The sequence below is a fragment of the Arthrobacter sp. efr-133-TYG-120 genome (assembly GCF_030209785.1).
GTDB lineage: Bacteria > Actinomycetota > Actinomycetes > Actinomycetales > Micrococcaceae > Arthrobacter.
Map to the genome: position 1 here is coordinate 1 of NZ_JARVRI010000020.1, position 57,671 is coordinate 57,671.

Below are 57,671 nucleotides of genomic sequence, written 5' to 3' on the forward strand. Positions count from 1 at the left end.
CGGTCACCGTCGTGGGCCATGCCCTGAACCCGGCCACGGGTGAAATCAGCGCCCACAGCATGGCCGCCGACCCGGCCATCGTGTTGGAATGGATCCGCCGCTTCGGCCCGGGCGTCAAGGTCGTCTACGAGTCCGGCCCTACCGGGTTCGTCCTGGCCCGATACCTGCAGGCCGCGGGCATCAACTGCGTCGTCGCGGCGTCCTCGAAACTGCTCCGCGCCCCCGGGGACCGGATTAAAACGGACCGGCGGGACGCCCGGGTGCTGGCCGAAATGCTCGCGGTCGGTTCGGTCACCGAGGTGCGCATCCCGGACCCTGACGAGGAAGCCCTGCGGGATCTGTCCCGGCTGCGCTCCGGCGCGGCGAAGGACCTTGCGCATGCCCGCCAGCAGGTGAACGCCGTCCTGCTCCGCCACGGGATCCGTTACCCGAAAGACACCAGATGGACGCAGGAACACCGTCAGTGGCTTATCCGCCAGCGCTTCAGCGAACCGGCGCTGCAGTTCACTTACGAGGCGGATGTCGAGCAGGCCGAGCTGCTCGCCGCCAAGCTGGCGCGCATCGACAAACAGGTTGCCGCGACGGTGGCAGCGTGCCGCTACGCGCCGGTGATTGACGCGCTGATGTGTCTGCGCGGCATCCAGCTCACGACTGCGTTCGGGCTGGCCGTGGAGATCGGGGACTGGACCCGCTTCACGGGCTCGTCCATCGGCTCCTATCTCGGGCTGGTTCCCAGCGAGGAATCCTCCGGTCAGTCCCGGCACCAGGGCCCGATCACGAAGGCCGGGAACACCTACGCCCGCAAACTCCTCATCGAAGCGGCCTGGGTGCACCGGCGCCCCTACACACGCCCTGGAGACCGGCTGCTGCGCCAGCTTGACCTCGTCGCCCCGGCAACCCGCATCCGCGCCCTCGAAGGCAACCACCGGCTGCACCGCAAATGGAAACACTTCGATGAACGCCACAAGATGCCAGTCAAAGCCAACGCCGCGATCGCCCGTGAACTCGCCGGCTGGTGCTGGTCACTGGCCGCACCACTCCAGCAAGGAGAACGCATGAACGCGGCCTGAGATGAACGGCCGGCCGGGACGTGACCGAAGTGCGATGGCAGCACCCGGAGCTAACTCGGGAACGCACTATGAGCAGACAGCCCGTGCCGTCGACGCTCGAACTTAGACACCGATAAAGCTCCAGCCGAACAAATCGTCATGCGGTAACCAACCCGCGAATGTCAGCCTGACACTGCAGTCGGAAGAAACGACTCGCCCGCACCACATCACAACCGGCCGGTACACGATGAGCGGCCCCCGGAACAAAACCCAGGAGCCGCTCATCCATGCACTCTTGACAACCAGAACTACATATCAGTGCTCGGCAGCGCCTGTCGGACTGCATCGATAGTGTCTGGTTGAATTGCTTCATGATCCCCAAGGCCACGAAGGCGACTGACACTCGTGATGACTTCATGGATAAGACGAAGATCGCGCTTGGCAGTCGAGTCGGCTACCTGTGCTCCAACCCGAACTGTCAAGGGGCCACGGTCGGGCCTTCCGAGGATCGTGTAACTGGGATTGCACGCACTGGGGATGCAGCACACATTACTGCCGCGTCTCCAGGTGGTCCTCGTTATGATGCGGAACTGACTTCGTCGCAACGTGCCGATTCGGCAAATGGGATCTGGCTCTGTAAGCCACATGCGTCCCTCGTAGACTCAAACCACTCCCGATATTCGGTTGGTCTACTGCATGCTTGGAAGAATCGAGCGGAGGACCTGGCGCGCATAAAGCAGGGCGGTGTCGGCAACAGCAATACGACCACTCTTTTTGCCCACGAGCAGCGACTGGCCACGGACGATAACGAGAGGGCGGCCAAAGCTCAGATCACCGATTGGCTCTCGGACTTCTTTGACGATGTCGGAGCGAAGCAAGTGTTCACTCACGCGGACAGACTTGTCGCAGAGAACGCTCTTTTTGAGATGATTCTCAACGCACACAGGCACGAGGGAGTTCGACAGTTCCAAATCACCAGTCAGCCAAACACAATCTCGGTCGGCTACACATCGTCGACGCAGTACGGACTCGTCGATCTCATGGCGGAGAGCAGTGGTAGGGGCGGCGTCGACGCCGTTGAGATGCTTGAAGATGAAACACAGGGCCGGGTCATACTGAACTTCCAATCGATTGATCAGATCAGCCGCTGGATTTGCTCCGTAGTGAAGCTGGGCTACTCAGATGATCCTTGCGCTATAAACTTGCACGGAAAAGATGAACTTCAGTTGCAGATATTCAAGACCGCTTGTGAGGGCTGCGCGCAGGTACACGTTCACGGACATTTGAACGATCACTCCAGCGATAATTGGGTTACGGCGCGATACGTCGAGGAGCTAATCGACGAGGGGCACCACGTCGTCGTTCATAGTAAGCCTGGGCCCCTGGCGAAGCATTTGCGACGGACAATTGAAGAAGTCCTCAAAGGGCGTGGGGACTTTGAGCTATCAGAACACGCCTGAGCAGATGGATAAGTCCAGTTCATGATTGCGTGGACAGAGCTGCTAGAGCGAAGCGGACACCGGCATGGTGTTCAAGGCCGGGCCCTGTTACCACCCCGGCAGTGCGTGATGGCATCGCCCATCAACTTCGTCTGAACCTGCTCCTCAAACATCGGGGACTCAACCTTGCCTGGGTGCAGCGAACCGATGGAGCGCAAAGGATCGTGCGGTGTCCATGGGCGACAATGTCGTAGCGGCGGCCCAGCGTGTCCTCAAGCTCGGCCGAGGTTTCCGGGGACGGCCATCGCATTCCTCTGAGTGTCGATACACCGAAAACGGCAATGATGCGCGAAATCTGCATGCCCGCCTCATTCGCAAGGGATATAAGGCTAAGAAGAGAGGTGTTGACAGTGTCAACACTATTTCCGTCGGACTGGGTCGTACCGGTGCCGGATTGGCCCGTACTCGGCATGTTTTCGGGAGTTCCCAGTGTTTCCAAGGCTCGGAATGCGGTTCGAGTCCCACCTCGGGCACAGCATTCCCCCTCGTCAGAGGGGTTTTTGCTTTAACGTGTGTACAAAGCTTGTGGTGGCGTCCCTCTGACGCTCGGTGCGCGGGCTGGTGCCTGGCCGCCGCGGTGGCCTATGAAGGTGTGTGGGTGGCGGGTTCAGGGTCCTGGCTGGTGGGCCCTCCGCCTGCTCTGGGGTGGGGTTATGCGGTTCCTCGTTCCGGTTCTGTCTGGTTGGTCGTGGTTGGCCAACACCAGTTCATGGCTCAGGGTTCCGGGGACGACATGATGAAACCGACCTTGGCGCGGAAGCGTCTTGGAAAGCTGCTTTCGGTCGTAAAAGGGGAGCTGTGCATGGTCGTTTGTCCTGCCAAAGTGGGTGTGGACAGTGTCCACACTTATGTCTGCTTTATGGAAGCGCAGATGGCGGTCCAACCCTAAGTCTTCGACGTACGTGCCTCAATGCACCTCGGGCACGGAGCTACGGAGCGACATTGGTTACCTCTCGGTGGTTGGTACCACGCAAGCAAATACGGAGTCGAAGCCCTAAGTGATGCACTGCGCATCGCGACCGCCCCGTTCGGCATCAACATCGTCGTCGCGGAGCCCGGCTCAATCCGCACCGAATGGAGTGCCATCGCCGCGCGGGACGTGAAAGAAAACGCCACCGGCAGTGCTTACTCCACCCTCGTCAACGGCGTCGCCAAGACCCTTACCGCCAGCTCCCAGCCCGACGCCCGAACAACCTCGGCGACGAAACTGATCGACAAAACCATCGTCAAGATCGTCCGGACCAGGCGCCCGCGCTCCCGGTACCGCGGCGGATTCGGATCCATCCCCATGCTCTTCCTCCACTGGCTGCTCACGGATCGCGTCTTCGACGCCCTCATCTTACGTGCCTTCGCAGTCTGAGCCGCAGAAACCGAGCGGTCACGGCCGCGAAAACTGGCTGCCGCCGCCGTGCGTTGCACTCGAGGTGGGGTATCGCGCCGGAGAGGCGTGCACGAAACGGAGAGTGCCCGACGGCGGCTAGTCACCTGGGCGGGAAAACGCCCAGATTCTGGGCTTCCTTCTTCGTGCGGATTCATGCCTCGAATGGGCCTCTTCGAGGGCGAACGGTGCAAAATCCCGGCACTCCTCCTGTGTACACGGCTGTGCGGCTTGTCCCCGACGGTGTATCAAACTGACACGCTTTGTCCTGTTGCCCAGGCCCGATTCTGGAAGAGACCCAAATACGCCAACTAGTTTTAGTGAGTTGATTGCAATGATGAACCGGAAGCTCGCGCTTGGTCGGCATAGCGAGTGGGAACGGACGATCAAAGATTGCGACCGAACAATTCCGGGGGAGTCATCCGACCGCGAATCGGTGAACCGCAAGCAAAGCTCAGAGTTGAGCGGGCGTTTCAGTCCATGGCAACGCACATCGCCCGTGTCAAAGCCTCCCGTTGGCGACTTACCCAACGACGTTATCTGGCCGGACATCGCGGCAGCAGTCGCCTGAATCAAGATCAAGGTGAAAGAAGTGAAGGCTCGAGAAGCAGTCAAAGAACGCAGGATGCACGCAGCGCTGTCCGATTGGTGCGAGCTGCGAGGCGGAGAGGTGGTGACCATCGTGAGGAACGCAAAAGTCATTGCTCAAGGTCGAGTGGAGGAAGTGTCGGGGAGCGGAGGAGTCTTGTGGATCGTCAATGAAGAATCCGAAACACAGACATTTTTCAAGTCGGACGGGGTCTTTGTTCGGAGGGGCTGATATTGCCTCAAACTGTCGATCTCTCACGTTACGCACCTACCGGAAGGGAATAGGAGTGGAATTCCACCTCCAGCACGAATGGGGGCCACTGGTCGGCCTCGATGTCGAGATACGGCATAGCGGGAAACCGGTGCGCTACGGTCATGTGGACGCGGTCACCAGGGATGACCAAGTACTCTGGCTGCGGCACGACGGAGCTCTCCACCGACAGCTCTTTGAACGCTCCGAGGGCTTCGAAGTGTGGACCAAGTGCAAGTGGGAAGCGGTTCTCAATGGTTTCTAGCCTCAAAGACGCCCGGCCAATCAGGGCCGCCGCCCGCGACACGATTCAACGGCAGTCGTACAACACCCTTGGAAGATCAGTCACAAAAGAAGCGATGAGGCACGTCCAAGCAGAAGCATCTCGCGGGGGAACACGTGGCGTTAGGGTCACGTGGCACAACTCAGGTTCCTACATCATCGAACTCAGCGACGATATCCCTGTTGGAATGATCTATGAATGCCTCGCGGAAAGCCACGCCAATGACGCTTGAAGGGAACCGACCACAGCGAACGCCGACCATTGACTATGGGGATATCGTGTTGTCCAATCAAATGAGGACTGTGTTTCTTTTGCCCTTCCGCTGTGAGATAACAAGGAGGTGCTCGCTATGGCTTCAGCAGGGTCACTATCCAAGGAGTTTAACGAGCGGTTCCGGCGCGCTGACCGAGTCCGTGAGTTGTTTCTGATGCAGCCACAGACTGAGCTCACAGGGATCCGACCGATGATCGCCCGTTCCTGGTATCGAAGCCGGGCTGCCGGTGTCGACGCTGCGGCCGACCGCGGAATATTCGACGACGGTCGCGTAGACGAATACACAATCCAGGCGGCAGGACCACACCTCAAAAAGCTGGACGAAGTTGCAGCCGACATGGGCGGGTACGTGAGCCTAACGGCGCCGAATGGCGTGCTCGTCACTGCGAACTTTCTTCGTGAAGATGACGGATTTCCGGCCGGGTATTCCCTCTTGGAGGAGAGCATCGGCAGCAACGGCGAAGGACTAGCGCTCGAAGAGGGGCGGGGAGTTTGGCTCGCACCTGAGGAACACTTCCGCGAGGACATGAGGGGCAACTGGTGTTTTGCCTCCCTCGTCCGGGACCCGTTCCACAACCGAGTTCGCGCCGTGATCGGGCTGACTCTGCCCGCCAACCGGGTATCGGGTATCGAACCGTCCTCGACTTTGCTGATGCTTGAGGGTGTGGCATCCCGGATCGAGCGCGATATCGAGCAGCGTACCTCTTCCAAGGAACGGGCCCTGCTGAGCGAGTATTTGAGGATATCCCGGCGTCGCGGAAACCGCGCGGTGATTGCGATGGACGGGAAGAACTTCCTGTTGAACTCGTCTGCCACGGCCTCTCTAGAGGAAAGCGACTTCTCCATCATCTCCGGATATGCAAAAGCCGTAATGGCGTCCGGACGTAATCTGAACCGCGAGGTGATCCTTCAAGGTTCCGGGCCAGCAACGCTCGAAGTCTCTCCAGTGAGCCTTTCGGCGTCGAACGTTGGGGCCATTGTCGTAGTCAGAGTCGACGCGCTGCCGGAAGACCGAAAATCTGCAACGAGGAGTGCGCCGCGTAAGGCAGAGACCGCCCAGCTAGATACAGGTGACAGGCTGCGAACCAAGCTCGACGGGGCAAGCGCCGAATTTATGCGCATGCTGAATCTTGCCCGTAAGGCGGTCGAGCAGGCGCGTTCGGTCGCGATCCTCGGAGAGATCGGCAGCGGGAAGCGACATCTCGCCGAGGCAATCGCTTCGCTGCGCGGGGAGCGTATCGCGGTCGATGCTCAGAATGGTGGACTGGGCAGTCCGCAAATACGTGATCTTCTCCACCAAATTGACACCGAACGGCCTGCGACGCTCATTGTCGAACAGGCCGACGAACTTTCGCAGGTCGAGGCATCCGAAATCGCGAAGCAGCTTCGGGGCAATTCGTCTCTCCGCCTGATCTTCACGGCAACACGTCCTACCGACTCGACCCTGCTCCTCTCCGAGGCGTTCGATGTACTCGAGATCTCTGTTGCTCCACTGCGAAATAGGCGGGAAGATATCCCACAACTCGCCAATTCCATCGCGGAAGAACTGGGCGGTCAAAAATTGTCGCGCAGGCTCATCACGACGCTCACGAATACTGATTGGCCGCGAAACATTGATCAATTGCGCGCCGTTGTGTCCAACGCCGTGGAACGAGCCGAGGGTGCCGAGGTCACCGTCGATGATCTTCCCCAAGGATTCCAAAGAGTTCTGACGATTGGACGGCTCTCGCGGCTTGAGGATGCGGAACTAAGCGAACTTCGTACGGCTCTTCAGGAATCGAACGGGAATCGCAGCCTGGCCGCCGAAATGTTGCAGATCGGCCGTTCCACGCTCTACCGACGGATGGACTACTTCCGCAGCAAGGGCTTCGACCTGTAACAGGATTTGGTTCGTGCTTTCGCCGGGTCAGGGGCGAAGCCTCACTGGAAGTCGCCCCTGAACCCTCTACTCGAACAGCGCGCGCAGCGCAGCGTTCAGGAACGTGCCTGTGGGATCGAGTTTCCTTCGGACTTCGTTGAAATCGTCCCACAGGGGGTAGCGGGCGCGGAGAATATCGGAGTCGAGGAAGTACTGCTGCTTGCCCCAATGCGGCCTTGCATTGAACTCAGACAGAACGCGGTCGATCGTGTGGAAGAAGTGCAGATTGCCCCTGCCCTTCGTCCGGCAGAAGCCGATGGCTACGGAGTCGCGTCCGTACATAGGTGACAGCCAGGACTCGTCTCGCGCTACAGTTCGTACCTCCATGGGGAATTCGTCAGGGAAGCGGTTCATGACGGGCAGGCATGCCGCGAAAGCGTCGTGGGCCGTGTCATAGGGAACGAAGTACTCCACTTCTTCCCACGGCGTTGGGTAGTGGTCGGGGTAGATCCTGTACGGTCGGTTGACTCGCGCAGCTGGAGTGTAATCGTCCTCGGTGTCTGCATCGACGGTGTCGAAGATGCGTACCAAAGTCGGGTCGTCCATGTCATTGGGCAACGGCGGCAGAACCGCTGACATGTCATACATTGGTCCGCGAACAAAGCTGAAGTGTCGGTGTGTACGGTTCCCTTCGTCCCATCGGTCCAGGACCTCTGCGAAGGGCTGGAACGTGAGCGATTCCTTCAGTTTGAATGCAGGCTCGAGCTGCAAATCGACACTGACGAGGATCCCCAGCAGCCCCATTGAGGCTCGAAGGGCCGGGAGCCGTGGATCATTGGGGCCAATCCGCTCGAGTTCGCCGGAAGCAGTAATCAACTCTGCGCCGACGACAGCGCCAGACAAGGCCGTGAGCTGCAGTCCTGAACCGTGGGTGGACGTGCTGACCGCGCCGGCGATTGTCTGGAGATCAATCGCTCCTTGGTTCTTCAGGGACAAACCCGCGTCCCACAGAGGTTCCCCGATCGCCGAGATTGGGGTGCCGGCCTTGACACGTACCTGAGCGGCGGTTCGATCGATGTCGATGATTCCGGACATCGCGGAGATATCGAGCACGATTCCGTCCGTTGGCACCAATGGGGCAAACGAGTGACCGGTCCCTACCGGGCGAACCGAGATCCCACGTCTGGTCGCGTCGGCGACGATCTCGCTCACGTGCTCCACGGAAACGGCATTGACAACCGCCTCGGGCTGGCAGCCTTGAGTGCCCGCCCAATTGCTCCACGTCGTCCGAATGCTCATGTATTGCCTCCCGTCCTGCGGCAGCGCCATCGCGGCCTACCTAAGAATGGAACCATCATCGCCGGGACGCCGATTGTGCCAATTAGGGAAATCCCGTAGTTCTCCCAAAGCCCCGAGTGTATCGATCTGGCACGGATGGCGGTCTTGACTTCGAGATGTACTTGTATGCAATGCGGGGCGCCCGGCTCGATCGGGTCTCCGGCATCGTACTAGGGCACGACACGAACAGGACGGCACACTATGAACCGCGATGACCAGGGAACAATTCTGGTGGCTCCTCATCACTTCCCGGACTTGGAACGCGAGTACGCGCTCGCGGAGGAGTTCGGCTACACACTCAACGCCGCCGCGGATGGCGACGCGTTCCGGGAAGGACTGGGGGAAGCAGAGATCGTCATGATCACTCCTTACGCGCGGCTCAACGCCGCCGACTTCCCGCTGATGAAGAAGTGCCGCGCAGTGATCCGTTATGGGATCGGATACGACAACATCGACGTCGACGCCGCTTCTCGGGCCGGGATTCCCGTATCGATCGTCCCGGGAACAGCTTCGGAGGAAGTGGCCTCGCACGCATTTGCCATGGGCCTTGCGCTCGCTCGGCGGTTGCCCACGGGAGATACCGCCATTCGCCGCTTCGGCTGGAACGGGACCATCGGCTATGACGCCCCGGTGCTCTCGCAGCTCGAGGTGGGCGTTGTCGGAATGGGACGGATAGGCCAGCATGTGGCACGAATGTACTCGGCGGTCGGCGCCCAAGTTCGCGGCTACGATCCGTTCGTCACGGAAAGTTTCGTGGAAATGTCCGCTCTAGCCGACTTGCTCGAGAACTCCGATGTCGTTTCGCTGCATCTGCCTTTGAACGACGAAACGTCGAATCTTGTCTCCGGGGAGGTGCTAGGGAAGATGCGCAAGGGCGCCGTGGTGGTCAACGTTTCGCGCGGCGGCCTCATCGACGAGGTTGCTCTGGCTGCCGCGCTCGGCTCCGGGCACATCGCTGGAGCAGGCATCGACACTTTCGCGCACGAGCCGCTCGACCCGGAGCACCCACTGCGATCCGCGCCGAACACCATCCTGACCCCGCACATCGCGTGGCGTTCGAACCGCTCAACCGGCGCGCTACAAGAAGGTGCGGTGGAACGAGTGCGTCTGGCGCTCACCGGGCAGCCACTCATCGATCTGGTGAACTAAAGAAATTGGAGAAACACACATTGGGAACTAGCAACCACACGGAGCGGATCCTCGAGGGTGGGCCCGCAGTGGACCCCCATCTTCGGAGGGGACCGAGGGGCTTCCCGCTGCTGCCGGGCGGTTACGGTCGGTCGACCTACTACACCGGAGCGCCGAGCCCGTACGCGATCCGGGGCGAGGGATACCGGGTCTGGGATGATCGCGGCCACGAGCTGATCGACGCGAACAACAACTTCACCTCGCTGATCCACGGCAATGCCCAGCCTGAGATCACCGAGGCGGCGACTAAGGCCATCGCCTCGGGCGCGAGCTGGGGCATTCCGAACCTCTACGAATGGGAGCTCGCAGATCTTCTTCTGTCACGCCTGCCCGCTCTAGATCAGGTGCGCTTCGCGAACTCAGGTACCGAAGCGGTGATGTCCGCGATCCGGATCGCGCGTGCGAGTACTGGGCGCGAGCGCGTGATCGTGACCCAGGGCGGCTACCACGGTACGTCCGAGGTGGCGCTGGTTCCGGGTGGCCCGAGCTACACGCGCGGTGTTACCCGTGGGGTGATCAATGACGTGACCTCAGTGCCGCTCAACGACATCGAGTTCCTCCGACAGGCAATCGAAGCTGCCCCGGACTCTTACGCTGCGATCATCCTTGACCTGCTACCAAACCGTGCTGGTCTGCTCAGCATCTCGGAAGAGTTCGTTCGCGAGGCCCGGAGGCTCGCGACCCGTTATGGGATCGTGCTGATCATTGATGAGACCATCAGTCTCCGGCTCGGTTACGGCGGATTGAGCCGCGAGTACGGCGTCGACCCGGACCTCCTGACCACTGGAAAGCTCATCGGCGGCGGATTCCCGGTCGGCGCAATCGTCGGACTCGCTGCGCTCATGGCCGAGGTGGACCCGACCCGCCCTGGAAGTCTGCCCCACGGAGGCACGTTCTCGGGAAACCCGGTGAGCATGGCCGCCGGTGCCGTCGCCCTGCGCCTTTACCCCGAAGACGAGGTGAAGCGTCTGAACCAACTTGGCGACCTAACTCGGGATGCTGTGAATTCCCGGATCCTTGAGGCCGGCTGGGAAGTTCGTGGTCGCGGTTCTCTGCTTCGCGCCGTTCCTGCCGGAGCGACGAAAGTGGACGAAGCCACCCAGCACCGTCTCTGGTGGGCCACCTATGAGCGCGGTCTTCTTGGCTCACCGGCCAATTTGCTCTCGCTCTCGACCCCTATGGATGAGAGCATCGCCGCCGAGATCGGTGATCGTCTCACCGAAGCCGTGCTCAAGGTAGCCCAGGATTCCCCTCGTTCTTGAGGGAAGAAAGGAAACACGAACTGTGAAAATCGTCTCCTATGAACACGAATCGGGCATCCGCGGCGGATTGCTTGTCGACGACGCTGTGTACGATCTGGAACGGCTGTTCGAGATCGCTCCAGAGGCATCCAAAGGCGCAACTTCTTCGGTCCGGACCTTCTTGGAGCTTTACGGGGGAGAGCTTGCCGAGCTCTCGGCGGCTGCGGACGCACTCGCGGCCAGCACCCCGAGCGCACGTGTTGGTGCGCGCTCCGAAATGCGTCTGACCGCTCCGTTGCAGGATCCCGCAAAGGTTCTCTGTGTCGGCCTCAACTATAAGGATCATGTCGCTGAAACCGGGCGCGCTCTCCCCGAGTACCCCGATGTCTTCGCGAAGTTCGCAACGACCCTTGTCGGTCCCGACGACGAAATCGGCGGCGCCGAGGTCAGTGAGAACCTTGACTTCGAGGGCGAGGTCGCCGTAGTCATCGGCCGGCGTGCGAGCCGGGTCGGGGAGGACGAAGCACTCGACTATGTTGCAGCACTGGCTCCTTTGAACGACATCACGGCACGAGATCTCCAGTACCGCGGTACGCAGTGGCTTGCCGGCAAAGCCGTCGATGGCTCAACTCCCTGGGGCCCAGCCCTCGTGACACTCGATGAGGTCGGAGACCCGCAGGATCTGGAGCTGGTGACCCGGGTGAACGGCGTTGAGATGCAGCGCTCGAACACGAGGCACCAGATCTTCCCCATCGCCCGCATCGTCTCGTACTTGTCGAGCTTCCTCACGCTCGAGCCGGGTGACGTCATCGCGACCGGCACGCCCCAAGGTATCGGCGCGAAGCGGAACCCGCCGGTCTGGCTTGAGCCGGGAGACACGGTTGAGATCGACATCGAACGGGTCGGGCTGCTCCGCAACCGCGTAGGCAAACCACGACTCTAATCCGCAACCTCCGCGCCGCGGAGGCTTTCACAAGCAAGTTCTACGAAAGTATTGAAGACCAATGAGTGAAGTTCAAACACAACCAGGCGAGGCGAGGTACCGCATCGCCGTCGACACCGGCGGCACGTTCACGGACGTTGTTGTTGACTCCAACACCGGTGAGATGGCGGTGGGTAAGGCGCTGACCACCTATGACCGCGTCTTTACCGGCTTCGAGGCCTCAGTCCGTCGGGCTGCCGAGTCCGTAGGCTGGAGCGGCGACGACGTGCTGCGTAACGCAGACGTGATCGTCTACGGCACCACGCACGCCACCAACGCAGTTCTGACTGGCAAGGTCGCCAAGACTGCTCTGCTGACAACCGAAGGCTTTGCCGACACCTTGTTGCTGCGTGAAGGTGGACGCCGGGACGCGTTCGATTCCAAGGCGGCCTACCCGCCGCCCTACATCCCCCGGCACCTGACATTCGAAATCCAGGAACGCATCTCCGCTGAGGGAGATGTGTTGGTCCCGCTTGATGAAAACCAGGTGCGCGATGTGCTCCGCTCGTTCGAGGACCAGGGGATCGAGGCCGTCGCTGTCTCATTCCTTTGGTCGATCGTCAACGACGTGCACGAGCGGCGGATCGCCGAACTTATCCAGGAAGTCCTGCCGGGTGTGCCATACACGCTTTCCAATGAAGCCAACCCGACCATCCGCGAGTACCGGCGTTCCTCGGCTGCTTCGATTGACGCTTCCTTGAAGCCGCTGATGGCCGACCACCTGGGCAAGTTGCGGTTGGATCTCGAGGAGTATGGCTTCGCCGGCGACTTGCTGGTGGTTACCTCCGAAGGTGCCGTGCTCGACGTCGCAGATGTGCTGGACCGTCCTGTCCTGCTGCTCAACTCCGGTCCGTCAATGGCGCCGCTTGTCGGCGCAGCCGCCGCTCCGGACCGCGACACGGTTGTGGTGTGTGACATGGGCGGCACGACGTTCGACGTTTCGCTGGTTGAGGAGGGCGTCGTCCGCCACACTCGTGAAGCGTGGCTTGGTGAGCCGTTCGTCGGACACCTGACTGGGCTTTCGTCGGTTGCCGTGTCCAGCATTGGTGCCGGTGGTGGCAGCATTGCATGGATCGACGGCGGTGGCCTCCTTCGGGTGGGTCCGCAGAGCGCCCGCAGCACCCCGGGTCCTGCAGCCTATGGTCGCGGCGGCGAGGAACCCACGGTAACCGACGCCTGCGTCGCACTGGGCTATCTAGACACCCAAGGCTTCGAGGGCGGATTCACGCTCGACCGCGAGGCAGCAATCCGGGCCATCGACACAAGAATTGCCGGCCCGCTCAAGATGGACACCGTCCAAGCGGCCCAAGCCATCCTGGACGTCTCCGCCAACCACATGGCCACCGCGATCCGACAGGCCGCCCTGGAACAGGGTGTTGACCCGCGAGGTGCGTTGATCGTTGCCGGCGGTGGCGCCGGCGCCATGGTGGCAGCGGCCATCGGCGTCCTCCTGGAGGCCGATACCGTGCTCATCCCGGCGACCGCCGGCGTGTTGGCGGCGTACGGTGCCCACCGTGCGCCCATTGCCACCGAATTCCTCTCCCCGCTCCACAACGACACCTGCAGTTTCGACGCCGGTTCGGCAGCTCGCGCAGTGGAGGAGTTGAAAGCCAAGGCCAGCGTCTTCAGCCGGCGGTTCGAGGGGGTTGGTGAAGCAGCGAACGTTACGTACTTCGTCGACGCACGCTACCCTGGCCAGGCGTGGGATCTTCGCGTCTACCTTGATGCTGCCCCCGACACCGCCGGCAACGCAGCAGCCGTGATTGAACAGGCCTTCCACGAGGAACACGACCGCCGGAACGGCACGCACGATCCCGACAGCCGCGTCGAAGTCATCACGTGGGGTGTGCGGGTGGAGATTCCAAGGCCAGAACACGCCAAGACCGAGACCGAGGTCAGCCGCACCAGCGAAGTCCACCGCACCGATTGCGTCATTTTCGGTGGCGAGAGCTTCAGCACGCAGCGTTACCGTGGCGTCACTCTCGCACCCAGGGACAAGGTCCTCGGGCCCGCGGTCATTGACCAGCCCACAACGACCATCGTCGTGCCGCCCGAGTGGAACGCAACACTAGACGATCGATCCAACATCTACCTGACCCGCAAGGAGGCGTAACCGTGACGCGCGAATTCGATCCTGTGAAGCTCTCGGTACTTGCCAATGCATTCGACGGCATCGTCCGAGAGATGACGAATGGGCTGCTGCGTTCTGCCCGCTCATCCGTGATTAACACTGCGCGAGACTTCTCGTGCGCGGTGCTGACCGCAGACAACCAATTGCTCGCCGCAGCTGAGGGCGTGCCCGTGCACGTCTTCGGAGCCGGGCCACTCGGCGAGGACATGGTGGAACTTCACGACGACATCCGTGAAGGTGATGCGTTCCTCCACAACGACCCCTATCGGGGCAACTCCCACGCCGCGGACCACGTCATCCTGGTGCCCATCTTTATCCAAGGGCGGCACCTGTTCACCGCCGTGACGAAGGCCCACCAGGCTGACTGCGGCAACTCGCTTCCGACGACGTTCTACGCGACGGCGCGCGATGTCTACGAAGAGGGGGCCCTGATCTTCCCCTGCGTTCGGGTACAGCGAGACTACACCGACATCGACGACATCATCCGCATGTGCCGGTCCCGCATCCGCGTTCCTGAGCAGTGGTACGGCGACTACCTCGCATCAGTCGGCGCCTCTCGTATCGCGGAGCGCCGGATCCATGAGCTCGCAGAGAAGTTCGGTGTGGACAGCCTGGTGGATTTCGTGGATGCGTGGTTTGACTACTCAGAGCGTCTGGCGGTCAGCGCGATCGAGACCCTGCCGGAGTACGTCCTCCACGGCTCGACCTCGCACGACCCCTTCCCCGGGACGGGGCCAGACGGTGTGAAGCTGCAGGCAACAATCTCCGTGAAGCCCGCCGAGGGCCGCATCTCCATCGATTTGCGGGACAACCCTGACAACCTCCCGAACGGCCTCAACCTCACGAGGGCAACGGCCACCGGTGCAGCGCTAGCCGGGATTCTCTCCGGGATCCCGGAGAACCTGCCGAGCAACGCTGGGACATTCCGGCGCATCGAGGTGCTGCTGCGTGACGGCTGCGCAGTGGGGGTGCCAAAGCATCCCTATTCGTGCTCATCCGGCACAACAAACCTCGCCGATCGCGTCGTCAACATCGTGCAAGCGGCGTTTTCACAGATCGACGACGGCTATGGCACTGCGGAGGGCGCAGCCGGGCAGGCGCCTGCGAAGTCAGTGATCTCGGGCATCGATGAACGGAACGGCAATGCGTACGTGAACCAGATCCTGGTCGGCGGCGTTGGCGGTCCTGCGACTCCCTACGTCGATGGATGGCCAACCTACCAGCGACCGGTATGTGGCGCCCTTCTCTACCACGACAGCGTCGAGGTAGACGAGCAACGCTACCCGATTCTGATCCACGAGCGCACTCTTGTACCCGATTCAGGTGGCGCTGGCCGGCAGCGCGGCGGACTTGCCACTCGAGTGACGATGGAACCACGGGCCGAGGCCGTGACGCTCACATACGGTCTTGAGGGCAAATTTAATCCGCCCAAGGGGGTTCGCGGCGGTCAAGGCGGCGCGGTGCCGGCAGCCTGGGTGGAGGATCTCCAGAGCGGCGAGCGTCGCGAAATTCCCGTCGTCGGCCGTTACGATCTTCGGCGCGGGGAGAAGATTGTCTCCATCACGCCGGGCGGCGGTGGTTACGGTGACCCGCTGGAGCGTGACGTGCTCGCAGTGCTCGACGATATTCGCGAGCGGCGAGTCTCTACAGAGGCTGCGCTTGAGGTCTACGGTGTGGTTATCGCGGACGGCTGTGTCGACGAAGAGGCAACCGCAGCGGTACGTGACGAGCGACTGAGCCCAGCGTCTTGAACTGACGCGATTGGCCCCGGCGACACTCGGACCGTTGCCGCAACCATCGGTCGCGGAATGCCGCCGGCACCCGCTTCCGGGGCGGGGAGAGTTCCTCGCCCCGGAAGCTTTCAAATAACTAGTGACGGAGATTTTAATGGAACCCATTCGAGTCGGCATCATCGGCGTCGGAAATGTTCTCAACCAATACCTCGACAAGATCGGGGTGCATCCCGACGTCAAGGTCGTCGCACTGGCGGATGTCAACGCCGAGGCAGTCAGAAAGCGTGCTGCGGAATACGCGGTTCCGAAGGCACTCTCGCCCGAGGAATTGCTTGCTGATGACGAAGTTGAACTGGTGCTCAACCTGACACCGCCGAAGCTGCACGCACCGGTGACTTTGCAGGCGATCGCCGCCGGCAAGCACGTGCTCTCCGAGAAGCCGTTTGCGACGTCGCTCGAGGAAGCGGAACAGATCCTGGACGCCGCTCAGAAGGCGGGTGTAAAGGTGGGCTCGGCTCCAACGACCTTCCTCGGATCGGGCATGCAGACGAGCCGTAAACTGATCGACGACGGCTGGATCGGTCGACCTGTCGCCGCATTCGCCTCGTTCGCTTGCCGCGGCTACGAACACTGGCACCCGAACGTCGATCCTTTCTACAGCCCGGGCGCCGGTCCGATGCTTGACATCGGACCGTACCTCATTACCAACCTGGTGAATTTCTTTGGGCCCGTCAAACGGGTTTCGGCTTCCGCTCCGCGCTCGTCGGAAACCCGTCCCCGCCCCACCAAGGACGGAGGATATGACGGCGTCATCGAGATCCAGACCCCGACCCACGTCACGGGCACGATCGATTTCGAGTCGGGCGGCGTGGCCACCGTGATCGTCAGCTGGGACGTCTGGAACCACAACCTACCGCACCTCGAGATTTACGGGACCGGGGGCTCCATCGCGGCGCCGAACCCGGATCATTTCTCAGGTGCTCCGATATTGCGCCGCGGTGAGCCTCGCGACTTGGCGCTGGACATGACGCCTCCCGGCGGTGGTGACTGGCGCGAAACCCCGATCACGCACCGAGACGACGCGTATCGCGGTATCGGACTCGCCGAGTTCGGCCATGCGATCCGCAACGGGGTCGAGCCGCGCACGGGTGGAGCGTTCGCCTATCACGTGCTGGAAGTGCTGCTTGCTTTCGAGAAATCGTCGCAGCTTGGCCGACACATCGACATTGAGAGCACGTGCGAGCGACCACGCCCGCTGCCTTCGGTCGGCCCTCACGAACCGTACCGTTTCGACTGATCTCACTGTGCGCCCCGGACCTCCCGGGGCGCACTCGTCTCTTGGCTGCGGTGATCCGTGGTGGGCAGTGCTACTAAATTCCCGCCGCCGTGATCCCGTATCAAAGTGGGACACAACGTCCCATTGCGGGGGTGCCAACCTGATCTAAGGACGAATCGGCTCGGAAAGCCGACGTACCTTCAAGACTGAGGAGAATTCATGACCAGCACAGCAGCCGTCGATACTGGCACTGACATCGAGACCAGGAACGTCCGCCGACGCACCGTCGCGCAAGCCATCGTTGAGTACCTCCAAGTTCAATACAGTGAACTGGACGGGGAACGCAGGCGCCTGATTCCCGGTATGTACGGGATCTTCGGCCACGGCAATTCCGTTGGCCTGGCGCAGGGGATCGACGAATACGGCGTTGACTTCCCGCACTACCCTGGGAAGAACGAACAGTCGATGGTCCACGCGGCGATCGGCTACGCGAAGGCCACTAACCGTATGTCGACGCTTGCATGCACCGCTTCAGCCGGTCCTGGCTCGACGAACATGGTTACCGGCGCGGCCACCGCGACGACGAATCGGCTTCCTGTCCTCCTGTTCCCCGCAGATATCATCAACAATCGCTTCGGGGATCCGGTGCTGCAGCAGATCGAGCATCCTATCGAGCGCGATGTGTCCTCCAATGACTGCTTCCGTCCGGTCAGCCGCTATTTCGACCGGATCACGCACCCCGCGCAGCTGCTCTCGACGCTTCCCGAGGCGATGCGGGTCCTGACCGATCCCGTCGAGACCGGGGCCGTCGTCGTCTGCCTACCGCAGGACGTCCAGGGTGCCGAGTTTGACTTCCCCGAGTCCTTCTTCGCGCCGCGAGTCTGGCCGATCCGCCGCAGGCCCGCGACCGAGGATGAGGTTATGGACGCTGTTGAGATCATCCGCAGCGCCAAGCGCCCGATCATCGTCGCCGGAGGCGGCGTCCGCTACTCCAAAGCGCAGGATGAGCTCGCCCGGTTCAGCATGGAATTCGGAATTCCGGTGACTGAAACCTTCGCCGGAAAGGGCAGCGGTCCCCTCAGCGATCTCAACCTCGGTGGTCTCGGTGTCACCGGCACTGTGGGCGCGAACCAGATCGCGGATCAAGCTGATTGCGTGATCTGCGTGGGCACGCGGCTGCAGGACTTCATCACAGCGTCGCATTCGGTCTTCCAGAACCCCCGGGTGAAGTTCGTTCACCTCAATGTGAACTCCTTCGATGCCCACAAGATGGGCTCGTACCCGGTGGTGGGTGACGCGAAACTGTCGCTCAGCGCGCTGCACGCGAAACTGGCCGCCAAGGGCTATGGGGGCGCCAAAGGTTACGGCAGCGAGATTGCCGACGCGCAGCAGGCCACACTCGAGCGGCTCGAACATGACCTTCAGGATTTCCCGGGTGAAGTTATGAGCCAGGCGCAGGTTGCCCGCGCGCTCAACGAGCACACCGGTGCCGACGACGCTCTCATTCTCGGTTCCGGCGGCGCTGTCGAACTCGTTCACAAGTCGTGGGATCCGTCGAACGGCACTGAGATCCACTTCGAGTACGCCAATTCCTGCATGGGTCATGAGATCCCTGCAGGTCTCGGTTATCGTCTCGCGACGCCCGACGCGCCAGGCGACGTCTTTGTGTTGATCGGGGACGGCACCTACCTCATGCAGCCGACGGAGTTGGTCACGGCCACGCAGGAGCGCAAGAAGATCGTCGTCGTTATCATCGACAACCGGGGTCATCAGTGCATCTGGCCCCTGCAAGTCGCGAAAGGCGGTCCGGACGCTGAGTTCGGCACCCAACTGCGTGAGAGGAACGACGCGACGGGCCGTCTTGATGGGCCCGTGGTCGACGTCGATCTCGCTGCGAACGCCGCGAGCATGGGCTGCGTGTCCTGGACGGTGACGACGATTGATGAGTTCAAGGCGGCACTCACTGAGGCGCGTGGGGTCGAGGATCGGCCTGCCGTAATCGTCGCCCGGGTCGAACCGTGGCGCTACCTCTCCGGCAATGGAGCGTTCTGGGATGTTGGAGTGCCGATGACCTCGGGGCGTCCGGGTAACCAGGAGGGTACGGCAAAGCACGAGCTCGGTCGTCAGCGTCAGCGCTTCTACGCCGCGACGACCGCGCCCGGCGAGACCGAATAAAGGGGAGAGGGTCTATATGTCTACGTTTACTGTCACCAACCCAGCGACCGGTGAGACTCTCGCCGAGTATCCGTCCGCCACGGCGGCCGAGGTAGAGGCCGCACTGAGCGACACCCACCGGGTGTATCGCGAATGGGCTCGCACAACGACGATCGCCGAACGGGCGGCGCTTGCGCAGCGCTTGGCTGAGCTCTTCGTGGAGCGCAAGGACGAGCTCGCGGCTATCATCAATCGCGAGATGGGCAAACCCGTTGCACAGGGTGTCGGAGAGGTTGAGTTCACTGCTTCAATTGCCTCTGCATTCGCGAAGAATGCCGAAGAGTGGCTCGCAGATGAGGCGCTCGACGTCGAGGACGGCCTGCGGACGTTCCTTCGCTTCCAAGGCACAGGCGTCATCCTCGGCATTATGCCTTGGAATTTTCCGTACTACCAGGTTGCCCGTTTTGCGGTACCGAACCTGATTCTGGGCAATACGATCATCCTTCGGCACGCCAGCCAGTGCCCGGAGTCTGCGCTAGCGCTCGAGAGTCTCTTCCGCGACGCGGGCTTCCCCGAGGGGGCCTATGTCAACTTGTTTGCTACGCATCAACAGATCGCAGACATGATCGCCGACGACCGGGTGCAGGGTGTCTCGCTCACCGGCTCCGAAGGTGCCGGGGCGATCGTGGCCGAGGCCGCTGGCCGGGCGCTCAAAAAGTGCGTGCTCGAGTTGGGTGGAGCAGACGTATTTCTCGTGCTCGACACGCAGGATGTCGACTACGCCGTGACCCAGGCTGTCGGCGGACGGATGCTGAACACGGGGCAGTCCTGCAACGGCTCAAAGCGCATCGTCGTGCTGGATAAGTACTTCGACGAGTTCGCCGAAAAGTTCAAGGCGGCCATTGCCGGGCAGTCGTACGAGGCCAGCGATTTCGGTCCGCTCGCTTCGGCCTCGGCGGCGCGGGACCTCATCGGCCAGGTCCAAGGAGCTATCGATCAGGGTGCCGAGGTACTCGTCGGTAACAACACCCCGGATGGCAACGTGTTCACGCCGACGGTGCTCGGCGGCATTACTCCTGCGATGGACGTGTATAGCCAGGAGCTGTTCGGTCCGGTCGCTCAGCTCTACAAGGTGTCAAGCGACGAGGAAGCGATCGAGCTCGCCAACTCCTCGCCCTACGGCCTCGGGTCGGTCATCATTTGCGATGACCGCGAGCGTGCCGAACACGTGGGCAACCAGCTCGACGTCGGCATGGTCTTCATCGGCGCCACAGCCCTGTCCGGGCCGGATGTACCGTTCGGCGGCGTGAAGAAGTCGGGCTACGGCCGTGAACTTGGCAAGGTCGGCATGCTGGAGTTCGCCAACAAGAAGCTATTCCGCTTCGCTGACTAGCTCTGCCTCAGCAAAGCACAAGGGGAGGTTCGGAAGGAGCCTCCCCTTGTGCTTTTACGTGGTTCGCATTCCGCTCGCGGGTCTCACAAGTCACCCCTGCGCGCGCAACCGGCAGTTCATCATGAAAGGAGACGCTTTATGGCGCAGAATCCCGTCCGCTTCGGACTCATCGGAACCGGCCGCATCGGGCAGGTCCACGCTGCGAGCATCGCAGCGAATCCCCAAGCCGAACTGGCTTGGGTGGCTGACCCGTTCATAGACGGCGCGACGGCGGTAGCCGCACGTTTCGGCGGTACCGTGACGGACTCACCCGGAGAGCTCATCGAATCGGGGCAATTGGACGCCGTGCTTGTGGCATCACCGACCCCCACCCACGTTGATTTGATCGAGGCTTGCGTCGATGCGGGCCTGCCCGTGCTCTGTGAGAAGCCGATCGACCTGGATATCAAACGCGTCGATGCACTCCGACCGAAAGTCGCTATGAGCGGGGTGCCCGTCGCGCTGGGATTCAACCAGCGCTTCGACCCCAGCTTCGCGAGGGTTCATGCACGGGTTCAGGCCGGCGAGATCGGCGAACTCGAACAGCTCACGATCATCAGCCGCGATCCGGGGCCTCCGCCGGCCAACTACATCGGAGTCTCAGGCGGAATATTCCGCGACATGACCATCCACGACTTCGACATGGCACGCTTCTTCGTTGGCGACATCGTCGAAGTGAGCGCGACGGGAGCGCAACTTTTCGACCCGGGCGCACGCGAGCACGGCGACTTCGATACTGCGGTGGTTACGCTGCGCGCCGCCTCGGGCGCGGTCGTTACCATCGTGAACTCCAGGCGCAGCCCATTCGGCTACGACCAACGTCTCGAGGCATTCGGTGCGCTAGGCATGCTCCAGGTAGGCAACCTGCACTCCAACCTCGTGAGCTTCTCGTCAGCCCCATCAGTCGAGGCAAAAGAGCCATACGTCGAACCCTTCATCGAACGGTACGCCCAGGCTTACGCACTTGAGCTGGCCGAGTTCATCAAGCTTGTGCGTGGCGCGGCGTCCAGCAGCCCGGGTTTCGAAGATGGACGTACGGCGTTGATGATCGCCAACGCCGCGCAGCGTTCGGCTGAGGAAGGCGTTGCGGTGCGGATTTCTGAATAACGCCTGCTAATGGAATGTCAATCAAAAGAACAGACCCCCGGCGCACAGCGCTCGGGGGTCTGTTCTGCTGAAGCCCGATTAAGACTTAGCGTCGAGGAGCTCCGGCGTTAACCCATAGGTCGTCTCACCGGTGACTCTCGGGATCTCCACCCAGGCACCCGACTCGGCGCTGCGTAGCGAGGCGTCCACGAGTTCAGAGGCCGACCAGCCGTCGGCGGTGGAGGGGGCCAGCTGCTTGCCTTCGATCACAGATCGCAGGAACAGCGAAGCTTCGATGGTCTTCAGATCGTTGAAACCGATTCCGGGACCAGCATTGGGCTGGAATCGACCGAATTCGCCGAAGGACTTGTCGGCCATAATGGTGCGGTATCCGCGGGGGTCGTCGGCAAGCTCGAGTTGGTTCATGCGCTCGAAGTTCCAGCGCAGGGACCCCTTGGTGCCGTAGACCTCAAGGATGTACTCGGCATGCGGGCCGACAGCCACACGGGTCGATTCGAAGAAGCCGATGGCACCCCCTTCGAAGCGGGCGAGCATGGCAGCGTAGTCCTCGTTCTCCACCTTTTGCATGGTGTTCGACGCCGTGCCCTTGTCGAAGCTGTTCGAGGAGGTACCTGCCGGGAGGGGCCGCTCTTTGATGAAGGTCTCGGTCACCGCGTTCACGGACTCAATGCGGCCGACGAGGAACTGCACTAGATCGAAGCCGTGCGAAAGGATGTCTCCCAGCACTCCGGAACCGGCGCGGGCCTGCTCGTAGCGCCACGTGAACACCTGACCCGGATCCGAGGCATAGTCGGTCAAGAGGCGCATCTGCACATTCGTAACGCGGCCAAGAGCTCCGGAACGGATGAGGCGACGGGCCTCTGCGATGGCCGGGACATGGCGGTAATTGAAGCCGACCGCGGTGAGGAGTCCTGCGGCCTCCGCGCCTTCGGCGATCTCACGGGACTCGCGTGCGCTCCGCCCCATGGGCTTCTCAATCCAGAAGTGCTTGCCTGCCGCGATGGTTGCCAACGCGATTTCGTGGTGCAGGAAGTTCGGAGCGCAGATTGAGACGACGTCGACATCGGGGTGAGCGAGAACGTCGCGGTAGTCGGTGGTGGTCTCTCGGTAGCCGAGCGCTTCCTCCGCGTGAGTCCGACCGGCGCTGTCCGGGTCGGCTGCGATAACAAGTTCGGGGTGTTTCTGCAGTTCGGGGAAGAACTGTTTGGTGGCGAGATAGGCACGCGAATGCAGTCTCCCCATCCATCCAACTGAGATGAGGCCTACCCCAATACGATTTTGGTGTTCCAACGGGACTCCTTCGTCTTTCTCCTGGGTTTGAATGATGACCCTCCGCGAGCCGGGTTGTGCCATCTGGATCTCAGCCTAGGGAGCCAGCCTCATCTTCAGGTGTCTCAATGTGGAACAGGCCCGGCGGCTTTCACACTGGTCTAGTGGTACAGGACAGTCAGTCATGCTGAGTACAAGGGAGTTCCGTCAACCATGATGAAACGCATGCATCCGATTCTGCCCGAGCAGGCGCGGGTTTTGGTCACGGGTGCCACCTCCGGGGTTGGCGAGGCCACGGCACGGCTCTTCGCAAGCCGCGGTGCGAGCGTCGCCCTGCTCGCCCGGCGGCCCGACGAGCTGGAGCGAGTCGCCGAGGAGATCGGGGAGCGTGCGCAATGGTTCGTCGCCGACGTCTCAGACGCCGGCTCCGCGATTGCCGCAGTCCGGGCCGCCACCCAAAAGCTCGGGGGTATCGACGTCGTTGTGAACGCCGCAGGCGTCGCGGGATACGCAACCCTGGAGGAGTTGGATGAGGACCTATGGCATCAGGTGATCGACACCAACCTGTCCGGCACGTTCTACGTTTCGCGCGAGGCCGGGCTAACCATGAGGGCGGCCGGCGGGGGCAGCATCATCAACGTCGCCTCCGATCTCGCGACGATGGGGGTTGCGGGGCTTGCCCACTACTGTGCCGCGAAAGCCGGCGTCGTGGGGCTCACCAGGGCGTTGGCCATCGAGCTGGCACCGCTCGTGCGTGTCAATGCGGTCTGCCCCGGACCGATCGACACCCCTATGCTGAGGTCCGGTCTCGACCAGGAAGACGATCCTGCTGAAGCGTTGCGGCAGAAGGAATCCACTGTTCCTCTGAACCGGCTGGCGAGCCCCGAAGAGGTGGCGCGCGCGATCTACTTCCTGGCTGTGGAGGGATCCTTCGCCACAGGAACGGCCATGGCCTTCGACGGTGGTACGTCGGCGGCTTGACCGCCGCGGTATCCCGCCACACTGTTTCCCGCGCGCTGGTGCGCGTATCCCCATAAATACGAGAGTCCAAGGAGCGTTCATCGCTATGCAAGAGCCTGATACCAGCAACCTTCGCAGTGCACGTTGGTTTGCCCCGCACGATTTGACCGGATTCATACACCGGACCGCGATCCAGGCAGAGGGGTTTTCGGGATTCGCCATCAAAGGCCGGCCGGTGATCGGCATCGCGAACTCCTGGTCTGAACTCGTGAACTGCAACATCCACTTCCGGCTCCTTGCCGACGCCGTGAAGCGTGGGGTGCTGCTCGCCGGAGGCCTGCCCTTGGAGTTCCCAACAATCTCACTCGGTGAGAGCCTCATGAAGCCCTCCGCGATGCAATTCCGCAACCTTATGGCGATGGATGTCGAGGAATCAATCCGTGCCTACCCGCTGGATGCCATCGTGCTGCTCGGTGGGTGTGACAAGACAGTTCCCGCGCAGCTCATGGGCGCCGCAAGTGCGGATGTCCCCGCGATCATGCTGACAGGTGGACCCCAGGAGCCGGCACACTTCCGGGGGCGCCAACTGGGTGTCGGGACCGACACCTGGAAATACGCCGACGAACTGCGGGCCGGTAAAATCACGCAGGCAGACTTCGACGAACTTGAAGCCTCTGCAAAGCCCTCGGCCGGGCACTGCAGCGAAATGGGCACTGCTTCGACAATGACTTCCATCGTTGAGGCGCTCGGCATGTGCCTGCCCGGCACAGCCTCGATTCCGGCAGTTCACTCGCGCCGTGGCCAGGCGGCCGAGGCGACCGGCCGACGGGCGGTCGAGATGGCGCTCTCTCAGGGGCCCAGGCCGAGCGAAGTACTGACCAAGGAAGCCTTTGACAACGCCATTACCTTGCTCATGGCGGTCGGGGGTTCGACCAACGCGGTTGTGCATCTCCTTGCATTGGCGCGTCGGGTTGGCGTGGACCTGCCGCTCGATCGATTCCACCAGATCTCGGAGAAGACCCCTCGGATCGCGAATGTGCGCCCCTCAGGGGAGCACCTCATCAAGCAGCTGTTCGAGGTGGGCGGTATCTCCGCCGTGCTCAAGGAGCTGGACCCCCTGCTTCACTCCGACGCTATTACCGTCACCGGCGAGACACTGGCGGAGGGCTACGCATCCGCTCCGACACCCGACGGCAAGGTGATCAGCACTCTCCATGAGCCTTTTGACCCTTCAGGTGGGATCGCCGTCGTCCGCGGATCGCTTGCCCCGAACGGAGCCGTGATCAAGCGCAGCGCCGCCTCACCTGAACTCCTGAAACACCGCGGAACGGCAGTAGTCTTCGACGGAATCCATGACCTCGGCCTTCGGATTGATGATCCCGACCTGGACATCACCGAGGACTCGGTGCTCGTGCTGCGTAACTGCGGTCCCGTCGGCGCCCCAGGCATGCCTGAGTGGGGCATGCTGCCCATTCCCGAAAGGCTCCTGCGCAGGGGAATCCGCGATATCGTGCGGATTTCGGACGCACGCATGAGCGGGACCGCCTTCGGCACAACAGTCCTGCATGTGGCCCCCGAGGCCGCCGTTGGAGGTCCCCTCGCAGTAGTGCGCGACGGAGACCCCATCGTGCTCGACGTGGAGAACCAGCGGCTGGACCTTGATATCCCTGCAGAGGAGATTGAGCGTCGACTCGCAGAGGTGAAGCTGCCGGAGCCAAGGTACCGCCGTGGGTATGGCCGCTTGTTTATTGATCACGTGCTCCAGGCCGACGAAGGGTGCGACTTCGACTTCCTGCAGGGCCTTCCCAATGAGGAATCGCAGCGGATTCCTTACGGACTCACGAGCGGTTGGCAGGGCGGCTGGTAGCCGTACCGACGGTAGCTTGAAGCGGCGTTGCCTCACATCGCGGGGCGGAACGGAAAGAAAAAGCATGTCTCAACCAAGAGCTATAGTGATTGTTCCACCGGGCAGGCCCGTGCCCCCGGTAGAGCGATTGAAAGAGGAAGCCGAAATTGTCATCGTGCGAACAGCCGACGAGCTTCGGGCAGCGCAGCCCGGCGCAGAGATCCTGTTCCTGAACGATTTCCGGAGTAATTTGTTGCGCGAGGTCGGACCCGGGGAGCTCCGCTGGATCCACACGTCAAGCATCGGGGTGGATGCCCTGCTGACGGAAGAGATCGTGTATAGCGACATTGTGGTCAGCAACTCCCGAGGGGTCTGTGAACGACCCATTGCGGAGTGGATCCTCGGAGTGCTTTTGATGTTTACGAAAGATCTGCGCAGGACGATAGAGCTCCAGCAGCAACGTCAGTGGCTTCACCGGGAAACGGAGCCGCTCCTGGGCCGGAAAGTGCTGGTGGTGGGGCCAGGGCCGGTGGGCCGGGAAACCGTGCTGCTGCTGCGGGGCGCCGGGATGGACGTCACCGTCGTCGGGCGTTCGGCGCGGGAAGACTCCCAGCTTGGTGCCATTTCCTCCTTCAATGACCTTGATCGCTTGCTCGGTGAGGCCCAGGACGTCGTACTCACTCTTCCGCTGACGGAAGAGACGCGTGGCCTGTTTGGCGCGGACCGCATGAAGCGGATGCGGCCTGGTGCCAGGCTGGTCAATGTTGGGCGCGGCGCGGTAGTGGTGGACCAGGATCTCATCGATGCCGTCGATTCGGGGCACTTGGGCGGAGCCGCCCTCGACGTCTTTGAGCAAGAGCCGTTGCCAGAGCACAGTCCTTTCTGGAATAACAGCAACATTCTGGTTTCGCCACATGCCTCGGGGGATCTAGTCGGCTGGCGGGGCCGCGTCGTCGACTGCTTCGCCGAGAACCTGCGACGCTGGAAGGCGAACGAGCCACTCCGCGATGTGGTGGATCTTTCGAAGCTCGGCGTGACGGCACCGGCGCTGAGGGTGGACGGACCTTGATTCGGGTCTTGGCGGCAGCCTTTCACAGAAGAATCTCCGGGCTATCGCGCGAGTAACTGTTTCATGCTGGCACAAAAATGCCAGAACTGAGACCGCTACTCTGATTCAACACTTAAGCTATTCAGTGACGAGGATTACATGAGCACCACAACAAACGACGCGACCAACGCGTCACGCAAGACACAGGAACATCGGCTCAGCGGCAACATGGGAGTTGGCGAGCTGGTGATGAGCGTGCTTGCGTTCTCCTCACCGTTGACCACGGTCGCCGGCTTTATCCCGGTGTTGCTGATGTTCAGCGGGCACACTGCCCCGGGCATCTATCTCGTGCTGACGGCAATGCTTCTCATCTTCTCCGTGGGATTCGTAAAAATGAGCCGGAGCGTCCCGAACCCCGGAGGGTTCTACGCCTTCGTAACGGCTGGCCTCGGCAAGCCGGCCGGTCTGGGAGGAGCCTTCCTAGCACTCTTCGGCTACATGTTCATCGGGTACTTTGCTCCGCCGCTGTTCGCGGTGACGCTGCAGGGATTCGTCAAGAGCACCCTGAACGGCCCGGACATCCCGTGGTACTGGTACGCACTCGGTATCATCGTCGTGACGACGGCACTGGCCTACCACAGGATCGACCTTTCGGCGCGGGTGCTGACAACCGTGATGCTCCTCGAAGTCACTGTTGTAGTCATATTCGATATCTTCTCCTTCGCCACCAGCGGGGCCAGGGTAGAGCATGGCCTCGGTTTCTCCATGCCGTGGCTTACCGACGCCGGACTTGGGCTGGCGCTGCTCTTCGCCGTTGGAAACTTCTTCGGATTTGAGGCCACGGTGATCTACCGGGAGGAGGTCAAGAATCCCGAGAAGACCATTCCGAGGGCGACATACCTCGCCGTGGCCGGCATCGGCCTGTTCTATGCCATCGCAGCCTGGGCCTATGTTACGTTCGTCGGAGCCGACAACGTTCAGGCCGCCGCAGAGCAGAACACCGTCAATTTGTTCTTCGACTCCGCCTCCGCCCTGGTTGGCAAGATCTTCTCCGATATAGCCACCATCCTCCTGATCACCTCCATCCTGGCGTCGATGCTCTCGGTCCAGAACATCGCAGCCCGGTACAGCTTCTCGCTCGCAACGGACCGGGTGCTGCCATCCGCCCTTGGACGAGTCCATCCCCGCCACAAGTCCCCGTTCATCTCTTCGCTGGCCATTGGCCTCATTTGGGGCGTGGCGACGGTGATCTTCTCGGTTTTGGGAGTCTCGCCGGACAGTCTGTATCCCATTGCAAGCGGCAGCGGTAGCTTCGCGGTCCTGCTCTTGATGTTCATAACGAGCCTCGCGGTTTTCGTTTACTTCTTCCGTCGCCGCCGCTCGGAACGGGAGCTGTTTTGGCAGACGATCGTTGCACCCATCATCAGCTTCATATTCCTTGGGGTCATCACCTATCTTTCCATTACCAATTACTCCGAACTCATTGGGGGGTCTACCCTGATGACAGTCATCTTCATGACCGTTACCTTCGCACTCTTCTTTGGTGGCATTGGCTACGCATTCTTCCTTCGCTCCAAGCGACCCGACGTGTACGCCCGGCTTGGCCGTCAGAAGATCTGAGCGAGGAGAACCTCTGTGCTCACGGTTCCGCAATCGTGGGGCGGGACCTGAACGGGTAGTGCCGAGGCCGGTTGCGTGCATTCGGCCTTTATGAACTGCTCCCCTGGAGCTGGACTGAGAAATCAGTTCTGGCTTGCGGGGGAGCAGTTTTGTATTTAAGCGTTCGTTGCCCGAGGCGCATTCGACATCGGGGCGAGATGTTCCAAACTGGCACACGTGAGTATGACCACCGTCACTCATAGTTTCTTACATGAAGCGGTAAGACTCCGGAACGCTGGAGCAGACGCTAGGGCGTCGTGCCGTATCTGCACATTCTGAATCGGCTAATCACTGGCGCATCTGCTTCACCAGTTCAAATTCATGGCCATAGATCTATCAATCACGAGGATGAGATGACCGAAGCACCACCTGTGACCCCTCCTTTGGTCGCACTCAAAGATATACAGAAGACATTCGGCGCAGTGTCCGCTTTGCGCGGAGTGAGTATCGACGTTCAGCCAGGCGAGACATTTGCACTGCTGGGCGACAACGCGGCAGGCAAGTCAACGCTCATGAAGGTACTCACCGGCGTGTATCAGCCGGATAAGGGCACCATCGAGATGGATGGCAAGCCCACTGAGTTCCACACCCCGTCGGCCTCCCGAGACAAAGGGATCGAGATGGTGTACCAGGACTTTGCCCTCGCGGACAACCTTGATGTTCGTACGAACATCTTCCTTGGACGCGAGCCGCAGAAGAATATTCTCGGTCCGCTGCTCCGAATCATCGACAGGAAGAAGATGGAGGCCGAGACCAATCGCGTGCTCGCGCGTCTGGACATACCGATTAATCCCCGTCTCAAGGTGAAGCGACTGTCGGGTGGGCAACGCCAAGCCGTCGCGATCGGACGCGCCCTTGCCTTCGACGCTCGACTCATCATCATGGATGAACCCACCGCGAACCTCTCAGTCGCCAAGGTGGACAAGCTCATCGAGGTCACGCAGAAGCTCAAGGACCTGGGCATCGCTGTCATTATCATCACTCACCGGCTCGACGAGGCGTTCGCAGTGGCCGACCGGTTTGCGGTCATGCGTCAGGGCCAGATCGTTGGTAGGTTCCGCACCGGAGAGATCTCGGAGACGCAGGTTGCGCATCTGATCTCACATGGCACACTCGACGGCTACACCGATGTAGAAGTCCCCGTGGAGCGCCGCAAGATAGGGAGCACTTCGCTTGCCACGGTCAGCGGGCCGCCGGCCGATGAGTTCGACTACTCAACGAACAGGAGCGACTCGTGACAAACACGATTGCAGTCATGCTGGGCAAACCGAAACTGGAGGAAGGCTCACGATCTACCAAGATCAAGCGCTTCATCGGTGACTATGGAATCCTGGTGTTTTTCGCCCTCATTCTGGTCTTCCTCGCCATGGCGGCCCCCAACTTCCTGACGCTTAATAACCTGGTAAATGTCGTTCGACAGTCCTCGATTATCGGACTCATCGCCCTTGGCATGACATTCATCATGATCACTTCAGGCATCGACCTTTCCGTCGGATCGGTCGTCGGCCTGGCCGGAATGGTGTTCGCACTCTTCGCTCCATCAACTGGCGAGGCATTCTGGTGGCCACTGATCGCGGGACTGGGGGTGGGCTTGCTCGTCGGTTTCCTGAGTGCAGCACTAGTCGTTTGGGGAAAAATCCTTCCCTTCCTCGCGACGCTTGCAACGATGGCGATTGCCCGCACTGCGGCCCTCGTCATCACGGGCGGCCAGGTCGTCTCCGGGCTGAGCGGCCCGGGCGAATGGATCGGGTCGGGTTTCATCGGCCCTATTCCGATCCCCGTGGTGATTTTCGTACTTGCCGCCGTCGTGTGCGAGTTCGTGCTGGGCCGCACGAAATTCGGCTCGCACGTTTACGCAGTCGGCGGTAACGAAGAGTCTGCGAAGAAAGTGGGTATCTCGACGAATCGAGTGCTCCTCGCGGTGTACCTCATCGGCGGAGTAACCGCTGCCCTCGGCGGCCTGGTGCTCACTGCACGTCTTAACGGTGCGGCCCCGGTCGCCGGAACAGGGTACGAGCTTCAGGTGATTGCCGCCGTCGTGATTGGCGGAACCAGTCTCTTCGGCGGCGTCGGCACGATCCGCGGAACCGTGGTCGGCGTGCTCCTGCTGGGCGTTGTGATGAACGGCATGAACCTGCTCGGAGTCTCCTCCTACTACCAACAAGGCATGCAGGGAATCATCCTGGTCCTCGCGGTGCTGCTGAACCGTTGGAAATCGGATTGATCGACCGGAACAAATTTGCTACTTCCCGAATATGAACAACTTAACCCCTCCATTACACAAAAACAACGAAAGGAACACCTATGAGAATGCAACGACGCTTCTCTGCTGTCGCTGCAATGCTGGCGGCAGGCGCACTTACCCTGAGCGCCTGTTCTGGCGGCGCTACCGCAGGTAGCAACAATTCAAGCGGCAAGACCTTCAACATCGGGGTCGTTGTTCTCGACCTGCAGGACCCGGACCTCGCACAGATGACGAAGGCCATGGAGCAGACGGCCAAGGATGAAGGCGTCACGTTGCACATTACCGACGCCAAGAAGGACGTCGGAACTGAGCTCAACCAGGTTGAGGACCTGCTCACTAAGCAGGTTGATGCGATCATCTTGCAGCCTCTCGACGGAGAAGCCAGCCAGACTGCGGCCAAGCGCGTCACCGAGGCAAAAATCCCGCTGTTCATCCTCTCGACCGAATTCGCACAAGGGGCGAACATCGACTACAAGAGCTACATCGGCGTCGACGACACGCTCGCGGGTGAAATGCAAGCCGAGTACATCAACAAACTGTTCCCGAATGGCGGCAACATTGTATTTGCCGCAGGTACCTACGGCGCCTCATGGACTGACCGCCGGAAGTCTGGCTATACAAGCAAGATCAACGCCAACATCAAGACCGTCGCCGAATTCCAGGCTCAAGGCACCCGAGACGTCGCCAAGCGCAACATGGAAGACACGCTGTCTCGGTTCGGCTCCGGCAAGATCGACGCCGTGGTCGCAAACAATGACGAAATGGCCCTCGGCGCCGCCTCAGCTATTTCAGACGCTCACCGTACCTCGGAAATCAAGGCTGTGGTAGGCGTCGATGGTACTGAACCTGGTTTCCAAGCCATCAAAGACGGAACCATGACCGCTACCGTTCGCCAGGATTCAGCTGGGCAGGGTGTCAAGGCCGTACAGGTCGTCACTGACTTCCTCAAGGGCGGGAAGATCGAGAACCGTTACACCCTCCCGTTCACGCTGATCACGAAGGACAATCTGGCTGATTTCATGAAATAGCATCGGCGGCTCGGATTCGTGCGGGAGTGCTGCGCTGACAACCACTCCGCACAATCCGTGAAACCACGGGCACAGCGATTCTTGGATCGCTGTGCCCGTGTCGTTATGGGACAGATCAACAGGGGAGCCGTCTGCCTAGAATTCCCAAAGAATCAACGAATGGAGAACGCAACATGGCGAGTAACGACGTCGGAGCCGCGGAAATTTCCCAGCTGCTTTTCGCGGTCCGGAAGAAGGGAATCGAGATCGACGACTCTGCCCGGCGACGCTCAGAGTACTCCTACGACGCATCCAACTACCGGGTGAGACCGGAAGCGATCGCATTTCCAAAGTCCGTTGACGACGTCCGCGACATCCTGCGGTCCTGCTCGGCATTCGGGATCCCTGTCACGACCCGGGGAGGGGGCACCTCGATGGCGGGGAACGCCGTCGGGCGTGGGGTGATCATCGATCTCTCGAGATGGATGAATACGGTGGGGGAGGTCGACGCCGAGTCCCGAACGGTCTGGGTCGACGCCGGCGTCGTGCTCGGCGAACTGCGCTTCTACGTTGAGACGGCAACGTCCGGCGAGCTCACCTTCGCTCCCGATCCTTCATCATTGACGCGGGCCACAATCGGCGGATCTATCGGGAACGATGCCTGCGGAAACCATTCGGTCGCCTACGGGCGGATGACCCACCACCTGGAAGAGGTTGAACTCGTCACTGCCGACGGAGCCCACCTTCGCGCCGGCCGGGATGGCCTTTGCGCAGTTGACGACGGTGATCCGCACTCAGTCGGGAGAGCCGAAGAGCTCAATGCTGATTTGAGGGCCTTGGTACAGGCCAATCTCGCTGCAATCCGCGTAGAACTGCAGGGTATTCCCCGGCAGGTGTCCGGATACCATCTGGGACATCTGCTCCCCGAACACGGATTCGATGCCGCTGCAGCGCTCGCGGGCAGCGAGGGCACCTGCGCGATCGTCGTCCGCGCGAAAGTCGGGCTCGTGCCGAAACCGCGGACAAATGCCCTCCTGTGCCTCGGGTACGAAGACACCATCGAGTCGGCACGCGACGTGATGACCATCCTGGACGCTCGACCGAGCGCCGTCGAAGGACTCGATTCATCGATCGTGGAGATCATGCGCCACCGTAGAGGACCCGCGAGCGTTGACTCCCTCCCTCAGGGAAATGCCTATCTTATGGTCGAATTCTCGGCCGACACCCTCGAACAGGTGCGCGCCGATTGCGATCGGCTGCTTGAAGCACTGCACACACAGGGTCGAGTATTTGACCACTCAGTCGTGACCGATCCCTTGGAACGTGCAAAGTTGTGGCGCGTCCGCGAGGATGGCGCCGGGCTCTCCTCGCGACGAATCGACGGTATTCAGACCTGGCCGGGCTGGGAAGATTCGGCGGTCGCTCCTGAGCGCTTAGCAGATTATCTCGCTGAATTGATTCCCCTTGTTCATAAATATGGCTATACAGCCTTCTTGTATGGTCATTTCGGGGCTGGATGTGTTCATATGCGCCTTGACTATGAACTGCGTAGCGAATCGGGGCGCCAAGTATTCGAGGACTTCACGCGAGAAGCCGCCGCACTCGTTGTGGCACATGGCGGATCGCTTTCTGGCGAACATGGCGACGGTCGGGCACGGAGCGAATTGCTGAATGTGATGTACTCCGTCGAGATGATCGCGGCCTTCAAAGCTTTCAAGTATGTCTGGGACCCTGCTGGAGTCCTCAACCCCGGGATTATTGTCGACCCAGAACCTTTCTCCGCCTCGCTCGCACTGGACGGAGCGCCTCTCCCCGGCACGGCCCATGGCGAAGATCCGGCGCGCGGCGAAGGGGAGCGCGCTGTTGAAGCCGGCACGATCGGTCTGCCGATTCCGATGGGTCTCAGGCTCCCCTTGGCGAGCACCTTCGTCGGAAACGCCCACGCCTGCATCGGAGTGGGAAGGTGCCGGTCGACGTCGGGTGGTTTCATGTGCCCGAGCTACAGGGCGACCAAGGATGAGAAAGATTCCACCAGGGGCCGGGCACGCACCCTCCAGGAGCTTGCACGGACGAAGGGAAACAGCGAGCGCGGATGGTCTAGCCCGCAAGTGCGAGAGGCTCTGGATCTCTGTCTTTCGTGCAAGGCCTGTTCGACCGACTGCCCCACGGGCGTGGATATCGCTGAGGCCAAGTCGCAGCTAATTGATGAACATTACAGGGGGCGTCTCCGGCCCTTCACGCACTACTCGATTGGATGGCTTCCCAGATGGTTGCCGCTGCTCACCAAAATCGCCCCCGTTGCGAACAAGTTTACGAGGAGTCGTCCATTGCGCTACCTCGGGGAGGGGCTGGGAGTCAGCGCCCGACGGCGTCTCCCTGCCTTCGCGCCGACCGGGGACATCCGAGGGCGGGTAAGCGAAGCCGGCTTCGTTAAAGGAGCCGACGTACTCCTGTTTGCCGACAGCTTCACCCGAGCCTTCAGACCGGAAGTAATCCCGGCCGCGGCACGCGTGCTCCGTGATTCCGGCCGGACGGTTGGATGCACACCGGATGCATGCTGCGGATTGACCTGGGTCTCAACGGGGCAACGCGACGGTGCCCGGCGGAGGCTGGAGCGGTTGATCAGCAAGTTCGACGATGGCACCGACCGGGACATCGTCGTGCTGGAACCGAGCTGTGCCGCGACCATACGGGACGAGGGCCCCAAACTCGTCGGCGGAGAAGCAGCCGAGAGAGTGGCGGCTCGAGTGCGGTCGTTCTCGGTTGCGATCAATGAGGCGCTCGAACGGGGGTGGGTTCCGAAAGCAGTTCCACCTGAAACCGCAGTGTTGCAGACACACTGCCACGAGCACGCAGTCTTCGGTTCTGGTTCACAGCGGCGGGTACTTCAGGCTTGGGGCGTTCCGAATATCGTCGAGTCATCTTCGTGCTGTGGTGTTGCGGGCAACTTCGGCTTCGAGGCGGAACATTTCGATATGTCGATGAAGGTCGCAGAGCACTCGATTGTTCCTGCTCTCGATAGAGGGGGCGACGCAAGCCTGGTGTTAACGGACGGTTTCAGCTGCGCGATGCAGGTTTCCCAAATCGATCCGGCTCGCGGGAGCAAGCATCTCGCAATGGCGCTTGACTTCGATGACGCAAGTGCCGACCGCGAAGTGGATCAGTGACGTGAACATCGTTGCCTGCTATTTTCAACGTACAAGGTGATGAAATGGTGTACTTCGGTATTTTCTTGATCCTCATAGCCCTCGGCTTGTGGTGGGCAAGCATCCGCTTCGACTCTTGGCGATCCACGTCGCCGCCCATAGAGTCCGCGACAACGCGCTTTATCCCGCGCGTCTCGCCTGGCGCGGCTGCGATTATGGTGGCGGCAGTTGGTGCTTTTCTCATTGCAACGAATCTGCCCGGCACGCAATAGCATTCCCATTGATCTGGAGCTGAGTGGCTACGACCGTCCTTTTTCACGAGGTGGGCCTAAGTGCCCAGACATCAATATGCCCTCCCCTGAGAAGAGGTCAGGAGTTCGAATCTCCTTAGCTCCACAGTGAAGGCCCTCTGACCTGCGGAAACGTTGGGTTGGAGGGTCTTTCTTGTGCCGAAAATGGGGCCAACCACACGGAAACCACACGCTTTGGGATGAAAACTTGTGGTAAGTGATAGCGATCGTCGGAGACTGTCCCTCGTGTCTGAGACGGCTCGCGCACTCGATTCGACCTTCCCGAGAGCCCCGGTTGATCCTCCTGCCTCCCGGGGCTTGAGGTGTTCGGTGCGGGCAACGCGGGGACGCGGCCTGTTGGAGTGTTCCTCCCCTATGGCCGGCAGAGGTGGATGAATCGGGTAAGCGCGCGGCGCGCATGAAAAGCAGACCGCCTGCGCTGCGTCTGTCTGACCCATTCCAGGTGGAGCGAGCCGGGTATGCGGCGTGGCTGTACTCGTGGAGCTTTAGAGCCCTGTGATAATCAAGTCAGACAGGAGTAATCAAACGAAGGACCAGCCTTCCGAATCAGCCAAGGCATGGCGGCTTCTAGTGGGCCGCCGAAACCCTTTGTGATTGGTAGCGAAGATGGGTCCGTGTGATTCCGAAATTCGGAGGTGGGGGCTGAATGATTCGCTTCGCGTTAAGGCCGCCGGGGGCGATTTTCGTGCGTGCTGAAGGATGGGTCTAGTGCCAGAGTTCGGCCCGTTTTCCGTTGCTCCCGAGCAGATCAGTGCGCTTGGTGGCGCCAACTTCGGCCATTTCGTGAGTCGACTGATCGCGACCGAGGCCGCGGCCCATGGGATGCGGGGCGCAGTGCTGGAGACTACGTATCTGGAAAACATAGGCGATGGCGGAGTTGACGCGGGCCTGAGGCATGCCGCTGAGACTTCTTGGATTCCCGCTGGAGACAGCGCGTGGCAGTTCAAGGCTGGCGATTTGGCGCCAGGCCGTTGCAAAACTGAGTTACGCGGAGCTGCGAGGGCGCTCGAGATCCTTCAAAGTGGCGGCCAATACCGTCTGGTCTTAGGGGCGAGTCTCACCTCGATCAAGATCGACAAGCGTCGAAATGCTTTGATTGAAACCGCTGTCGAGCTTGGAATCGAGGGAGCCGCCCAGGTTATTGACGTCATCACTGCAGACGGTCTGGCCCGATGGGCCGAGCAGTACCCTGCCCTGGCGGTTAGCCCTGTGCTGCGAGGCATCGGACATGTTGGACACACTGTGGATGAATGGAGCAGGTCAAAGCTTCATGCCACATCTTGGGTGACTTCGACGTCGCGGGAGACACAGATCGATGCGATTCGTCAGATTATTTCTGGCAATGAGCAGCTGGATCTGCACGTCGATGGCGAGAGCGGATTGGGCAAGACCAGGCTCGTGCTCGAAGCTCTTCGTGGCCAACCGTACGAAGCGATAGTCATATATGCGCCTGCGGCGGACGAGTTTCCTGTCGCGGTCCTGGGTCATTTGCAGGCCCAAGAACGGTCGGCGGTCGTCGTTGTTGATGAGTGTGACCGCAAACAGCATGAGATCTATTCTTCAGTGCTCCACGCGGGCTCGGCGATCCGTCTCCTGACGATCGGCGAGCCAGGCGGCAACTCGACCCGAAGTCCGATGATATGTCTCGGTGGCTTCGACGACGAAGCGATGAGGGAGCTTCTTCGGAAGAACGAGCCCCAGCTCTGGCCTGAGGCAGAACGCGTCGTGGTTAATGTCGTCGCAGGGAATATCGACTACGCCCTGAAGGCGGCCAGGGCATTGGTCAGACGGGGGGCTGGATCGGCCGGTTCGCTGATCACTGAAGAAGATGTCCGTTCATTCATCACTGAGCAGCTCCCCGACGGCACGCTTTTTTTAGCGTGCTGCGCCCTCGCCCTATTCAGCCGATTTGGCTGTGACGCAGACGCGGCGGTCGAGCTCTCCACGATCGCGTCCGGTCTCGGCTTCCAAGAGGCCGAGCTTCACGCTGCGGTCGCTTCCCTTCAGCGGCATGGGCTTCTCTCTCGTCAAGGGCGATTCCGGAGTGTCGCGCCTCATCCTCTCGCCGTATACCTTGCATCGCGGGGATGGGACCAATACGGGCAGCGCATCATCAGCAGCCTCCTTCCGATGCTTGACTCGGATTTGGCGGAACGCCTGTTCCGCCGTGCGGCCGAGATCGGCGAGCTCGATAGTGCGAGCAGCGCCCTTGCCGCGCTGATGTCGGAGACCGGGGTGCTATCGTCCTTCGACGCCTTGGGCAGGGACAATAATTCAAGATTGCTTGTCCATTTTGCTGTGCTTGCTCCTCGCCCTGTCGCTGATCGGCTCGCCGCACTCATCGAGGCTAGTGGCGAAGATGAATTGCGCGAGCATCAGAGCGTCCGGCGCGATCTTGTGTGGACCTTGGAGAAGCTCGCTTGGCACTCCCGAACATTCGAAACGGCAGCAGACTCACTGCTTCGTCTCGCTCTTGCCGAGACGGAGCAGTTCAGTAACAACGCGAGCGGAACGTGGATCGAACTCTTCGGGACCATGCTTCCGGGTACCGCGGCGTCGCCTGAGGCCAGGATCGCCTATTTGCGAAGCGTTGCGGCTTCGGACGACGCACGAATGCGTCTACTTGCCCTAAAAGGTGCGGCCCGTGCGTTGGCCATCTACGAATCGATCATGGTGTCAGGCGAGGTCCAAGGTGGTGTGGTTGTTGAACGCCGTGGCCGTCCCGAGACCTGGGGCGATGCGTGGAGCTATCGCAATGCCGCGATCGACATACTCGGAATGCTTGCCACAGACGATGACGATGAAGTCTCTTCAACCGCAATCAAGGCACTGATTGAAGCCATCCACGGATCCCTGGAAATGCCCGCAGTTCGAGACCATCTCGGACAGGTGCTGGCCACCTTACCCAGAGACTCAATTTCGCAAGTACGAATCGAGATAGAGAAGTTGCGTTCGCTGTTCGCTCGCGTCGAAGCGGCGAAAGATGTGGAAGAGGACGAAGAGACGGACGTGCGTCGCAAGAGTGTTGAGGTGCTCGAATCGACGTTGCCACCTGAGGACGCAATGGAGAGGCTGATCATTACGGCCAACACGAATTCGTGGGACAGGCCGGTCGATGATGTAACAAGAGATCTCATCGCTGCCGCAAGAGCAGTGGCCGGCGATGGACCCGGGAAAGTGCTGTTGAAGCTCCTGTCCTCCGGAACAGTTCAGACGGCGTTTGCCGCTGGCGCTGCGCTCTCTGACCTCGGACTGGACCTTCAGCGCAGTCAGAAGGAGCTGGCAGCCCTCTTCGAGGGCCCGAACTCGGAGGCCGTCTTCGGCTACCTTCATCGGCTGGTCGAACACGGGGATACCGACGCCTACGACCGGTATGTCGATAGGCAGGACCTCCCGCCCTTGGAGAAGCTGCGGCTTACGGTCCGCGGCCCACGCACCGAAAAGGCAGTTGAACGAGTTGATCAGCTTGTCCGCGCGATTTCCGTTAGCGCCGCTGCCAGGCTCCTCTTCGCGTGGATGCATGAAGCCCCAGATGAACACGTTGCTCGATACCTGGGCCTGTGGCTCGATCGCATCGATTCGCAGGAGGATTACAACGCGGCTGTTGATTTCGGCTGGCACCAACTCCTTAACAAGGGGAGGCGTCTCGCACGGTTCGATCCATTGAATCGCATACTTGTCGCCAAGAGGGCGGAGTTTCCGGACGTGGGGCACCAATACTGGGGCTGGACACAACTTGCAAAGCGGTGGCTCGACGATGACCCAATAGGCCTGGCCAGCCTCCTCACCGACCTTATCGACGATGGTGCAATGAACCCGTACAGCGGTTCGGAGGAGGCGCAGCTGTGGCACCAAGCCCTGAAGACCGCAGGCGAACCGGCTTGGCTGGATGTCATGAACCGAATCGAAGGTGGATCTTGGCGATTTTCATTTGGCATGGACATCTGGCTGGCTAGCGCTGTCGACCTCCATGTAATCGAGGCCTGGGTGGGCTCCAGCGTTGGGCGCGCGCGCATCGTGGCATCGGTGACTCCCATGGAGGGCAATACCTTGCCGCCCGTTGCAGGGTTCCTGCTTGAAAACTTCTCTCAAGACGATCGAGTGAAGTCGGCGCTGGTCGGACAATTCGTCAGTGGCTCATGGTCAGGCAACGAGTCGGATCGAATCAGCCGGCAGCTCTCACAGGTTGAGGGTTGGGTCGCTGACCACTCCTTTTCCCGGAAGACCAGACAATGGATCCATGGGTTGATTGCTTCCTTGGAGGCATGGCGTATGCAGGCCCTCGAGCGGGAGGCAGAGCAGCAGTGGTAGGTGGAACAGCTCGTATTCAGGACGGAGTAACAGGGAAATACTCGGTAGGGGGGGCGACAACCGTCGTCTTGGCACCGAAAAATCCACCGATCCTTTGGGGATTTCCTAACGACGCGGATATCGGCTTCAGATCTTAAGGAGTGGGACCCTTGGGAGGTTCCCAGCTGCCAAACTGCTCAAGTGCAGCAGTAAGGTCCGGGGATTCTGTTGCCTTGGCTATGTAGTGCTTTTCCGTAATCGCGGTTCCTGAATGGCCGAGCTGAGCAGCGGCGTGTTTGGAGCTGTATTCCTGGTCAATGAGCGTTGCTACCGACTTTCGGAAGACGTGTGGGGTCACCCATTCATAGGGGGAACCAGCGCGCGCGTCTCGCCACTGCCTGCGGAAGTTGTGTGGGCTGCGCACAGTTCCGGTGGATGAGGGGAACAACATGTCCTCGGGCTTAGGCTGTTCCGCTGCGTACTTGCGCTCGAGCGTATGCGCGGCAAAAGGGGGCAGCTTCATCGTCCTGAAGCCAGCTTTAGTCTTGGGGTGATCCTGCCTATAGGCACTTCGGCCCTTTTCCATGACAACCGTTCCGGAGATTGTGACGGTTGGTGGCTTTGCTTTCAGGTCGATATCTTTCCACCGAATAGCAAGGACCTCGCCAATGCGGGCTCCGGTTGCCAGGAATATGTCCAGCACATCGATCAGATCTGATGTCCGGGGCCGTCCCTTTTGGGTGGGGTCGTTCTGCCAATCGCGGATAATTGTGCGGAGCTTTTGAACATCTTTGACCGACAGGGCTTCGACGTTCTTCGCTGCAAGCTTGATGGGTCCGACGTCGCGGATCGGATTGCTGTGGAGGGCGTCGTGTCTTACGGCGAGTCCGATGATTCCCGTTAGAACTATCTTCGAGTGGCGTGCGGTGGCCGGATGGTCAATGGCCACGTTTTTCAAGAAGCGGTCGAGGCGGCCGGTAGTAAGTTCGTTCAGTCGTAGCCCTGACAGGGCTGGTGCTATAACACGGTTGTATGTGTCTTTGTACCCGTCGATCGTCCGACGGCCGGCGCGACCGTTGCTTTCGATTTCGGCGAACCAGAGGGCACTTAGCTCGGATAGCCGAGTGGTTCTGGAAATTTCACTCTTGCTAGGAGCTTGCCGATCCTGAAAAGAAGCCGTCAGGTTTCGCTCTGCGGCTGCTCCCGTAGTCCCCCAGGCTTCCGCGGTACGAGTCACGCCATCGGTGTCACGGTACCTCGTCGTCGCCCGCCAACGGCCATTGGGATACTTCTTCCGGCTGATCTTGCCCCAGGTTCCGAGGGGAAGTGGTGGTCTGGGCGACATCTAAACTTCCAGGCGCGAGGACAACCACAAGTTGAAGTCGCTCCGGCTGATCCGCAGGTGTCGACCGATTCGGTAGGCGCGCGGTCCGAGGTGCTTCACTCGCCACTGGTAGAACGTCTGCTCGGGAATCTGCAACTGGGTGCAGATGTCTTTCGGGGTCAGCCATTGTTCATCGGCAGCTTCCGCCGCGCTGCTAGGTTCTGGCATCGTGGTCATCAGTATCTCCGTCGTGTCCGTGGTTTTATCGCCGGCAGAAGGGCCAGCAGTGTTCCTCGTTCATGGGAACTGAGTGGCTAGGCAGCATGACAGTGCGGCGGAAGCTCGCTGCCAAGTCATCTATCTGATCTTGCACTTGTTCCCGTGATGCGCCGAATTCTCCGTAGGTTCGTTGAACGAGACCGGCCCGACGCAGCAAATTGAGGTGGCGGCGAATAGTCGACGACGGGGCCTGGAGTTTGGTTGAAATTTCGGTACACGTGGCCGGTCCGTTCCTGACTAGGAACCGGACAATCCGACTTCGCGTTTTATTCATCAAGATGTTCGACATGGAGACCAACAGCCAGAGTATTGATGAAGGGGGACGTGCTGTAGACGGGTCTACAGCAGCAGAGTACGCTTCGCGAAGTTGCGATGGAAGACCCTGGGTCGCCCCCCTCGTTGATTGCCCGGGCACCTCACTCACGGAATACTGGGATCCAGAGACTCGAGTTCGAGCGGAGCCGTCCGGCGCCGGAGGTGATGAGGAGCGGGTAATGCGGGATGACGGGGCACGTCCAGGCGACTTGTTGTCTCCCCAAACGCAGCTCGCCCGCCGCCTGAATCTGTTGCTCGACGTCGTCGTTGCCGAGCGTGGGCATCCGGTGACTTTCAAGGAGGTGCAAACGGAACTGGCGGCCAGGGGCATTAAACTCTCTCGCGCCCGCTGGTTCTACATGAAGGAGGGATCCGGTCGACTGGTCACAGACCCGGTGCTGCTGACCGGCCTGTGCGACATCTTCAACGTCGATCCTTCCTATTTGGTAGGCAGCGACGCGGCTTTGCCGGAACGCATTGATTCCCAGCTTGAGTTCGTCAAATCCCTCCGTGCGGCTCGGGTGAAGTCTTTTGCCGCCCGGACTTTGGGGGATGTGTCGCCGGAAACGCTGCGCGCGATTTCCGAATTCCTCAATAAGGACATCGGGCTCCACCCGGAAGGGGAGCAAGCTGCGGCTATTCCTCCAGCAGGTACTGAAGATGAGCCGCCAGCAGTTCCTTGATGCGCTCAGGGTTTGCTGAGTATCGCGGTGAGCGGCCGTGCCTCCGGCCGGGTTCCAGGTCGACGATGATTGCGCCCGACTCTTCGAGGGCCAATAGGTGCTTGGCTACGCTGGGCTCGCCAGCGCTCACACCTTCAACGATGTCTCCGCGGGTTGCCGGGCCGTGCGCTGAAAGGTAGCGAAGGATTTCGTTCCGGGACCTATTGCCAAAGGTCGCGACGGCAGCCTCGACGTCGGATGACCAAGCGTCGTCGTGGGGCTGGGTAATCCGTGGCATGGAACCATTCTTGCGGAACGACCGTCGAAAAGTAAGTCTCGCAGTCTTGACGATACTTTAATTATTCTTGACAATAGTTTGCATAGCTTTGTTGCGATTGTGGGTGGGGTCGATTCTGGGTGTCACCCCCCTTAGGTGCCGGGGGTTCCGGCGCCGGACTTATCGGTATCTGTTTGTCGAAACGGTGAAGACCATGAGTGTCGATGCCAGGGCAAATCAAGCCCAACAGAAACAACCAACGCCAGCGACCATCGATGTTTCTCTATCCAGGCCTCCTGAGCCTGTACCAATCCCGGTTGACCAGATCATGACGGCCGTCGAGGGGGTGCGACGTTACGTCGTTTCCCACCTGTCCCGCATCGGCCGGGCGAGTGACGTGGACGACGTCATGCAAGACATCCGAGCGGCCGTTTGGGACGGGGTCGCCCGTGGCCACTACCGTCAGCTCCCGGGGGTGCGGTTTGGGGCGTGGGTGCAGGGGGTGACTGCCAATGTGTGCGCGGCGCATGTTCGTCGCGAGCTGTCCCATCAGACGCTGCCGCTCCTGGTGGAGCCGGTCGACGACGGCTCGACCTCGTCGGAGGCGCTCGCGGTTTTGGGGTTCGACCGGGGCGGGGATAGAGGCGCCGAAGGGGTTATCGACCAGGAGTGGGCGCGAACAATTATCGCCCTGACCCACGCCAGCGTGCACGAGGGGGTTTGGGAGCTTGCCCTAGACAGCCTCAACGGGCCACGGCGGTACGGACCGCCCTCACCACAGGACCGCCGCAGATGGCATGCGGTGACAGTAGTGCGCCAGACGGCGCGGACTGTTCAAAGCGCCTTGGACGTGGAGCCTTCTGAGCTTCAAAGTATCGAGGACGTTTGCCGGCATGCTGTTGAATGCTTGCCGACGCCAGTCCTCCGCCGAGTTGCGTCCAGCATCGTTCGTCGCGATGTTCGTGGGCCGGAGAGAAGCCGAATCCTAGCATCCTTGGCCGTCGAGCTAGGAGTTACCGAACGCTATGTGGCGGTGCAGATCGGCTTCGCACGACGCCTATACCAGGCTTCGTGGAGGATTCTCCGGAATGGAATGGCGACGGCCTCTTGAGTCATGTCGTGAGCCCGCACGGCTTGCAATGAAGGGGACGAGGAGGCGGACATGGGGCTGTTGCGGAGGCGTATTCTGCCGGGCTCAGGGAAACGGCGGTCGTTGTGGATCAGCGTCCTACTACTTCTGAGCTTGGCGGCGGCAATGATCGTTCTTGCGCTTCCTGCGGGCGGGACCCGAACGGAGCCCGTTCCATCCGCGACCCCGGAACCGCCGCCCACGAGCCCGGCGATGTCGTCGACCCTCTCGCCACTCGCCTCACCGACCGCGGCTTCCGCGTCGGAAACGCCCCGTGCAATCGGCGAACCACGTACAACGGACTTCCGCAGACTCGCTGGCGCGGCAGCGACGGCGATTTACACCTGGGACACGCGAACGGCGTCGTACTCTGAGGTCTACTCCCGGCTCCGGGAGTGGTGGGCCGTTCTGCCGGACGGGTCCAACCCCCTAACGGTGTTTGTACAGGAGTTCGAAGCAACCGGTGTCAACGCGGGAACCTTTGCAACCCTGGCGGGGGAGCAGGCGCGCCGTTCGGCAACGGTCCAGTCTCTTGTGTGCGACGGCGAGCTGGCCAAGGTGCGCGACCACCCGGCGCCGTGGGTTGGCCTTCACGTCTGCACAGCCACTCTGAGCGTTGTGGATCAAGCGAACTCGGACCGCAATGCGTATGCAGCTCCCGTGAGCGTCATGGTGAATTGTCCACCGGCAACTACAGCTCCGATCGATCATTGCGTAGTCGTTGGCTTCTACGCGACGCCGAGCAGGATCGTCTACTGATGCCTGCTCCCGCAGTTCTGACCGGACTGGTGAAGCGCCGAGCTATTCTGCGGGCATCGACGGCTGCGGTTATGGCACTGATCCTGATTTGTGCCTTTGCGTTTTGCGCTGGTGTGGCAGTGTTCGCCGCAAACTCGGAGACCACTGTTAGTGCTTGCTCTCTAGGTGCGATCGCCAATGGCCTGCCGTCAGCGGATGGAGCCAGTGGTCTGGAGATTCAGCCACACAGCCAGGCGCCGACCACCCTAACTTCCGGACAGGTGTCGGTTGCGCGGATTTACATTGCAGTCGGAAAGCAAATGGGAGTGCCGAGGGACGGCCAAATCATCGCGATCATGATGGCCCTCCAGGAGTCCGGACTCAGAGTCCTGGCGAACACAAACGTTCCCGCTTCGCTCTTAATTCGGCATGACGGCGTCGGCAGCGACCACGACTCCCTTGGCACCGCCCAGCAACGTCCAGCCGCCGGCTGGGGAACCATCGAGCAACTAATGGACCCTAACTACAACGCGCGAGCCTTCTACGGCGGACCGAGCGGTCCCAACCACGGGAGTCCACCCGGGCTGCTTGATGTCCCCACATGGCAATCCATGGACAGGGGCAAGGCTGCCCAGGCTGTTCAGGTATCGGCCTTTCCTGAGCTGTACGCGCGGTGGGAACCTGAGGCGACGGCAATCGTTGACGCGCTCGCAGGTGGTACGTCACTAGTTTCTTGCGACAGCTCTCCTAACGGTTCGGATGCGCCGGCGGTGCCGACGAATCTGAGCCAGTTCCGAAAGGACATCCTGCACTTTGCTCAAGAAGGGCTGGGCGGGGCATACGTGTGGGGTGGAACGGCGTTCAAAGCGTGGGACTGCTCGGGCTACGTTCAATGGATCTATAAACAGGCGGGGATCAACCTCCCCCGAGTAGATCAGTGGACCGTGGGGCACCAAACTGAAAATCCCCAGCCAGGGGACTTGGTGGTGCAGAACCCGCAGGGACCCAACAACTGGGGGCACGTCGGAATCTATGCCGGTAATGGCATGATGTACAGCGCGCTGAATCCGGCAGTTGGGACGTTGCGGCATCCTGTCGATTGGAACTCGGGGACCGCGTATTTTGACCTTCTTGGGCGGTAGCGTAAAGGCGCGAACAATACTCCTGGTGTCGCCGCGCGAAGGCGGCCTTCGACTTATGTGATCGTGGGCGGTCCTTCGCTGGTTCCGAAGAGCGCAGTCTCAACGTCACGCCCATGGATCATGTGGTGGTAGAGTTCTTGCGCTTCGGCCCTATGATCGTCGAACGCATTGGCAAGACTCCGGCCGTCCAGGATTGCTTCGCAGGCTATCTCCATTACCCGGAAACTCAATTCATCAGCAAAATCGATCACGGATGACACAACGGCATCTGTTATTGGGCCACCGTGAATGATCGAATTTCGTATCCTTTCCAGACGCTCTACCATCACAGTCCAGTCCATTTCAAGGACGCCAACGTGAGCTACGAGGGCTGCCGAAGAGCCGCCCCATTTGTGAATAGAGCGGATTCGCCGTGCTTCGATCGTGTCCGGTCTCATCCACTGCAGGAGACTTGGCACGGTCTGGAAGGCATCGCGGACGTGTATCATCAGTTCCCCGCTTTGGTCCGGCAGTACGCACGTCATGTCGCTCCACCCGTCTGCCTTCATGAAGTCGTGAGCCTACACAGCTCATTCCTCTGGAAGACGACGGACGGAGCACTCGATGTTGCTGGCAGCAGTGGATCCCGGAATCACCCCGAATCCTAACTTTCCCTTTCTTGCCTCGTTGAAGGAGGTTGGTGGAGGCATCCTCGTCGGTGCCTTCATTGTGATCGCGATCGTAGCGATCGTCGGCGCTGCGATGCTTCTGGCCGGCAAGTTGAGCCAGTCGTCGCGGCTGGCCTCCGGCGGTGGCATGATCTTGCTCTGGACTGGCCCGGTGGCTGCGATCCTGGGCGGGATCAACGGCTACATTCTTTGGTCCCAGTCGGCGTTCCCGCTCGGATTCTAGGGTCGATCCGTCATGCCGGTTCAGTGTGATCTGAACGGATGGTGGCCGCCCGGGTGCGGCCTTGTCTCGCAGGCGAACGATGGTTTCCTCGGAGCCGTCACGGCCCTTTTTGCGAATATTCTCCAGAACATCGCGTCGTGGATCTGGTCGTTCATCACTGGAGCCTTCAGCGTTTCGAACATTGATGATTCACAGTGGATCGCAGTGCAGGGGCTGACGAATTGGTGGGTGGTCGTCATGATGACGCCGCTCGTCGTGGCCATGATCCTTCAGTTGCTGTCGGGTCTGATCAGCCAACAGCCCCGCCGCTTGGTGAGGGCGCTGGTAGGTGGTGCTGCCGCCATTCCCATGGTGGCCGGAGCAGTTTTCCTAGCTCGTCAGCTCACTCACATCGGCGACTCGGCGTCGCAGGCAATCCTCGACTCCATGGGGACGGATCCCTACGTGGTGTTCATGCGGCTCTTCGGATTCGAACGGGCACCTGCGGGATCCGGCCGGGACTGGAACGTTGTGTCGTTGGCCCCAGGGTCGAGCAGCGGGGCGGCCGGGGCGGTGATCGTCACGGCGATGGCCATCATTGTTGTCTGGATTTTGGCATTCATTCTCATGTGCTCGATGATCTTCCGGTCATTCGCGCTCATCGTCCTTGCCGCCGTCGCCCCGGTCGCCCTCATGCTCATGCCGTGGGAGAAAACGAAATCCTGGGCACGACGGTGGTGCGAGATCGTCGTCGCGCTGCTCCTCGCCAAGCCCCTGGCCGCGACGGTTCTGGCGGTTGCTATCAAGCTCTTCGCTGAGTCGAAGTCGTTCGCTGGATTGGCCGCCGGCGTGGTCGGAATGATGCTGGCGTGCGGCGCTCCTTTGATGGCCTTGCGGCTTGTCAGTTTCGCTGGCGGGGAGCTGGCGGCGGCTGCCCAAACTGCCGGTGGCGGTCACATCCTTTCGCGTAGCTCCAGCTTTACAGCCCGGCAGATCAGCCAGCAGACGGGTGGCCGATTCACGCTCGCCGGCCTAGCCGCGCGCTCGGCCGTAACTCGGCCCATTCAGTCGAGCCATCACCAATCTCCGCCGCAGGTATTGCCGCCAAGAGCGCCTCGGCCGGGAGCTCCTACGGACACGACGCCGTCGCGCTCGGCCTCCCGAAATGGATCTCCGTTGATGCTCGACGCAGGGATGTCGGCTCCCGGCCAGGCTTCGCCTCGGGCGCGTGACACTGGACCGGGATCGATGGCAGGTGCGCCAGAGCATAGGTCAGCTGCTGGCATCGTTGACGGGCCAGCGCACCTGTCGGCGTCGCGTCCCTCGTCTGTTCCGAAGGCCTCTCCGTCGATAGCGCCGACGGTGGCACCTTCGCCCCGCCCCCAAACGGCCATACAGCCCTTGAAGCCTGGTGATTCCCATGTCTGAGAATTCGCGCACCCTCGAGGCGGTCAAGTTTCCTCGCTACGAGCGTCGAGGCTTGTTCATGGGTCTGAAGTGGTACCAGCTGCTCCTGCTGGCAGGTGGTGTTCTCGTGGCAAGTGTGTCTTCAGCTGCGAACGGACCGGCCGGCCTGTTCGGTTCGGGACCCGTATGGCTCGGGTTGATGCTGCTCGGATTGTTGCAGTACTCACGGATTCCCTACCCGGTATGGGTCAGTCACGCCGTCCTGTTCTTCTATCGATCGGTCATCAGCCAGACACGGTTTCTCGTCAGGCCTGAACGGGCGGTCCTGGCCGGGCGTCTGGCCCTTCCGGGCGGATTGGGAAACCTTCAATTGCGAAGGACATCGAGGGGTGAGTCCTTCATCGTTGACGCCCGCGGCAAGGAGGTCATCGCGGTGCTTCGCTGCAGCACACGCTCCTTTGCGCTTCTGGACACCGACGACAAAACCTGGGCTGTGCAGGCCTGGTCCCGTGTTCAGGCAGGTATGGCCCAGCGCAGCACTGTGGCCAGAATTGCCGTTCAGGATTACACGGTTCCGTATCCGTCGCAGGCGCTGCGTGACTTCTACGAACACACCGCACCGCATCGGATCGGAGACAACGGAGAACTGAGCTGGGGCGAGCGTTCGTATGAGGATCTGATTTCCGCAGCTGGGTCCGCCATGAGCCACGACTTGCTTCTGACTCTTGTCGTGGACACGGCCAAGGCTCGGCGCCGGATCAAGGAATCTGGCGGGGGATTGCTCGGTGTTGAACGAGTGCTCCGGCTGGAAGTCGAGGCCATGACCACGGCATTGGGGACCCACAGTGTCAGGGTGGAGGAGTGGCTGCCGGAGGACGGAATTCTCGCCGTCGTGCGTGGTGCATTCGATCCGGCCGCCATAGCAGCCACTGTTCGGCCGCCGGCGCCGGTTGACGCTCACCCTGACGTCGAATGTGATCCGGGGTCCAGGCTGCCTTCAGGCCCTATGGCCGTGGAAGAGCATTGGACCTATGTGCGTACCGACTCTGGTTTTCATCAGACGTTCTGGATCGCTGAGTGGCCGCGGCAGAAGGTCTTTGCAGGTTTCCTGCATCCGCTGATCTATGTGGGCGATTTCCGCCATACGGTGACTGAAGTGATCCGGGCAGTGCCTACAACTGAGGCATTGCGGGATATCCGTTCTGCTCAGGAAGCCCATGAAACCCGGCGGCGGATCAACACACGGTTCGACAGGCCCCTCACGCGTGAGCAAAAGGCAGAAGAGGAGGAAGTGGCCCAGCGCGAGGAAGAGATCGTCGCCGGCCATGGTGACGTGCGGCCCGCGGCGTACGTCACGATCACGGCTTCCACGCTTGAGGATTTGGCCAGGTACAGGCAGGAGCTTGAATCGGCAGCTGCAGGTGCCTTTGTTGAATTGCGGTTGCTGGCCGGGCAGCAATGGGCGGCTTTCGTGGCCGGTGCCCTTCCGTTCGGGAGGGGGCTGCGATGAAGCGGACCATCCGAAATGTTCAATACCTCCCGTCGGGTGGCAACCGCCGGGAGAGGAAGGAACGGCGCCGGCACGAAGTAGCGGGGGAAAGCGGACCATGGTTGCCGGCGCTGCGGAGCTTCGGAGCGAGGCTCGACGACCGGCCGGAGAGTAGCGAACACGGTGGTGATTGGGGGAGTCGGGAACCGAATTCTTTGCGGGGCCCGCATCGTCTGCGTCCGGCACCGCATCGCGCTTCCACGCTGACGTTTGCGGCGGCCTATCCGTTTATCACTGAGTCGGGCCTGGGCCATGAGGGAACGTACATCGGCACGGACGTCTTCGGATCTGGAGCCTTTTCTTACGATCCGTGGATTCTCTATGACAAGGGTGTCATCAGTGGCCCGTCGATCGTTGTCATCGGCACCGTGGGCACAGGCAAGTCCATGTGCGGCAAATCCTTGGTGGCCCGGTCGATCACCCTGGGACGGAAGGCCGCTGTCGCGTCAGACCCCAAGGGCGAATGGGTAGCCGTGGCCAAGGCCGTCGGTGGAAAGGTAATTTCTGTCGGCCCGGGCCGCTCAGCCCGGGTGAACCCCCTCGACGCGGGTCCGCGTTCCAGCGCGCTGAGTGAGGCGCAGTGGCAGGCTGTGGTCCGCCAACGCCGTCGCTACCTGTTGGTGGCGTTGGTGTCCCTCATGCGGCAGGGCATGCCCCTTCGCCCTGTGGAGCACACGGCGTTGGATATGGCGCTGATGGAGACGGTGGCGCAGAACTCGAACCCGACGCTGCCAATGGTCCTGGACCACCTGTTGAACCCTTCGAAGGAAACGATCGGGCTCGTGGGCCGGGACGGAGGCACCGCTGTCAGCCATTCGCTGCGACGCACTGTTTCCGGCGATCTGGAAGGAATGTTCGACGCTCCTTCCACGGTCGCGTTCGATGCTGATGCGCCGATGATGGTGATGGATACCTCGGCGCTGATCGGCGCTTCTGAGCAGGCACTCTCACTCGCTGCAGCGTGCGGGGCAACCTGGCTGGAGGCGGCGGTCACCAATCCCGACGGCGGCAAGCGGCTGGTCGTCTACGACGAGGGTTGGCGGATGCTTGCCGATCCCTACATGTTGGCCAAAATGAGCGAGCAGTGGCGACTGGCCCGCACCTACGGGATCGCGAACCTGCTCATCATGCACAAGGTCGCCGATCTCAACGAGATCGGTGACAGCACCAGCGGACACCGCCAGAAAGCTCTTGGGCTCCTCACGGAGGCCGATACCCGGATCATTTACCGCCAGAAGCACGACGCCATGCGCCTGACCAAGGAAGCCCTCGGCCTGACCGAAGCCGAATGCGAACACGTCGAGAACCTTCCCAAGGGCGTAGGGCTCTGGAAAGTCGGAAACCGCTCCTTCATCGTTGCCAACCGCGTCACCACCGATGAGCTGGAAGTCTTCGGCACCGACGACCGGATGATCTGATGTTCACGCACCCGCGCGCAGGAAACACGACCCCCCTCATCACCGCCGGACTCGTGACACTCTCTGGCTTCGTGAGCCTTTCCTTCCTGGTTCAGGGAGCTGCCCGCCTCGTCGTCACTTGGCGGTGCGGCACCACGCCGCCGTCGCCCCCAAACCCGGCGGCCGCCGTCGGACTCCTGACGGGTCGGATCGAATGGATTGTGCGCCGCGATCCCGGCTGCGAGGTCAGCACGGCCGATGTGTGGTGGATGGTCGGCCCTGTGCTCGTCGCGGTTGCTGGGCTCGCGGTGTGCGGGATCTGGGCGTGGCGCAGGTGGACGCAGTCAGGGTCGTGGCTGCGGCAAGAGATCCTGAACCGGGATGGCATCGCGCGCCGCTCCGAGATCCTGCACGACTTCGGGGCACGGGCCGTTCGGCGACGCGGGAAGTTCACCCGTCCTGCGCTGAGCAACCCAACAGTTCAGGACGTGGCCTGGACGCTCGGCCGGTCGCGCGGAGTCACGATCCATGTCTCGACCGAAGAATCCATGGTCATCCAGGGCGCGCCCCGTTCGGGCAAGGGACTCTACGTGGTGATCAATGCCATTCTGGACGCACCCGGCGCCGTGGTGACGACATCCACCCGGGCGGACAACCTCGTCGTGACGATGAAGGCCCGGGCGGCTGGGGACAGGCCCGTGACCGTGTTCGATCCGCAGGGAATGTCCGGGCTGACGTCGACGCTGCGCTGGTCTCCGGTACGGGGCTGCCAGGATCCAGATATCGCGACGCGCCGGGCCCTGGTCATCACGGCAGATACGGAGATGAAAGGCGAAAACGCGGCATGGCAGAAGCGCTCCCTGATCGTCCTGCAGTGCCTGCTTCACGCTGCTGCGTTGTCCGGGGAGGGGGTCCGAGCATTTCGGCGTTGGTCCTCGAACCCGGTGCTCGCCCGTGAGGCGCTGGAGGTTCTCAGCCGCCCAGGGGCGGCACTGGGGTGGCAAGCCGACCTGATGGGAATCCTCGAGGATGACCCTAGGAACACCTCCAACTCATGGATCGGCGTGTCGGCCGCTGTCGCGCCGTTGTCCTCGCCGAAGGTCATGGCCGCACTGGATCCGCACGAAGAATCGGAAGAGTTCGACCCTAAACAATTCATCCGTGATCGCGGAACGCTCTACCTGATCGGCACGCGGGCGGGGGCCGCCGCGGCAGGCCCTTATCTTTCCGCTCTGATTGACGACATAGACAACGCTGCCCGGGAAATGGCCTTCGTCTCGCCGGGCGGCCGGCTCGATCCACCCTTGTCTCTGATCCTCGACGAGATCGCCAATCTTGCGCCATGGCCGGGTTTGCCGGTTGCCCTTTCGGACGGTGGCGGAATCGGCATCTCGACCCTTGTCGTGCTCCAGTCGCTCTCCCAGGCCCGGACCGGATGGTCCATCGACGAAGCAGCGACGATCTGGGACTCGGCCATCATCAAGGTCATCTTCGGCGGCGGCTCCGACGAACGCGACCTCCGCTCGCTCGCCGGACTGCTCGGGGAGCGGAGCCTCACGCTGACCACCCGCTCGTGGTCCTCACAAGGACGCCAGGACGGCGAACAGATCCGAGAGAGCCCCGTCATCGCCCTAGACGAGATCCGCCGACTTCCTGCCGGCACGGCCCTCATGCTCGGCCGAAGCACCAGACCAATCCTGCTCGACCTGCGCGAATGGCACAAACGCAAGGACGCAGCCGAACTCGGACGATCCAAGGCAGAGACCGAACGCGCCCTCACCGAAGGCCACAGACAACGCCAACAGACAGCCGAAGGGACCAACGATGGGGAACTATGACGACGTCGAACACTTCGACATCCCCTCAGCAGGAGCGGACGACGACGAACTGACCGCAGAACTCTTCCGCTCAGCCTTCCGCGCCACAGGCGGATCCCCCGGAACGACCCACCGCTGGCGAGACATGAGCCCACAGCAGGCCGAACCTGTCTGGACCGCACTCGCAGACTGGGTGAGATGGCTTGTCGCCACCTATCAGCTGACGACGTCGGTTGTGCCGGACTGCTGGTGGCGCCACTCCGAGATCGTCGCCGAGCTCTACGCCCTGCAGCGGGCAGAGCAGGTCTCCTACGCCACCGACGATGCCGGCTTCGGCCCCCTCGCGTTTCACGAGAGGCTGCCACACGCTGTCGAACGCCTCCGGAACCACACCCGGACGGCCGGCTGTGTCGGGCTGCAAACGCACAAAGAACCCGCCCCGAGGCTCCTCGCGGTTGAGGAACTGGAGTTCCTGGATTGGCAGACCGCTCACCATCAACGTGGTGTTGAGCTCTGACGTCATGCCGTGAGCCCGGCAGGGGGACATGAACGGATATCCGCGTTTGCGGATTTCAAGAGGCATGGAGGTGGCCGTCGTGGCTTCCAGAGGTGAGAGCGCTCCGCGTTCAAAGTGGCCAGACACCGATGCGCCCGAACCCGCTACGTCGCGCCTGACACCGGAAGAACGCATCGCGGCACTCACGGACGGTCTACACACAATCCTGGAAAAGGCCGTCGAATCGCCGTCGCACTGGCAGGTGCTGTTGGACGCTTCGGCCACTCTCTGGCGATACTCCGGCGGCAACGTTGCCCTGCTCATGATGCAGATGGCCCAGCGCGGCACCGAAGAGCCCACGCTCGTGGCCGGGTTCAGGGAATGGGAACGCCACGGGCGTTCAGTTCTGAAAGGCGAACACGCACTGTGGGTGATCGCCCCGCGCACGGCACGCATGCAGGAGTTCACGCTACCCGACGGGACCCGACAGCGGATCCGCGTAGGTGAGAAGCCTCCCACGGGCGCCGCCGATGAGGGGAAAAAGACCGTCATCACAGGCTGGCGCGGACAAGCCGTCTTTGATGTCTCGCAGACTCAAGGGACTCCGCTGCTGGTGCCGCGGGACGTGGCTCGGCCCGGCGTCGTCGCCTCGGAGCTCTTTGACTCGCTGGCGGAGGTCGCACACAAGCATGGCTTCGAGGTCCACGTCGATGACGCCCAGTACGGGCTGACCAGCGGTTACACGGACTTCGCCAAGCACCGGGTCCAGGTGGGTGCGTGGCTGAGTCCAGAGGAACGCACCGCGGTGCTCGCGCACGAGCTCGGACACGTCCTCCTGCATGGCCCGGACGACGCCGTCGGACGCCTTTACGGCAGCAGAGCGGACCATCGCGGGCTGGCCGAAGTCGAAGCGGAATCGGTCGCCTACACAATTCTGCGGGCGCACGGGATTGACCGCGGATCCAAGTCGGCGTCGTACTTGGCCGGATGGGCAGACGCTGTCATCGAAACGGAAAGTGGTGTTCTGACGGCGGGTGCGGACCACCGCAAACTTCCTGCCTCCCGCGTTGACATTGCGAAGTCCGTCCTCGGGCGCGTGACGGCAGCAACGAAGGGAATCCTCGAAGTCACTCATCCACCTGGCTTCGGGGGCAAGGTTCCCTCCGCCGAAGCCGATCCTCGGCTCGCCGAACCGGTGTCCTACGTCGGCGTTGGGCTGCCCGGGCCGCGTTTGGAAGGGCCTGTGATCGCGGGTCCTGGAGTTTGACTCCACCTATTTGTCCGGCGGGAGAGACCCGCCGGCAGCGGAAAGGACAAGACCAATGAGCACCAAAATCCCCATCAGCATCGCCGGCAACCTCGTAGCTAACCCCGAACTCACTTACGGCGAGTCGGGAGTAGCCCACGCCAAACTGCGCGTCGCAGTAAACCAGCGAATCCAGGGACCGGACGGGACCTGGCAGGACGGTGAACCTGTCTTCCACAACGTCTCCGCATTCCGCGCACTTGCCGAAAACGCGGCGAACTCCCTCAAGAAGGGCGACCCCGTCACGTTAGCAGGCGAACTCGAATTCCGGTCCTACGAGAAGGACGGCGAGAAGCGAGAAGCCCGCCGCATCGTCGCCGACACCATCGGGCCGGACCTCCGCTTCGGTACCGCCGCCTACCAGAGGTCGGCTCACACGGCAGTTGCTGGGCCGGATGCAGGAGTTCAAACCAGCGCGGAGGCCTCTGCTGCAGCGGAGGCGCCCGCGTACAACATTGCGACTAAGAGCCCGGTTGTGGTGCCCCCTTTCGGGGCAGCGCAGGGGAGTGAGATGAGTTACTAGCACGGGCAACTCGTCTGGATTGGTGATGGGACCGGGCGCGGGAACACCTTTGTTGCTTGTTTTGAGAGCCGAGGAAATGTGTCCGGTCTCAGCATTGTTGAGTTCCGACGTGGGAATTGGCAGGTTGAATGGGACGAAGAACGCGCGTGGCCTTCTCGACGAAGGTGCCAGTTTCATAAGATCCGCGGGCCAGACTGAGGCCACTGGCCGCTAGTGCATGACCACCGATACCCAACGCGGAACGTAATAATTCCAAGCGAATTACAAACTTGTAATTCAAATACTAGAATCCGCGTTAGCGCGCAGCGCCGACTGACGGCGCCGAGGTGCGCCGCTTGATATTTGAATGGGGATCTTGTCTTGACGAATCACACACCACCGGGAAAGCGCCGTTTCCGGCTGCCCGTGTCCACGATTGTCGTGGGCATCCTCCTGCTCCTTTTCCTTGTTCCTGCCGCCTTCGGGTCCGGGATCGGCGGGGTCCTGATCATGGCCGGAATTTTCTCTTTCCTGACAGGTCTCTATGTCGTCGCGACCGGCAGGCGTTCCTGGGCGATGGGCCGCAAAGCCGGGGCTATCGTCCTGACCGGTGCGCTCGTGCTCCTCATTACCGGCGGCGCCCTTACACCGGCGAAGCCCAACGACGGCCTTCAGGCGTCTCCGACCAGCGCTGACAGCCAGAAACTCGCGGGAACGGCAGCTTCTCCGAGTTCCAGCCCGACCCCTAACCCGACGGTAACCGAGACAGGAACACCGCTCGATCCAGACAGCGTGACCGAGCTGTCCAAGTCAGCCAACTACACGGCGCCGAAGTCCCAACCGGGCTATGCCACCAAAGCTGTAGATCTGCTGGCTACCCTGCCGGTGAAGGGCCGGGCACCGATGACCGGGTATGACAGGGACCAGTTTGGCCAGGCCTAGGCCGACGTCGACCACAACGGCTGCGACACCCGCAACGACATCCTCAATCGCGACCTGACACAGACCACCTACACCAACAGTGTCCATTGTAAGGTCCAAAGCGGCACCTTGGCCGACCCGTACACGGCGAAAACCATCGGCTTCGTCCGCGGCGCCACGACCAGCAGCGCTGTGCAGATCGACCACGTGGTCGCCCTTGGCGATGCCTGGCAGACCGGCGCCCAGCAATTGAGCCCGGAACAGCGCACCGCCTTCGCCAACGACCCGCTGAACCTCCAGTCCGTTGACGGGCCCACCAACATGCAAAAGGGCGACGGCGACGCCGCCACCTGGCTGCCGCCGAACAAGAGCTTCCGCTGCGATTACGTCGCACGGCAGATCTCCGTCAAGGCCACCTACAACCTGTGGGTCACCCAAGCCGAACACGACGCCATGGCACGCGTCCTGGGTGACTGCCCGAACGAGACAGCCCCCACCAACCAGAAGCCACTGGCAACACCCGAACCCACCCCTGCCGCCCCGGCACAGGACGCCGCACCTGCACCAGAATCACCGGTGCAGGCTCCCGTACCTGCACCGGTGCCCGCAGCGCCGGCCCCGGTAGTTCCTGCGGCACCAGTGCCCGCAGCGCCGGCGGCTCCTGCCCCTGCTCCGGTTCCTGGAGGGGGTGCGACCGCACTGTGCAATGACGGCACTCTGTCCTTCTCCGCGAACCACAGCGGAACGTGCTCCCACCACGGAGGCGTGGCCATCTGGTACAAATAGCCGTCCGGGTCCGCGGTGGCAAGAATGCCCGACGACGCCTGCACAACACACGGGCTGCGTCGGGCATGGCTCGCGGGCCCCCATGCCGTGATGAAAGGCGGGCTCGGGTCGGAAATGACCCGAATCGGTCAGGACCAATGGGTTTCGATCAGCGGGAGCCGACCGATCCGGCGGAGCCTGTCCTGTTCACTGCGGTCCAGAGGTAAGGGAATCCCTGCGGATCAGGCTCGGATCGGTCTTGGCCGGGCGACTACGGTGCCACCTCTGCGGCTAGGAAGCCGCCGCAATGAGCATCCCGACCTGCCGGGCGGTGCGGATCTCGACCGCGCAACGAGCCAAGGCGGCGGGAAGCACTTCCGATCAATCAGCTGGACCCAAGAGCATTTGCCTACTTGAAGCTCATCGACTTGCCGCGGGGACTGACACTCGCTCTTGACAGAATTTCGCTACCTGGCGCCCAAGCAAGAAAACTCGAAGCCTGTACAAAGTATGTGGCCGGCCATGGCGCACCGGGCCGAACCTGGGACGGATCCGGTGAGATCAGCAGGACGGACCCGACCCAGATAGGTTCCTCCAGAGCTTCCAGCCATGCGCGCTGAACGTGTCCGAAGCGGTTCCAAATAATGGTGATCCAAGCTCCCGTGGGTTCGAGGGCATCGATGCTGAGGACTGTGATTTCCGCCGTCGTCCGGTGAGCCCGCTTCGCCTCCTCGAAGTGGCTCCACCTTACCTTGGCATCTGCCAGCCAATCGCGACGGCGGTGCATCCGAATCAACCAGACGACGCTCACGATGAGGGTGGAGGGCAGCACGGCAGCCCAGCTAAACACTTGGACCGCATCTGGAGGCCAACTTACCGTCAGGTTCTGCAAAACGAACACCGCGCATAGGCCGAGCACCGCGCTGGCGAGAATCAGTGCGGGCGTCGCAACTTTCGGCTTGATGACTGGGTTTGAGACCATGGGATGCCTTCTTGCCCAGTTTAGAGCTGCCAACCGACATTGATAAGGTCCGCCGCGCGGGAAACGGAGTCCGCTGCCCAGAGGCCCGCCTGCTGATGCCCGACGCGTTGTGGCGCGGTCCGGCTGATGAGGTGTTGGATGGTTTGGTACTGCGACGTCCGTTCCCATTCATACTCGCCGGGAAGAGGCCCAAAGGGGAGCGATGAGTCTTCGATGCCCCACCTGTCTCGGTACACGGCGACCCTGCCAATC

The 57,671-nt window shown here is 61.5% G+C and carries 46 protein-coding genes, 1 tRNA gene and 1 pseudogene (1 of these 48 running past the window's edge); 38 read left to right on the forward strand and 10 right to left on the reverse strand.

The window, feature by feature from the left end; all coding sequences use genetic code 11:
* The 3 genes from QRN51_RS12820 to QRN51_RS12830 form a co-directional block, all read left to right on the forward strand.
* Nucleotides 1–1,070 (forward strand): IS110 family RNA-guided transposase (locus QRN51_RS12820; protein WP_284990234.1); only part of this gene is annotated, 1,070 nt, incomplete at its 5' end.
* Nucleotides 1,071–1,420: 350 nt separating this feature from the next.
* On the forward strand, nucleotides 1,421–2,509 hold the full coding sequence (locus QRN51_RS12825) for a hypothetical protein (RefSeq protein WP_284990235.1): 1,089 nt from the start codon (nucleotides 1,421–1,423) through the stop codon (nucleotides 2,507–2,509).
* 949 nt (nucleotides 2,510–3,458) lie between these two features.
* A complete protein-coding gene (locus QRN51_RS12830) occupies nucleotides 3,459–3,908 on the forward strand; it encodes a hypothetical protein (protein WP_284990236.1) in 450 nt (149 codons plus the stop codon).
* 866 nt (nucleotides 3,909–4,774) lie between these two features.
* Here QRN51_RS12830 and QRN51_RS12840 read toward each other — a convergent pair.
* Nucleotides 4,775–4,951 (reverse strand): hypothetical protein, encoded by a 177-nt coding sequence (locus QRN51_RS12840; RefSeq protein ID WP_284990237.1) that lies wholly within the window; start codon nucleotides 4,949–4,951, stop codon nucleotides 4,775–4,777.
* A gap of 523 nt (nucleotides 4,952–5,474) precedes the next feature.
* On the opposite strand from QRN51_RS12840, the gene QRN51_RS12845 reads away from it, so the two are divergent.
* Nucleotides 5,475–7,199 (forward strand): sigma-54-dependent Fis family transcriptional regulator, encoded by a 1,725-nt coding sequence (locus QRN51_RS12845; protein ID WP_502870864.1) that lies wholly within the window; start codon nucleotides 5,475–5,477, stop codon nucleotides 7,197–7,199.
* A 66-nt stretch (nucleotides 7,200–7,265) separates the two neighbouring features.
* Here QRN51_RS12845 and QRN51_RS12850 read toward each other — a convergent pair whose 3' ends face one another.
* The gene (locus QRN51_RS12850; RefSeq protein ID WP_284990239.1) at nucleotides 7,266–8,477 is read right to left on the reverse strand and encodes a D-arabinono-1,4-lactone oxidase; all 1,212 of its coding nucleotides are present in this window, start codon (nucleotides 8,475–8,477) and stop codon (nucleotides 7,266–7,268) included.
* Between the two features lie 240 nt (nucleotides 8,478–8,717).
* On the opposite strand from QRN51_RS12850, the gene QRN51_RS12855 reads away from it, so the two are divergent.
* The 9 genes from QRN51_RS12855 (at nucleotide 8,718) to iolG (ending at nucleotide 21,760) form a co-directional block, all read left to right on the forward strand.
* Complete coding sequence (locus QRN51_RS12855; RefSeq protein WP_284990240.1) at nucleotides 8,718–9,665, forward strand: C-terminal binding protein; 948 nt, start codon at nucleotides 8,718–8,720, stop codon at nucleotides 9,663–9,665.
* 20 nt (nucleotides 9,666–9,685) lie between these two features.
* Complete coding sequence (locus QRN51_RS12860) at nucleotides 9,686–10,966, forward strand: aspartate aminotransferase family protein (RefSeq protein ID WP_284990241.1); 1,281 nt, start codon at nucleotides 9,686–9,688, stop codon at nucleotides 10,964–10,966.
* 22 nt (nucleotides 10,967–10,988) lie between these two features.
* Nucleotides 10,989–11,888 carry a fumarylacetoacetate hydrolase family protein gene (locus tag QRN51_RS12865; RefSeq protein ID WP_284990242.1) on the forward strand — a complete coding sequence of 300 codons (900 nt, stop codon included), beginning with the start codon at nucleotides 10,989–10,991 and terminating at the stop codon, nucleotides 11,886–11,888.
* A 61-nt stretch (nucleotides 11,889–11,949) separates the two neighbouring features.
* A complete protein-coding gene (locus QRN51_RS12870) occupies nucleotides 11,950–14,040 on the forward strand; it encodes a hydantoinase/oxoprolinase family protein (RefSeq protein ID WP_284990243.1) in 2,091 nt (696 codons plus the stop codon).
* A gap of 2 nt (nucleotides 14,041–14,042) precedes the next feature.
* Nucleotides 14,043–15,809, forward strand: a complete 1,767-nt coding sequence (locus QRN51_RS12875; protein ID WP_284990245.1) for a hydantoinase B/oxoprolinase family protein — start codon at nucleotides 14,043–14,045, stop codon at nucleotides 15,807–15,809.
* Nucleotides 15,810–15,945: 136 nt separating this feature from the next.
* The gene (locus tag QRN51_RS12880; RefSeq protein ID WP_284990246.1) at nucleotides 15,946–17,088 is read left to right on the forward strand and encodes a Gfo/Idh/MocA family protein; all 1,143 of its coding nucleotides are present in this window, start codon (nucleotides 15,946–15,948) and stop codon (nucleotides 17,086–17,088) included.
* Nucleotides 17,089–17,286: 198 nt separating this feature from the next.
* Nucleotides 17,287–19,242 (forward strand): 3D-(3,5/4)-trihydroxycyclohexane-1,2-dione acylhydrolase (decyclizing), encoded by a 1,956-nt coding sequence (gene iolD / locus QRN51_RS12885; RefSeq protein ID WP_284990247.1) that lies wholly within the window; start codon nucleotides 17,287–17,289, stop codon nucleotides 19,240–19,242.
* 16 nt (nucleotides 19,243–19,258) lie between these two features.
* The gene (locus tag QRN51_RS12890) at nucleotides 19,259–20,614 is read left to right on the forward strand and encodes an NAD-dependent succinate-semialdehyde dehydrogenase (RefSeq protein WP_284990248.1); all 1,356 of its coding nucleotides are present in this window, start codon (nucleotides 19,259–19,261) and stop codon (nucleotides 20,612–20,614) included.
* 138 nt (nucleotides 20,615–20,752) lie between these two features.
* Nucleotides 20,753–21,760 (forward strand): inositol 2-dehydrogenase, encoded by a 1,008-nt coding sequence (iolG, locus tag QRN51_RS12895; protein ID WP_284990249.1) that lies wholly within the window; start codon nucleotides 20,753–20,755, stop codon nucleotides 21,758–21,760.
* Nucleotides 21,761–21,838: 78 nt separating this feature from the next.
* Here iolG and QRN51_RS12900 read toward each other — a convergent pair whose 3' ends face one another.
* Nucleotides 21,839–23,050, reverse strand: a complete 1,212-nt coding sequence (locus tag QRN51_RS12900) for a Gfo/Idh/MocA family protein (protein WP_284990250.1) — start codon at nucleotides 23,048–23,050, stop codon at nucleotides 21,839–21,841.
* A 204-nt stretch (nucleotides 23,051–23,254) separates the two neighbouring features.
* On the opposite strand from QRN51_RS12900, the gene QRN51_RS12905 reads away from it, so the two are divergent.
* The 10 genes from QRN51_RS12905 to QRN51_RS12950 all read left to right on the forward strand — a co-directional run bounded on the left by QRN51_RS12905 (nucleotide 23,255) and on the right by QRN51_RS12950 (nucleotide 39,562).
* Nucleotides 23,255–24,010, forward strand: coding sequence for an SDR family NAD(P)-dependent oxidoreductase (locus tag QRN51_RS12905; protein ID WP_284990252.1), 756 nt, complete (start codon nucleotides 23,255–23,257; stop codon nucleotides 24,008–24,010).
* 85 nt (nucleotides 24,011–24,095) lie between these two features.
* Nucleotides 24,096–25,856 (forward strand): IlvD/Edd family dehydratase, encoded by a 1,761-nt coding sequence (locus QRN51_RS12910; RefSeq protein WP_284990253.1) that lies wholly within the window; start codon nucleotides 24,096–24,098, stop codon nucleotides 25,854–25,856.
* A gap of 154 nt (nucleotides 25,857–26,010) precedes the next feature.
* On the forward strand, nucleotides 26,011–26,904 hold the full coding sequence (locus QRN51_RS12915; protein WP_284990254.1) for a D-2-hydroxyacid dehydrogenase: 894 nt from the start codon (nucleotides 26,011–26,013) through the stop codon (nucleotides 26,902–26,904).
* Nucleotides 26,905–27,042: 138 nt separating this feature from the next.
* Nucleotides 27,043–28,503 carry an APC family permease gene (locus tag QRN51_RS12920; RefSeq protein WP_284990255.1) on the forward strand — a complete coding sequence of 487 codons (1,461 nt, stop codon included), beginning with the start codon at nucleotides 27,043–27,045 and terminating at the stop codon, nucleotides 28,501–28,503.
* A gap of 392 nt (nucleotides 28,504–28,895) precedes the next feature.
* Nucleotides 28,896–29,780: an ATP-binding cassette domain-containing protein gene (locus QRN51_RS12925; RefSeq protein ID WP_284990256.1), complete on the forward strand. Its 885-nt coding sequence runs from the start codon at nucleotides 28,896–28,898 to the stop codon at nucleotides 29,778–29,780.
* A complete protein-coding gene (locus tag QRN51_RS12930) occupies nucleotides 29,777–30,766 on the forward strand; it encodes an ABC transporter permease (RefSeq protein WP_284990257.1) in 990 nt (329 codons plus the stop codon). Before QRN51_RS12925 ends, QRN51_RS12930 begins: the two co-directional genes overlap by 4 nt.
* A gap of 116 nt (nucleotides 30,767–30,882) precedes the next feature.
* Nucleotides 30,883–31,815, forward strand: a complete 933-nt coding sequence (locus QRN51_RS12935) for a sugar ABC transporter substrate-binding protein (protein WP_284990258.1) — start codon at nucleotides 30,883–30,885, stop codon at nucleotides 31,813–31,815.
* A 173-nt stretch (nucleotides 31,816–31,988) separates the two neighbouring features.
* Nucleotides 31,989–34,961 carry an FAD-binding and (Fe-S)-binding domain-containing protein gene (locus QRN51_RS12940; RefSeq protein WP_284990259.1) on the forward strand — a complete coding sequence of 991 codons (2,973 nt, stop codon included), beginning with the start codon at nucleotides 31,989–31,991 and terminating at the stop codon, nucleotides 34,959–34,961.
* A 266-nt stretch (nucleotides 34,962–35,227) separates the two neighbouring features.
* Nucleotides 35,228–35,336: transfer RNA gene (locus tag QRN51_RS12945), tRNA-OTHER, on the forward strand.
* A 623-nt stretch (nucleotides 35,337–35,959) separates the two neighbouring features.
* A complete protein-coding gene (locus tag QRN51_RS12950) occupies nucleotides 35,960–39,562 on the forward strand; it encodes a hypothetical protein (RefSeq protein WP_284990260.1) in 3,603 nt (1,200 codons plus the stop codon).
* Nucleotides 39,563–39,695: 133 nt separating this feature from the next.
* Here the strand turns inward: QRN51_RS12950 and QRN51_RS12955 are convergent, their stop codons facing one another.
* The 3 genes from QRN51_RS12955 to QRN51_RS23275 form a co-directional block, all read right to left on the reverse strand.
* On the reverse strand, nucleotides 39,696–40,778 hold the full coding sequence (locus tag QRN51_RS12955) for a tyrosine-type recombinase/integrase (protein WP_284990261.1): 1,083 nt from the start codon (nucleotides 40,776–40,778) through the stop codon (nucleotides 39,696–39,698).
* Between the two features lie 108 nt (nucleotides 40,779–40,886).
* On the reverse strand, nucleotides 40,887–41,102 hold the full coding sequence (locus QRN51_RS12960; protein WP_284990263.1) for a helix-turn-helix domain-containing protein: 216 nt from the start codon (nucleotides 41,100–41,102) through the stop codon (nucleotides 40,887–40,889).
* A gap of 25 nt (nucleotides 41,103–41,127) precedes the next feature.
* The gene (locus QRN51_RS23275) at nucleotides 41,128–41,433 is read right to left on the reverse strand and encodes a winged helix-turn-helix domain-containing protein (RefSeq protein ID WP_350224975.1); all 306 of its coding nucleotides are present in this window, start codon (nucleotides 41,431–41,433) and stop codon (nucleotides 41,128–41,130) included.
* Nucleotides 41,434–41,638: 205 nt separating this feature from the next.
* On the opposite strand from QRN51_RS23275, the gene QRN51_RS12965 reads away from it, so the two are divergent.
* Nucleotides 41,639–42,142 (forward strand): hypothetical protein, encoded by a 504-nt coding sequence (locus QRN51_RS12965; RefSeq protein ID WP_284990264.1) that lies wholly within the window; start codon nucleotides 41,639–41,641, stop codon nucleotides 42,140–42,142.
* Here QRN51_RS12965 and QRN51_RS12970 read toward each other — a convergent pair.
* Complete coding sequence (locus tag QRN51_RS12970) at nucleotides 42,096–42,419, reverse strand: ArsR/SmtB family transcription factor (protein WP_284990265.1); 324 nt, start codon at nucleotides 42,417–42,419, stop codon at nucleotides 42,096–42,098. The two genes, QRN51_RS12965 and QRN51_RS12970, sit on opposite strands and share 47 nt — an antisense overlap.
* A gap of 193 nt (nucleotides 42,420–42,612) precedes the next feature.
* On the opposite strand from QRN51_RS12970, the gene QRN51_RS12975 reads away from it, so the two are divergent.
* The 3 genes from QRN51_RS12975 (at nucleotide 42,613) to QRN51_RS12985 (ending at nucleotide 45,407) form a co-directional block, all read left to right on the forward strand.
* Entirely contained in the window at nucleotides 42,613–43,509 is an 897-nt protein-coding gene (locus QRN51_RS12975; RefSeq protein WP_284990266.1) for a sigma factor, read from the forward strand.
* Between the two features lie 144 nt (nucleotides 43,510–43,653).
* Nucleotides 43,654–44,286: a hypothetical protein gene (locus tag QRN51_RS12980; protein ID WP_284990267.1), complete on the forward strand. Its 633-nt coding sequence runs from the start codon at nucleotides 43,654–43,656 to the stop codon at nucleotides 44,284–44,286.
* The gene (locus QRN51_RS12985; RefSeq protein ID WP_284990268.1) at nucleotides 44,286–45,407 is read left to right on the forward strand and encodes a C40 family peptidase; all 1,122 of its coding nucleotides are present in this window, start codon (nucleotides 44,286–44,288) and stop codon (nucleotides 45,405–45,407) included. The genes QRN51_RS12980 and QRN51_RS12985 overlap by 1 nt, the downstream gene beginning before the upstream one ends.
* Nucleotides 45,408–45,460: 53 nt before the next feature.
* Here QRN51_RS12985 and QRN51_RS12990 read toward each other — a convergent pair whose 3' ends face one another.
* Nucleotides 45,461–45,955 carry a hypothetical protein gene (locus QRN51_RS12990; protein ID WP_284990269.1) on the reverse strand — a complete coding sequence of 165 codons (495 nt, stop codon included), beginning with the start codon at nucleotides 45,953–45,955 and terminating at the stop codon, nucleotides 45,461–45,463.
* A 55-nt stretch (nucleotides 45,956–46,010) separates the two neighbouring features.
* On the opposite strand from QRN51_RS12990, the gene QRN51_RS12995 reads away from it, so the two are divergent.
* From QRN51_RS12995 to QRN51_RS23290, 11 genes and pseudogenes are all read left to right on the forward strand, one after another.
* Nucleotides 46,011–46,298 (forward strand): hypothetical protein, encoded by a 288-nt coding sequence (locus tag QRN51_RS12995; protein WP_284990270.1) that lies wholly within the window; start codon nucleotides 46,011–46,013, stop codon nucleotides 46,296–46,298.
* Nucleotides 46,299–46,310: 12 nt separating this feature from the next.
* Nucleotides 46,311–47,705, forward strand: a complete 1,395-nt coding sequence (locus tag QRN51_RS13000) for a type IV secretion system protein (RefSeq protein WP_284990272.1) — start codon at nucleotides 46,311–46,313, stop codon at nucleotides 47,703–47,705.
* Entirely contained in the window at nucleotides 47,698–49,194 is a 1,497-nt protein-coding gene (locus tag QRN51_RS13005; protein ID WP_284990273.1) for an SCO6880 family protein, read from the forward strand. Before QRN51_RS13000 ends, QRN51_RS13005 begins: the two co-directional genes overlap by 8 nt.
* 194 nt (nucleotides 49,195–49,388) lie before the next feature.
* A complete protein-coding gene (locus tag QRN51_RS13010; protein ID WP_284990274.1) occupies nucleotides 49,389–50,651 on the forward strand; it encodes a putative type IV secretion/conjugal transfer ATPase in 1,263 nt (420 codons plus the stop codon).
* The gene (locus QRN51_RS13015) at nucleotides 50,651–52,468 is read left to right on the forward strand and encodes a type IV secretory system conjugative DNA transfer family protein (protein WP_284990275.1); all 1,818 of its coding nucleotides are present in this window, start codon (nucleotides 50,651–50,653) and stop codon (nucleotides 52,466–52,468) included. The genes QRN51_RS13010 and QRN51_RS13015 overlap by 1 nt, the downstream gene beginning before the upstream one ends.
* Nucleotides 52,455–52,964: a hypothetical protein gene (locus tag QRN51_RS13020; protein ID WP_284990276.1), complete on the forward strand. Its 510-nt coding sequence runs from the start codon at nucleotides 52,455–52,457 to the stop codon at nucleotides 52,962–52,964. Before QRN51_RS13015 ends, QRN51_RS13020 begins: the two co-directional genes overlap by 14 nt.
* 79 nt (nucleotides 52,965–53,043) lie before the next feature.
* Complete coding sequence (locus QRN51_RS13025; protein WP_284990277.1) at nucleotides 53,044–54,210, forward strand: ArdC-like ssDNA-binding domain-containing protein; 1,167 nt, start codon at nucleotides 53,044–53,046, stop codon at nucleotides 54,208–54,210.
* Between the two features lie 55 nt (nucleotides 54,211–54,265).
* Nucleotides 54,266–54,772 (forward strand): single-stranded DNA-binding protein, encoded by a 507-nt coding sequence (locus QRN51_RS13030; protein WP_284990278.1) that lies wholly within the window; start codon nucleotides 54,266–54,268, stop codon nucleotides 54,770–54,772.
* Between the two features lie 360 nt (nucleotides 54,773–55,132).
* Nucleotides 55,133–55,693 carry a hypothetical protein gene (locus QRN51_RS23280; RefSeq protein WP_350224976.1) on the forward strand — a complete coding sequence of 187 codons (561 nt, stop codon included), beginning with the start codon at nucleotides 55,133–55,135 and terminating at the stop codon, nucleotides 55,691–55,693.
* Nucleotides 55,694–55,729: 36 nt separating this feature from the next.
* Nucleotides 55,730–56,125: pseudogene (locus QRN51_RS23285) on the forward strand (HNH endonuclease family protein); the annotation flags it as partial.
* Nucleotides 56,126–56,458 carry a DUF3761 domain-containing protein gene (locus QRN51_RS23290; protein WP_350224978.1) on the forward strand — a complete coding sequence of 111 codons (333 nt, stop codon included), beginning with the start codon at nucleotides 56,126–56,128 and terminating at the stop codon, nucleotides 56,456–56,458.
* A 388-nt stretch (nucleotides 56,459–56,846) separates the two neighbouring features.
* Here the strand turns inward: QRN51_RS23290 and QRN51_RS13045 are convergent, their stop codons facing one another.
* Nucleotides 56,847–57,419: a hypothetical protein gene (locus QRN51_RS13045; RefSeq protein ID WP_284990279.1), complete on the reverse strand. Its 573-nt coding sequence runs from the start codon at nucleotides 57,417–57,419 to the stop codon at nucleotides 56,847–56,849.
* 20 nt (nucleotides 57,420–57,439) lie between these two features.
* Nucleotides 57,440–57,671 carry the 3' end of a MobF family relaxase gene (gene mobF, locus QRN51_RS13050; RefSeq protein ID WP_284990281.1) on the reverse strand. 3,320 nt of this gene lie beyond the right edge of the window, so only the last 232 of its 3,552 coding nucleotides appear in the window; its start codon lies beyond the right edge, outside the window; the stop codon is at nucleotides 57,440–57,442.

Coding starts and splice junctions, on each gene's coding strand:
- QRN51_RS12940 (WP_284990259.1), top strand. CDS start 31,989: ATGGCGAGTAACGACGTCGGAGCCGCGGAAATTTCCCAGCTGCTTTTC.
- QRN51_RS12970 (WP_284990265.1), bottom strand. CDS start 42,419: ATGCCACGGATTACCCAGCCCCACGACGACGCTTGGTCATCCGACGTC.
- QRN51_RS12920 (WP_284990255.1), top strand. CDS start 27,043: ATGAGCACCACAACAAACGACGCGACCAACGCGTCACGCAAGACACAG.
- QRN51_RS12830 (WP_284990236.1), top strand. CDS start 3,459: ATGCACCTCGGGCACGGAGCTACGGAGCGACATTGGTTACCTCTCGGT.
- QRN51_RS12870 (WP_284990243.1), top strand. CDS start 11,950: ATGAGTGAAGTTCAAACACAACCAGGCGAGGCGAGGTACCGCATCGCC.
- iolG (WP_284990249.1), top strand. CDS start 20,753: ATGGCGCAGAATCCCGTCCGCTTCGGACTCATCGGAACCGGCCGCATC.
- QRN51_RS13030 (WP_284990278.1), top strand. CDS start 54,266: ATGAGCACCAAAATCCCCATCAGCATCGCCGGCAACCTCGTAGCTAAC.
- QRN51_RS12855 (WP_284990240.1), top strand. CDS start 8,718: ATGAACCGCGATGACCAGGGAACAATTCTGGTGGCTCCTCATCACTTC.
- QRN51_RS12985 (WP_284990268.1), top strand. CDS start 44,286: ATGCCTGCTCCCGCAGTTCTGACCGGACTGGTGAAGCGCCGAGCTATT.
- QRN51_RS12960 (WP_284990263.1), bottom strand. CDS start 41,102: ATGACCACGATGCCAGAACCTAGCAGCGCGGCGGAAGCTGCCGATGAA.
- QRN51_RS23290 (WP_350224978.1), top strand. CDS start 56,126: ATGGCACGCGTCCTGGGTGACTGCCCGAACGAGACAGCCCCCACCAAC.
- QRN51_RS12935 (WP_284990258.1), top strand. CDS start 30,883: ATGCTGGCGGCAGGCGCACTTACCCTGAGCGCCTGTTCTGGCGGCGCT.
- QRN51_RS13045 (WP_284990279.1), bottom strand. CDS start 57,419: ATGGTCTCAAACCCAGTCATCAAGCCGAAAGTTGCGACGCCCGCACTG.
- QRN51_RS12890 (WP_284990248.1), top strand. CDS start 19,259: ATGTCTACGTTTACTGTCACCAACCCAGCGACCGGTGAGACTCTCGCC.
- QRN51_RS13000 (WP_284990272.1), top strand. CDS start 46,311: ATGCCGGTTCAGTGTGATCTGAACGGATGGTGGCCGCCCGGGTGCGGC.
- QRN51_RS12850 (WP_284990239.1), bottom strand. CDS start 8,477: ATGAGCATTCGGACGACGTGGAGCAATTGGGCGGGCACTCAAGGCTGC.
- QRN51_RS13015 (WP_284990275.1), top strand. CDS start 50,651: ATGTTCACGCACCCGCGCGCAGGAAACACGACCCCCCTCATCACCGCC.
- QRN51_RS12925 (WP_284990256.1), top strand. CDS start 28,896: ATGACCGAAGCACCACCTGTGACCCCTCCTTTGGTCGCACTCAAAGAT.
- QRN51_RS13005 (WP_284990273.1), top strand. CDS start 47,698: ATGTCTGAGAATTCGCGCACCCTCGAGGCGGTCAAGTTTCCTCGCTAC.
- QRN51_RS12990 (WP_284990269.1), bottom strand. CDS start 45,955: ATGAAGGCAGACGGGTGGAGCGACATGACGTGCGTACTGCCGGACCAA.
- QRN51_RS23275 (WP_350224975.1), bottom strand. CDS start 41,433: ATGTCGAACATCTTGATGAATAAAACGCGAAGTCGGATTGTCCGGTTC.
- QRN51_RS12980 (WP_284990267.1), top strand. CDS start 43,654: ATGATCGTTCTTGCGCTTCCTGCGGGCGGGACCCGAACGGAGCCCGTT.
- QRN51_RS12880 (WP_284990246.1), top strand. CDS start 15,946: ATGGAACCCATTCGAGTCGGCATCATCGGCGTCGGAAATGTTCTCAAC.
- iolD (WP_284990247.1), top strand. CDS start 17,287: ATGACCAGCACAGCAGCCGTCGATACTGGCACTGACATCGAGACCAGG.
- QRN51_RS12965 (WP_284990264.1), top strand. CDS start 41,639: ATGCGGGATGACGGGGCACGTCCAGGCGACTTGTTGTCTCCCCAAACG.
- QRN51_RS13020 (WP_284990276.1), top strand. CDS start 52,455: ATGGGGAACTATGACGACGTCGAACACTTCGACATCCCCTCAGCAGGA.
- QRN51_RS12910 (WP_284990253.1), top strand. CDS start 24,096: ATGCAAGAGCCTGATACCAGCAACCTTCGCAGTGCACGTTGGTTTGCC.
- QRN51_RS12975 (WP_284990266.1), top strand. CDS start 42,613: ATGAGTGTCGATGCCAGGGCAAATCAAGCCCAACAGAAACAACCAACG.
- QRN51_RS12905 (WP_284990252.1), top strand. CDS start 23,255: ATGCATCCGATTCTGCCCGAGCAGGCGCGGGTTTTGGTCACGGGTGCC.
- QRN51_RS12995 (WP_284990270.1), top strand. CDS start 46,011: ATGTTGCTGGCAGCAGTGGATCCCGGAATCACCCCGAATCCTAACTTT.
- QRN51_RS12825 (WP_284990235.1), top strand. CDS start 1,421: ATGATCCCCAAGGCCACGAAGGCGACTGACACTCGTGATGACTTCATG.
- QRN51_RS12845 (WP_502870864.1), top strand. CDS start 5,475: ATGCAGCCACAGACTGAGCTCACAGGGATCCGACCGATGATCGCCCGT.